This is a genomic window from Marinobacterium halophilum, assembly GCF_003014615.1.
GTDB lineage: Bacteria > Pseudomonadota > Gammaproteobacteria > Pseudomonadales > Balneatricaceae > Marinobacterium > Marinobacterium halophilum.
Map to the genome: position 1 here is coordinate 57,672 of NZ_PYGI01000018.1, position 44,932 is coordinate 102,603.

The 44,932-nt window shown below is 57.6% G+C and carries 42 protein-coding genes (1 of these 42 running past the window's edge); 26 read left to right on the top strand and 16 right to left on the bottom strand.

The features are described 5' to 3' along the window. The 12 genes from flhB to CLV44_RS12925 form a co-directional block, all read left to right on the top strand. Positions 1 to 476: the final stretch of a flagellar biosynthesis protein FlhB gene (gene flhB, locus CLV44_RS12870; protein WP_106592524.1), read on the top strand. The gene continues 670 nt to the left of window position 1, outside the view; only the last 476 of its 1,146 coding nucleotides appear in the window; its start codon lies beyond the left edge, outside the window; its stop codon occupies positions 474 to 476. Positions 477 to 618: 142 nt separating this feature from the next. Further along, positions 619 to 2,727 (top strand): flagellar biosynthesis protein FlhA, encoded by a 2,109-nt coding sequence (gene flhA / locus CLV44_RS12875; protein ID WP_106592525.1) that lies wholly within the window; start codon positions 619 to 621, stop codon positions 2,725 to 2,727. A gap of 33 nt (positions 2,728 to 2,760) precedes the next feature. After that, positions 2,761 to 4,248 (top strand): flagellar biosynthesis GTPase FlhF, encoded by a 1,488-nt coding sequence (gene flhF / locus CLV44_RS12880; RefSeq protein WP_106592526.1) that lies wholly within the window; start codon positions 2,761 to 2,763, stop codon positions 4,246 to 4,248. Between the two features lie 10 nt (positions 4,249 to 4,258). Beyond that, the gene (locus CLV44_RS12885) at positions 4,259 to 5,083 is read left to right on the top strand and encodes a MinD/ParA family protein (RefSeq protein WP_106592527.1); all 825 of its coding nucleotides are present in this window, start codon (positions 4,259 to 4,261) and stop codon (positions 5,081 to 5,083) included. A gap of 11 nt (positions 5,084 to 5,094) precedes the next feature. After that, positions 5,095 to 5,805: an RNA polymerase sigma factor FliA gene (locus CLV44_RS12890; protein ID WP_106592528.1), complete on the top strand. Its 711-nt coding sequence runs from the start codon at positions 5,095 to 5,097 to the stop codon at positions 5,803 to 5,805. A gap of 59 nt (positions 5,806 to 5,864) precedes the next feature. After that, positions 5,865 to 6,251 carry a chemotaxis response regulator CheY gene (gene cheY / locus CLV44_RS12895; RefSeq protein ID WP_106592529.1) on the top strand — a complete coding sequence of 129 codons (387 nt, stop codon included), beginning with the start codon at positions 5,865 to 5,867 and terminating at the stop codon, positions 6,249 to 6,251. A gap of 21 nt (positions 6,252 to 6,272) precedes the next feature. Further along, the gene (locus tag CLV44_RS12900; RefSeq protein ID WP_106592530.1) at positions 6,273 to 7,112 is read left to right on the top strand and encodes a protein phosphatase CheZ; all 840 of its coding nucleotides are present in this window, start codon (positions 6,273 to 6,275) and stop codon (positions 7,110 to 7,112) included. A gap of 12 nt (positions 7,113 to 7,124) precedes the next feature. Next, complete coding sequence (locus CLV44_RS12905; RefSeq protein ID WP_106592531.1) at positions 7,125 to 9,239, top strand: chemotaxis protein CheA; 2,115 nt, start codon at positions 7,125 to 7,127, stop codon at positions 9,237 to 9,239. Between the two features lie 27 nt (positions 9,240 to 9,266). Then, positions 9,267 to 10,472 (top strand): protein-glutamate methylesterase/protein-glutamine glutaminase, encoded by a 1,206-nt coding sequence (locus tag CLV44_RS12910; RefSeq protein ID WP_106592532.1) that lies wholly within the window; start codon positions 9,267 to 9,269, stop codon positions 10,470 to 10,472. A gap of 35 nt (positions 10,473 to 10,507) precedes the next feature. After that, on the top strand, positions 10,508 to 11,275 hold the full coding sequence (locus CLV44_RS12915; RefSeq protein ID WP_106592533.1) for a ParA family protein: 768 nt from the start codon (positions 10,508 to 10,510) through the stop codon (positions 11,273 to 11,275). Between the two features lie 12 nt (positions 11,276 to 11,287). Beyond that, positions 11,288 to 12,115 (top strand): chemotaxis protein CheW, encoded by an 828-nt coding sequence (locus CLV44_RS17440; RefSeq protein ID WP_106592534.1) that lies wholly within the window; start codon positions 11,288 to 11,290, stop codon positions 12,113 to 12,115. A gap of 83 nt (positions 12,116 to 12,198) precedes the next feature. Next, positions 12,199 to 12,615: a DUF2802 domain-containing protein gene (locus CLV44_RS12925; protein ID WP_245912689.1), complete on the top strand. Its 417-nt coding sequence runs from the start codon at positions 12,199 to 12,201 to the stop codon at positions 12,613 to 12,615. Here the strand turns inward: CLV44_RS12925 and CLV44_RS12930 are convergent. Together CLV44_RS12930 and fliK are read right to left on the bottom strand one after the other, a co-directional pair. Beyond that, a complete protein-coding gene (locus CLV44_RS12930) occupies positions 12,609 to 12,890 on the bottom strand; it encodes an EscU/YscU/HrcU family type III secretion system export apparatus switch protein (RefSeq protein ID WP_106592535.1) in 282 nt (93 codons plus the stop codon). The two genes, CLV44_RS12925 and CLV44_RS12930, sit on opposite strands and share 7 nt — an antisense overlap. Further along, positions 12,887 to 14,899, bottom strand: a complete 2,013-nt coding sequence (fliK, locus tag CLV44_RS12935; protein WP_106592536.1) for a flagellar hook-length control protein FliK — start codon at positions 14,897 to 14,899, stop codon at positions 12,887 to 12,889. Before fliK ends, CLV44_RS12930 begins: the two co-directional genes overlap by 4 nt. Before the next feature lie 112 nt (positions 14,900 to 15,011). Between fliK and ccmA the strand changes: the two genes are divergently transcribed. From ccmA to CLV44_RS13000, 13 genes are all read left to right on the top strand, one after another. Beyond that, the gene (gene ccmA, locus CLV44_RS12940) at positions 15,012 to 15,659 is read left to right on the top strand and encodes a cytochrome c biogenesis heme-transporting ATPase CcmA (protein ID WP_106592537.1); all 648 of its coding nucleotides are present in this window, start codon (positions 15,012 to 15,014) and stop codon (positions 15,657 to 15,659) included. Beyond that, positions 15,656 to 16,354: a heme exporter protein CcmB gene (ccmB, locus tag CLV44_RS12945; protein ID WP_170069347.1), complete on the top strand. Its 699-nt coding sequence runs from the start codon at positions 15,656 to 15,658 to the stop codon at positions 16,352 to 16,354. Before ccmA ends, ccmB begins: the two co-directional genes overlap by 4 nt. A 14-nt stretch (positions 16,355 to 16,368) precedes the next feature. Beyond that, positions 16,369 to 17,124: a heme ABC transporter permease gene (locus CLV44_RS12950; RefSeq protein ID WP_106592538.1), complete on the top strand. Its 756-nt coding sequence runs from the start codon at positions 16,369 to 16,371 to the stop codon at positions 17,122 to 17,124. A gap of 7 nt (positions 17,125 to 17,131) precedes the next feature. Next, the gene (ccmD, locus tag CLV44_RS12955) at positions 17,132 to 17,311 is read left to right on the top strand and encodes a heme exporter protein CcmD (RefSeq protein ID WP_106592539.1); all 180 of its coding nucleotides are present in this window, start codon (positions 17,132 to 17,134) and stop codon (positions 17,309 to 17,311) included. Beyond that, on the top strand, positions 17,308 to 17,769 hold the full coding sequence (gene ccmE, locus CLV44_RS12960; RefSeq protein WP_106592540.1) for a cytochrome c maturation protein CcmE: 462 nt from the start codon (positions 17,308 to 17,310) through the stop codon (positions 17,767 to 17,769). The genes ccmD and ccmE overlap by 4 nt, the downstream gene beginning before the upstream one ends. Next, positions 17,769 to 19,718, top strand: coding sequence for a heme lyase CcmF/NrfE family subunit (locus CLV44_RS12965; RefSeq protein ID WP_106592566.1), 1,950 nt, complete (start codon positions 17,769 to 17,771; stop codon positions 19,716 to 19,718). Before ccmE ends, CLV44_RS12965 begins: the two co-directional genes overlap by 1 nt. A 15-nt stretch (positions 19,719 to 19,733) precedes the next feature. Then, a complete protein-coding gene (locus CLV44_RS12970) occupies positions 19,734 to 20,285 on the top strand; it encodes a DsbE family thiol:disulfide interchange protein (protein ID WP_106592541.1) in 552 nt (183 codons plus the stop codon). Beyond that, complete coding sequence (locus CLV44_RS12975) at positions 20,282 to 20,785, top strand: cytochrome c-type biogenesis protein (RefSeq protein WP_106592542.1); 504 nt, start codon at positions 20,282 to 20,284, stop codon at positions 20,783 to 20,785. Before CLV44_RS12970 ends, CLV44_RS12975 begins: the two co-directional genes overlap by 4 nt. After that, positions 20,782 to 22,029 (top strand): c-type cytochrome biogenesis protein CcmI, encoded by a 1,248-nt coding sequence (gene ccmI, locus CLV44_RS12980; protein WP_106592543.1) that lies wholly within the window; start codon positions 20,782 to 20,784, stop codon positions 22,027 to 22,029. Before CLV44_RS12975 ends, ccmI begins: the two co-directional genes overlap by 4 nt. A 36-nt stretch (positions 22,030 to 22,065) precedes the next feature. Then, positions 22,066 to 23,196, top strand: a complete 1,131-nt coding sequence (zipA, locus tag CLV44_RS12985; protein ID WP_106592544.1) for a cell division protein ZipA — start codon at positions 22,066 to 22,068, stop codon at positions 23,194 to 23,196. 65 nt (positions 23,197 to 23,261) lie between these two features. Then, entirely contained in the window at positions 23,262 to 25,625 is a 2,364-nt protein-coding gene (gene ligA / locus CLV44_RS12990; protein WP_106592545.1) for an NAD-dependent DNA ligase LigA, read from the top strand. Next, entirely contained in the window at positions 25,622 to 25,843 is a 222-nt protein-coding gene (locus CLV44_RS12995) for a YheU family protein (RefSeq protein ID WP_106592546.1), read from the top strand. Before ligA ends, CLV44_RS12995 begins: the two co-directional genes overlap by 4 nt. Positions 25,844 to 25,860: 17 nt before the next feature. Further along, on the top strand, positions 25,861 to 26,577 hold the full coding sequence (locus CLV44_RS13000) for a DUF4126 domain-containing protein (RefSeq protein WP_106592547.1): 717 nt from the start codon (positions 25,861 to 25,863) through the stop codon (positions 26,575 to 26,577). Here the strand turns inward: CLV44_RS13000 and CLV44_RS13005 are convergent. From CLV44_RS13005 to CLV44_RS13070, 14 genes are all read right to left on the bottom strand, one after another. After that, positions 26,546 to 27,214, bottom strand: a complete 669-nt coding sequence (locus tag CLV44_RS13005; RefSeq protein ID WP_106592548.1) for a CBS domain-containing protein — start codon at positions 27,212 to 27,214, stop codon at positions 26,546 to 26,548. The two genes, CLV44_RS13000 and CLV44_RS13005, sit on opposite strands and share 32 nt — an antisense overlap. A 42-nt stretch (positions 27,215 to 27,256) precedes the next feature. Next, positions 27,257 to 29,218, bottom strand: a complete 1,962-nt coding sequence (gene mnmC, locus CLV44_RS13010) for a bifunctional tRNA (5-methylaminomethyl-2-thiouridine)(34)-methyltransferase MnmC2/FAD-dependent 5-carboxymethylaminomethyl-2-thiouridine(34) oxidoreductase MnmC1 (protein WP_106592549.1) — start codon at positions 29,216 to 29,218, stop codon at positions 27,257 to 27,259. Continuing rightward, positions 29,211 to 29,585, bottom strand: a complete 375-nt coding sequence (locus CLV44_RS13015) for a Na+/H+ antiporter subunit G (protein ID WP_106592550.1) — start codon at positions 29,583 to 29,585, stop codon at positions 29,211 to 29,213. The genes mnmC and CLV44_RS13015 overlap by 8 nt, the downstream gene beginning before the upstream one ends. An 8-nt stretch (positions 29,586 to 29,593) precedes the next feature. Continuing rightward, positions 29,594 to 29,863: a K+/H+ antiporter subunit F gene (locus tag CLV44_RS13020; protein WP_106592551.1), complete on the bottom strand. Its 270-nt coding sequence runs from the start codon at positions 29,861 to 29,863 to the stop codon at positions 29,594 to 29,596. Further along, positions 29,857 to 30,351, bottom strand: a complete 495-nt coding sequence (locus CLV44_RS13025) for a Na+/H+ antiporter subunit E (RefSeq protein WP_106592552.1) — start codon at positions 30,349 to 30,351, stop codon at positions 29,857 to 29,859. Before CLV44_RS13025 ends, CLV44_RS13020 begins: the two co-directional genes overlap by 7 nt. Continuing rightward, the gene (locus tag CLV44_RS13030; RefSeq protein ID WP_106592553.1) at positions 30,348 to 31,859 is read right to left on the bottom strand and encodes a monovalent cation/H+ antiporter subunit D; all 1,512 of its coding nucleotides are present in this window, start codon (positions 31,857 to 31,859) and stop codon (positions 30,348 to 30,350) included. The genes CLV44_RS13025 and CLV44_RS13030 overlap by 4 nt, the downstream gene beginning before the upstream one ends. Continuing rightward, positions 31,856 to 32,221, bottom strand: coding sequence for a Na+/H+ antiporter subunit C (locus tag CLV44_RS13035; RefSeq protein ID WP_106592554.1), 366 nt, complete (start codon positions 32,219 to 32,221; stop codon positions 31,856 to 31,858). Before CLV44_RS13035 ends, CLV44_RS13030 begins: the two co-directional genes overlap by 4 nt. Continuing rightward, positions 32,221 to 35,016: a monovalent cation/H+ antiporter subunit A gene (locus tag CLV44_RS13040; protein WP_106592555.1), complete on the bottom strand. Its 2,796-nt coding sequence runs from the start codon at positions 35,014 to 35,016 to the stop codon at positions 32,221 to 32,223. Before CLV44_RS13040 ends, CLV44_RS13035 begins: the two co-directional genes overlap by 1 nt. A gap of 172 nt (positions 35,017 to 35,188) precedes the next feature. After that, positions 35,189 to 39,259 (bottom strand): hybrid sensor histidine kinase/response regulator, encoded by a 4,071-nt coding sequence (locus tag CLV44_RS13045; protein WP_245912690.1) that lies wholly within the window; start codon positions 39,257 to 39,259, stop codon positions 35,189 to 35,191. A 3-nt stretch (positions 39,260 to 39,262) separates the two neighbouring features. After that, entirely contained in the window at positions 39,263 to 41,074 is a 1,812-nt protein-coding gene (locus tag CLV44_RS13050) for a methyl-accepting chemotaxis protein (RefSeq protein ID WP_106592556.1), read from the bottom strand. Between the two features lie 34 nt (positions 41,075 to 41,108). After that, on the bottom strand, positions 41,109 to 41,645 hold the full coding sequence (locus CLV44_RS13055; RefSeq protein ID WP_170069346.1) for a chemotaxis protein CheW: 537 nt from the start codon (positions 41,643 to 41,645) through the stop codon (positions 41,109 to 41,111). 15 nt (positions 41,646 to 41,660) lie between these two features. After that, the gene (locus CLV44_RS13060) at positions 41,661 to 42,026 is read right to left on the bottom strand and encodes a response regulator (protein WP_106592558.1); all 366 of its coding nucleotides are present in this window, start codon (positions 42,024 to 42,026) and stop codon (positions 41,661 to 41,663) included. 39 nt (positions 42,027 to 42,065) lie between these two features. Continuing rightward, entirely contained in the window at positions 42,066 to 43,130 is a 1,065-nt protein-coding gene (locus CLV44_RS17550; RefSeq protein WP_245912691.1) for a response regulator, read from the bottom strand. 436 nt (positions 43,131 to 43,566) lie between these two features. Continuing rightward, positions 43,567 to 44,043, bottom strand: a complete 477-nt coding sequence (locus CLV44_RS13070; RefSeq protein WP_106592559.1) for a hypothetical protein — start codon at positions 44,041 to 44,043, stop codon at positions 43,567 to 43,569. 533 nt (positions 44,044 to 44,576) lie between these two features. On the opposite strand from CLV44_RS13070, the gene CLV44_RS13075 reads away from it, so the two are divergent. Beyond that, the coding region (locus CLV44_RS13075; protein ID WP_146140007.1) for an IS110 family transposase at positions 44,577 to 44,932 on the top strand (356 nt) is incomplete at its 3' end.

Sequence of the window (44,932 nt, forward strand, 5' to 3'; positions counted from 1 at the left end):
TGCAGGAGGTCAAGGACGAGATGAAGAACACCGAGGGCAAGCCCGAGGTGAAGGGGCGTATCCGTCAGCTGCAGCGGGAAATTTCCCAACGTAAAATGATGTCGGCGGTACCTGAAGCCGATGTGGTTATTACCAACCCGACCCACTATGCGGTGGCGCTCAAATATGATCAGCAGGGCGGGGGCGCGCCGCGCGTGGTGGCCAAGGGCGCTGACTTTGTTGCCCTCAAGATCCGTGAGATCGCTCAGGCACATGATGTGCCGCTGCTGTCGGCTCCTCCCCTGGCGCGTGCGTTGTATCATGCGGCTGAAATCGATGACGAGATTCCAGCCGGTTTGTACCAGTCGGTTGCGCAGGTATTGGCCTATGTCTATCAGCTCAAGCGTTATCGGCAGCGCCTTGAAGAGGCTCCGGCCCCGCTCAAGGATGATGATCTGGATATCCCCGAGGAATTCCGTCAAGATCCACCGGATTAATTGGCGGGCTTCTTGCATGCTTTATATTTAGGCGCGTGTAATTGTCAAAAAAACATCAGCTACGCCGTTTTTACTATTGATCCCCACATTTTTAAGCGGGTCATTCCCATATTTATTGTTTTTTTGACACCTTGGAGGGAGCGTGGAGCGCGAAGTCATCCTGAATAATGTTCGTGGCCTGACACAGGGGAACGTGGGCATTCCCCTGTTGCTGCTGGTTATTCTGGCCATGGTTACTTTGCCCATGCCACCCTTCCTGCTCGACGTTTTCTTCACGTTCAATATCGCGCTGTCGATTGTAGTGCTTCTGGTCAGTATCTACGCCCTGCGGCCGCTGGATTTTGCTGTATTCCCGACGATTCTATTGACGGCAACGCTGTTGCGGCTGGCGTTGAACGTTGCCTCGACACGCGTGGTGTTGCTCTTTGGTCATGAAGGGGGCGATGCGGCCGGTAAGGTCATCGAGGCGTTCGGCGACGTTGTAGTGGGTGGCAACTACGTGGTCGGTATCGTTGTGTTCATGATCCTGGTGATCATCAACTTTGTGGTCGTGACCAAGGGTGCCGGGCGTATTTCCGAAGTCAGCGCCCGCTTCACGCTGGATGCGATGCCGGGTAAGCAGATGGCCATTGATGCTGACCTTAATGCCGGCCTGATCAATCAGGACGAGGCACGCGATCGGCGTCGCGAAGTCACGCAGGAGGCGGATTTCTACGGCTCCATGGACGGTGCATCCAAGTTCGTGCGCGGTGATGCCGTGGCCGGCATCATGATTCTGGTGATCAACCTGCTGGGTGGCCTGGGTATCGGCATGGTGCAGCATGACCTGAGCTTCAGCCTGGCGCTGGAATACTATTCCCTGCTGACCATTGGTGATGGTCTGGTCGCACAGATTCCGTCGCTATTGCTGTCGACGGCGGCAGCAGTCATGGTGACCCGTGCGAACTCATCTGAAGCGATGGGGGCGCAGGTATTTCGCCAGATGTTTGCCGCGCCGCGTGCACTGAGCGTGGCAGCTGTCATACTGTTTGTGATGGGCATTGTGCCGGGTATGCCGCATGTGGCATTCATTAGCCTGGCGCTGTGTGCCGGTGGTGCTGCCTGGTGGATCCACCGTGAAGAGCAGCGCAAGGTTGCAGTGGCGGCAGAACAGGCCGATGCTGCAGCGGAGCCTGAAACCAGGCCCAGCGAAGATAATCGCGAGCTGGGCTGGGATGATGTGATGCCAGTGGACATGATCGGCCTGGAAGTGGGCTATCGCCTTATTCCGATGGTCGACAAGATGCAGGGCGGTCAACTGTTGGGGCGGATCAAGGGGGTGCGCAAGAAACTATCCCAGGATCTGGGCTTTCTGGTGCCGTCGGTGCATATTCGCGACAACCTTGACCTGTTGCCCGGAGCATATCGCATTACCCTGATGGGGGTGATTGCCGGTGAAGCGGAAATCTATCCGGATCGGGAATTGGCAATCAACCCGGGGCAGGTATTCGGGGATCTGAACGGGATTAACGTCAGGGACCCGGCCTTTGGTCTGGAAGCGGTCTGGATCGAGAAGAACCACAAGGAACATGCGCAGACACTGGGTTACACCGTCGTCGATGCCAGTACTGTGGTTGCCACGCACATCAATCAGGTGTTGCAGATGCACGCGCATGAACTGCTTGGTCATGAGGAAGTGCAGCAGTTGCTGGACCTTCTGACCAAGTCTTCACCGAAACTGGTGGAGGAGTTGGTACCGAAGAAATTGTCGATCAGTGCGCTGTTGAAGGTATTGCAGAATCTGCTGATGGAGCAGGTGCCGCTGAAGGACTTCCGTTCCATCGCCGAAGCGTTGGCCGAAGCGGTGCAACGTACGCAGGACCCACTGGCGCTAACGGCAGCGGTTCGGGTGGCAATTTCACGTCTGATTGTACAGACCATCAATGGTTCCGAAGCGGAACTGGCGGTGATTACCCTGGAGCCGTCGCTGGAACAGATGCTGCTGGGGTCCATGCAGCAGGGGCAGGCGGATGCCGGTCTGGCACTGGAGCCGGGTATGGCCGAGCGTCTGCAGCGTTCATTGGCAGACGCGGCTCAGCGTCAGGAGATGGCCGGCAAACCGTCGGTATTACTGGTTGCTGCGCCAGTGCGGCCATTGATGGCGAAATTTGTCCGTTATGGTGAACACCAGATTCATGTACTCTCCTATCAGGAGATCCCGGAAAACAAGAAAGTCACCATCGTCGCCACAGTTGGTGGGCAAAATGGCTAGGGTTTGGCGACAGGCGGCCGATAAGGGAAGGATATGAAAGTAAAACGTATCTTTGCACCGGATATGCGTCAGGCCATGCGTCGGGTTCGAGAAGAGATCGGACCGGATGCGGTGATCATCTCCAACCACCGGGTAGCCGGTGGTGTTGAAGTTGTCGCGGCGCGTGAGGATGAATATGAGGCGGCCCAGGCCGAGCTCAAGCGTAGCCGTGCCGCGCGTGCACCGACAGAGCGCCGGGAAGAGCAGATTCGTATCCTGACGGGCGCGCATTCGCACCAGTCTGAACAGGCCAGCCGTAATGCGGCGCTGGAAGAAGAACTGAACAAGACGCGGGCACGCATTGCCGAGGCCAGTCAGCGCATGGCTGAGCCCGAGGTGCGAGCAGATCGCAACGTCAATCGACAAATCAACGATGAAGATGACGAGGATTTGCGCTCCATTCTTGAGTCGTTGAAGGCGCGTAATCGTCGCCGCGATGCGAGAGCGCCGGAGACCTCCTCCGTACCCGAAATTGACCCTCCCCGCGCACCGCGATCACCGCCACGGCGAGAACCGGCGTTTCAGCCGGAGCCGCTGCCGATCGAGGAAGATCCGGCACTGCGCAGCATGCAGCAGGAGATTCAGGAGCTGCGTCAGATGTTGCAGCAGAGCAGTGTGCGAGAACCGGTCGTTGCTCGGCCGGCTGCGCCGGTAGAGCCTGCAGCGCGTCATGTTCAGGTTGCGCGCCACTTGCAGCAGCTGGGGTTGGGCTCGTCGCTGGTGCGTCAACTGATGAGCGGCGTCGAGCCTGAACTGGCGTCTGACAAAGCCTGGCGTAATGCACTGGCACGGCTGGCTGACGCTCTGCCGGTCCTGGGTGAAGAGTTGGTCGAGCGTGGCGGCATGATCGTGTTTGTAGGTCCTACCGGGGTTGGCAAAACGACAACGATCGGCAAGTTGGCAGCCCGTCATGTATTACAACATGGCAGCTCCAGCGTTGCTCTGGTCACCACCGACTGCTTCCGTATCGCTGCACATGAACAGCTGAAAACCTTCGGGCGTATTCTTGATGTACCCGTACGTGTCGTCGATGAGACTCATAGCCTGGAAGAGGTGTTGCAAAGTCTCAGAAACAAGCGGCTGGTGCTGATCGATACGGCCGGTATGAATGCGTCGGACCCGCAAGGGCAGTTGCAGATGCAAATGTTGTCCGGGGTCACGCTCAGATTGAAAAAACTGCTGGTACTATCATGCTCCAGTCAGCTGCAGTTGATGCGCAATGCGTATGACAACTACTCCGAGCTGGGGTTGCAGGGGTGTGTGTTGAGCAAAACGGACGAGTCCGGCAGTCTGGGCGAGGCGCTGACGCTGGTGGTCGAAAAGCAATTGCCGATCGCCTACGTCACTGATGGGCAGAAAATACCTGATGATATCGGTATTGCCCAACGCAATGATTTGGTCAGCCGTACCGTTGTCATCGCTCAGCGCAGTGCGCAGCAATCGGATGACGGGTTTGACGACTCGACATTCCGGACGGGCTAAGGAGTAGTTGATGAAACAGACCCATCCCGTGAAAGTGATTGCCGTGACCGGTGGCAAGGGCGGTGTCGGTAAAACCAATGTGTCGGTCAATCTGGCGACCGCACTGGGCGAAATGGGGCGCAGAGTGGTGCTCATGGATGCTGACCTGGGGCTGGCGAATGTCGATGTGATGCTGGGGCTGCGTGCCAAGCAGAACATCTCCGACGTACTGTCGGGGCAATGCTCATTGCGTGAAGTGATGGTGCCGGCAGGAGACAACTTCTGGATTGTGCCCGCAGCGTCGGGGACCCAGGAAATGACCGCACTGAGTGCACATGAGCATGCTGAACTGATTCATGCATTCAATGACATCGCCGATGATCTGGACGTATTGGTAATTGATACGGCCGCCGGTATTTCCGACTCGGTAGTCAGTTTTGTGCGGGCGGCGCAGGAAGTGCTGGTGGTCGTCTGCGATGAGCCTACATCGATTACCGATGCCTATGCGCTGATTAAGCTGCTGAACCGGGATTATCATATGACCCGGTTTCGTGTCTTGGCGAACATGGTTCGGACCGATACGGAGGGGCGCAGCATGTTCAATAAACTGTTGACGGTTACCGACAGATTTCTTGACGTGACGCTTCAATACGTTGGCTCAATACCTTATGATGAATCGGTTCGCAAAGCCGTACAAAAACAAAGGGCTGTACTCAAGGCCTTTCCTCAGGAAAGGGCTTCCCTTGCCTTTCGTCAGCTGGCCAACAAGGTTGATGGCTGGCCGGTCAGTTCCAGTCCCAGGGGGCACCTGGAATTCTTTGTTGAACGGCTCGTGCAAGGCGCGCGCCTACCTTGAAAGAAGCGTATATGTACAACGTAGTGGAGTTTAGGTCAGGCCAGGAGTTGATTCATGAGTATGCCCCGCTCGTACGGCGCATAGCTCATCACCTGATGGCGCGGCTACCGAGCCATGTTGTACTGGATGATCTTATTCAGGCCGGCATGATGGGACTACTGGAAGCAGCCAGCCGTTATGATGCCGGCAAGGGAGCCAGTTTTGAAACCTACGCCGGTATCCGCATCCGTGGTGCCATTATTGATGAGGTGCGCAGGGGAGACTGGACACCGCGTTCGGTACACCGCAATGCACGCCGTGTCAGTGGTGCCATGGCCGAGGTGGAGCAGCGTACAGGGCGCGATGCCTCTGACGCCGAGGTGGCTGCCGAGCTCGGGATAGGGGTCGCCGAATATCATGGCTTGTTACAGGATTCGGTAGACAGTCGACTGTTCAGCTATGATCAGCTGACAGACATGAGCGAGGATACTCCCGCCGAGCAGTTTATCGCTGCCGAGCCGGACCCCGGGCATGAGCTGGAAAGTGATGTGTTCAAACAGGCACTGATACGTGCGATCGGTGCTTTGCCTGAGCGTGAACGGCTGGTGCTGTCGTTGTATTATGACGAAGAGCTGAACCTCAAGGAAATTGGTCAGGTATTGGGCGTCAGCGAGTCCAGAGTTAGCCAGATCCACAGCCAGGCAGCACTACGGCTTAGGGGACGGTTGCGGGACTGGCGCTGAATATCTGACCTGCTTGCAGGGTATCGCTTAGAGGTGTTTTCTGAATTGGGAGAAGTGTCTTGAAAAAAGACATCAAAATACTTGTTGTAGACGATTTTTCTACGATGAGACGCATCATTAAAAACCTGCTGCGCGACCTTGGGTTCACCAATGTTGACGAAGCGGACGATGGTAAAACCGCATTGCCGATCCTGAAACAGGGCCATGTGGATTTCCTGATTACCGACTGGAACATGCCTGAAATGACCGGCATCGACCTGCTGAAGACCGTACGTGCAGATCCGTCTTTGGTGCATATTCCGGTATTGATGGTCACCGCAGAAGCGAAGCGTGAGCAGATCATTGCGGCAGCTCAGGCCGGTGTTAACGGCTATGTCGTAAAACCGTTTACCGCTGCAGTACTTAAGGAAAAGATCGATAAGATCTTTGAACGCATCGAGGGCTAACAGCGTTAGCGGGGAGTTTTGATGGCAGCGCAAACAGCCAGCAAAGTAGATTTCAACGGCTTCGACGAGTTCTTACGTGACCGTGCTCAGGCACTGGTTGCAGAACTCGAGGCCGGTAACTTGCCTGAGGCGATGGGGCTGATTAACGAGCTTCAGTTTGCTCGTCACCAGGTGTTTTACAACGAAGTGGGTCATTTGACCCGCGGTCTACATGAGGCGATAAAAGCGTTTTCCATCGATATGGGCGACCATATGCCAGCGGCAGGCGGTGATGTGGCCGACGGTTTTGGTGATGCGTCTGATCGATTGAGTTATGTTATCGAGCTGACGGAAAAAAATTCCCATGACACCATGGATCGGGTCGATCGTTCACTGAGCCTGGTCGACAAGCTGGACCAGCAGAGCGAGCGTTTCAAGGAACTGCTGCTGTTGGTTGGTCAGCTGGAAGATGAATTCAGCGCCCTCGATGGGGTTTACGACCGCACCTGCGATTTGAAAAACCAGTCGGAAATGACCATTGCCGAGCTGCGTACGACCCTGACCGACATTCTGGTATCCCAGAGTGTGCAGGATATTACCGGCCAGCTGATCCGGCGCGTAATCACGTTGGTGACGCAGGTGGAAGGCCAGCTGGTCAAGTTGATGGATATGGCCGCCAAGGTCGAGCGTCTTAGCAGTCTGGAAGGTGTTGCCGGGTCAATGGCTACACCCCAGACAGAAGCACCAGCGACGACTACCCCGGCTGCGGACAAGAAAGTGGACCCTATTAAGGCGGAAGGCCCCCAGCTGCCCAAGGGTAACCAGGATGTGCTGTGTGATCAGGACGGTGTTGACGACCTGCTTTCCAGTCTGGGATTTTGATAGGAGTTCCCCATGAGTTTGGATGTCGATCAGGAAATTCTGGAAGACTTTCTCGTTGAGGCGGGAGAGATATTGGAGCAGCTGTCCGAACAGCTTGTGGATCTTGAGCAGCGTCCGGGCGACAAGGATCTGCTGAACGCTATTTTCCGTGGGTTTCACACGGTTAAAGGCGGTGCCGGTTTTCTGCAGTTGGATGCAATGGTGGGCTGCTGTCACAAAGCTGAAAACCTTTTCGACCTGCTGCGTAACGGCGAGCTAAGCATCAGCTCAGAGCTGATGGATGTTGTGTTGCAGGCCCTGGACGCAGTCAATGCCATGTTTGAAGCGGTTCGTGCCGGTGAAGAGCCTCGGCATGCACCAGATGCATTGCTGCAGGCGCTGGCCAACTTTGCCGAAGGTGGAGCACCTGTTGCCCCTCCTGTGCCTGCAGCCCCGGCCCCCGCTGTGTCACCTGTCGCCAAAGCAGTACCTCAGGCATCGCCACTGAACCCCAATACACCGGCTGATGACTTTGAACAGCTGTTGGGTGACCTGGCTGGGAGTCATGAGCAGACTGCACCGGCCACTACGGCAGGCAGCGCTGGCAGCAATGATGAACTGATTACCGAAGACGAATTCGAAGCCTTGCTTGACGAGCTGCACGGGCAAGGCAAGGGGCCCAGTTTGGCCTCAAATCCTGCTGATGAAGCGCCTCAGGGGTCCAGTACCGGCGACCTGATTACTGACGACGAATTTGAAGCCTTGCTTGACGAATTGCAGTCGACTGGACAGGGTGCGTTTGCGTATCTGGAAGAGGGTGGGGCGCACGAAGCGGCCGCTCCCCCGCCTGTCGCGGCAACGTCCGCGCCTGTTGTTGAGGCGACTCCCGTACCTGCGATGAAAACTGAGCCATCACCTGCGGTGGTAACCGCAGTGCCGGTTGTGGAAGAAATCAAAAAACCGTCGACGTCGAAGCCTGCCGCCGAAAGCAATGTGCGTGTTGATACGCGCTTGCTGGACAAGATCATGAACATGGTCGGTGAACTGGTACTGGTACGCAATCGACTGGTGCGTCTGGGGGGGGAACGTGAAGACGAAGAAATGACCAAGGCGGTCGGTACACTGGATATGGTGACCGCCGACCTGCAGACGTCGGTCATGAAGACCCGCATGCAACCGGTGAAAAAGGTATTTGGCCGCTTCCCTCGCCTGATTCGTGACCTGTCGCGTAATCTTAAGAAAGAAGTGCGTCTGGAATTGCGTGGTGAAGAGACCGACCTGGACAAAAACCTGGTTGAAGCGCTTGCCGACCCGTTGATCCACTTGGTGCGCAATTCTGTTGACCATGGTATTGAATCTCCCGAAGACCGTGCCCGTGTTGGCAAGGCACGTGAAGGCCATGTGTTGTTGTCCGCAGAGCAGGAAGGTGATCATATTCTGCTGATTATTCAGGATGATGGTGCCGGTATGGACCCTGAAATCCTGCGTAATCTGGCAGTAAAGCGCGGCATGATGGATGTGGAAGCCGCGCGTCGTCTCACCGATCAGGAATGTTTCAATCTGATCTTCCAGGCGGGCTTTTCGACCAAAACCGAGGTTTCCGATGTGTCGGGGCGCGGTGTTGGCATGGATGTGGTCAAAACCAAGATCACGCAGCTTAACGGCACGCTCAGCATCGACTCGATTCTGGGGCAGGGTACACGGATCGCGATCCAGGTTCCGCTCACACTGGCGATCATGCCGACCTTGATGGTGATGCTTGAAGGGCAGGCGTTTGCGCTGCCATTGGTCAACGTTAACGAGATCTTCAACCTGGACTTGACCAAAACCAATATCGTGGATGGTCAGCAGGTCATTATTGTCCGTGACCAGGCCTTGCCCCTCTTTCACCTGAAGCGCTGGCTCGTCCATGGACAGGCGGGTGCTGCGTTGCCGGCTCAGGGCCATGTCGTGATCGTCAGTGTCGGGACTACGCGGGTCGGTTTCGTCGTCGACCAACTGGTGGGTCAGGAAGAGGTCGTGATCAAGCCGTTGGGCAGTGTACTGCACGGTACACCAGGGCTTTCGGGTGCGACAATTACGGGTGATGGTCGTATCGCCTTGATTATCGACATACCCAATTTGCTCAAACGCTACGCATCGACCTGAAACGGCAGGCGTATATAAGGAATATTTATGCCGGTTAAAGTACTGATTGTCGACGATTCGGGGTTCTTTCGTCACCGCATCGAGGAAATGCTGCGCGATGATGCCCGGTTGGAGGTGGTTGGGACCGCCGTCAACGGCAAGGAAGCCGTCGAACAGGTCAAGCGGCTGAAGCCGGATGTCGTCACCATGGATGTGGAAATGCCGCAGATGAATGGCATTGAAGCGGTCCGTATCATCATGCGTGAAGCCCCGACCAACGTGCTGATGCTGTCTTCACTTACCCATGAAGGTGCGCGGGTCACGCTGCAGGCACTGGAAGCCGGTGCGGCTGATTATCTGCCCAAGGATATCCGGGCCTGGATGGACAAAACCAGCGGCGTGCGTTCCCAGCTGATCGACCGTCTGGTCGCGCTGGGTCGTACACGGCGTTTTCAGCGCAGCAGTGCGCTGGATCGATCCTACCCTGGACGAGGGGACAAGACCGGTACAACCATGGTTTTCCGTCCGGACGATCCGACACCGGTGCGCCGGCCGAGGGCGACTGAGCGCGCTGCGGTACCTAATGCATCGACCACGGACGTGCGCCGTCCATTGCCACCGGTTACTCGACCGCCTGCCGCTGCAGATACACCGACGACGCCTGCGTCTCGGGTGCAGTTTCCGAATTGCAAACTCGTGGTCATTGGCGCTTCAACCGGTGGGCCAGCGGCATTGCAGAAAGTGCTGATGGCACTCCCGGCCAACTACCCCTATCCGATTCTGCTTATCCAGCACATGCCCAAGACATTCACTCAGGTGTTTGCCGAACGACTTAATCAGCAGTGCCAGATCAGCGTCAAGGAAGCTGAAGACGGTGATCGTTTACAGCCCGGCCGTGCGCTGTTGGCACCAGGCGGGCTGCAAATGATGATCGACCCGCGGCAGAAAGACCGGGTGCGCATCCTTGCCGGTGACGAGCGTTTGACCTATAAGCCCAGCGTTGATGTGAGCTATGCATCTGCAGCCAAGACCTATGGCAGTCAGGTACTTGGCGTCATTCTGACCGGCATGGGAGCTGATGGCTGTGATGGCGCGCGTCTGTTGAAGCAGGCGGGTGCGACCATATGGGCGCAAAATCGTGACAGCTGCACGATCTACGGTATGCCCCAGGCCGTGGTGAATGCAGGTCTGGCAGATGCCATTCTTGAACTGGATGATGTTGGGCCATTGCTGGCGCAACGTGGGTCGCGTTAGGCTCTCCCTTCGCAGAGCGAACAGGAACAAGACAGATGCAGGTATGGGCAGTTGCAAATCAGAAAGGCGGGGTGGGCAAAACCACTACGGCGGTCTCTCTGGGCGGGTTGCTGGCAGAGGTCGGTTACCGTGTATTGTTGATCGACCTGGATCCGCATGGCTCCATGACCAGTTATTTCCGTTACGATCCTGATGAACTGGAACACAGCGTATACGATCTGTTCGAGCAAGTGCAGATTGACTCCGCGCGCGTGCATCGGCTGATTCTCGATACCAGTCATGAGCATATCAAACTGATGCCGGCATCGACGGCCCTGGCAACGCTTGAGCGCAAGGCAGTGGCACAGGAAGGCATGGGCTTGCAGGTTGCCAAGGCACTGCGTCATCTGCAGACTGAATATGATTATGTCCTGATCGACAGCCCACCGGTGCTGGGGGTATTGATGGTCAACGCGCTGGCAGCCTGCAAGCATCTGCTGGTGCCGGTGCAAACCGAGTTTCTGGCTCTGAAGGGGCTGGAGCGTATGGTGCGGACCATTCAGATGATCAATCGTGCGCGCAAACACAAATTGCCGTTTACGATCGTACCTACATTCTATGATCGCCGTACCCAGGCGTCGGTCATCTCGCTGCGCGAGCTGCACAAGCGTTATCCGGAACATCTGGCAAATGCCGTGGTGCCAGTGGATACAAAATTCAGAAATGCCAGCCTCAAGGGGCTGGTGCCTTCGTCACTCGATGCCGGCAGCCGAGGTGTGCATGCATATGCCCGTCTGTTGCGCAGCCTGGTGGAACAGCGATAACGGGAGTGATCGATGGCAGATCAGAAAAAAGTCGTCTTTGAATATCTGGAAGCACTGCTGCATGATCCGCTGTTGGCTATGGATGATGCCTTGGATCCCGAGTCTGTCGACGTACCGACAGTAGCGGTCGATACAGAGATGGGCACTACAGGGACTGCGGAGCTGGCTGAAGAAATAGATACAACAGCCGGCACGGCAGACTCGACAGTGGTGGAGCCAGCCGACACACTGATTGCTGAGCCTGAGCCTGAGCCTGAGCCTGAGCCTGAGCCTGAGCCTGAGCCTGAGCCTGAGCCTGAGCCTGAGCCTGAGCCTGAGCCTGAGCCTGAGCCTGAGCCTGAGCCTGAGCCTGAGCCTGCACCAGAACCAGAACCAGAACAGTCGCCATCCCTGCCTGCTGCCGCAGCCAAGCTGGGTGCGGAGGTCAACTGTATTCTGGTCGATATGCATGGCCTGAAACTGGCGATCCCCTTCGATAAAGTCGAAGGCTCACTGCATTTGATTGATCTGTCGCTCAATCTGGACGGGCCGGACTGGATGATTGGGCGCTTCGGTATCGAGCCGAGCTGGACACGGATCGTCGATACGGCCCGCTGGTTGATCCCTGAACGTTACAAGCCGGAGTACTCGCGGTATTCCGAAATTGTCATGCTGAAAGGGCGGCGCTGGGCATTGGCGTGTGATGAACTGGTGCAGTCGGTGCGGATTCCCACTGCCGAGATCAACTGGCATACCGACCCGCATCACCGCACATGGTTGCTGGGTACCTACATGCCGGAACGTTGTGCAATCCTGGACATTGATCAATTGCTGTTGGAGTTTGAAGCTGCCAGTGCCTGAAGTCGATGAAGCTGAAGGCGTGATCGGTTACACTGCCCCTTTTCCTGCAGGCTGCGGGTATGTAAACGGATCTGGACACGGGTGTGGCTGACTATTCGCTTTTCTTCATGTTGTTACTGACACTGGTCGCCTGCATGGCGGCTGGTATCTGTATCTATGTCTGGGTGCGGCTCAAGCGTCAGGAACGTCAGCATCAGGCCTTGATCAACGTATTGCGTAATGAAATCCGGGCGATGACCAACGGCTCCATCGGCATGGGTAAGCGCCTGATGGCTATTGAGCGCAAGCTGAATATCACCGTGGAAAAACAGCAGGAACTGGAAAACCGTGACCCAGGCGTGCTGGCCTACAATCAGGCGGCCAAGCTGATGGAAATGGGCGCGTCAGTGGATGATTTGGTGCGCAACTGTGGCATCGGTCGACCGGAAGCTGAACTCATGGCACTGCTGCACCGTGAACTGCACAGCAGTGAGCTGCTGCCTGAACAGCGGCGTCACTGACCGGCGGTTTCTGTCTGCTTCAAACCATAGGCAAAGGCAATAACCTCGGCAATCGCGCGGTACAGAGCTTCAGGAATTTCATCGCCAAGTTCCATGCGGATCAATACTTCGATCAACTCCGGACTCTGGTGAATATGGATGTCATGTTCTTCCGCCAGCGCCAGTATCTGTTCTGCAATAAGCCCCCGACCCTTGGCGACAATTCGTGGTGCCCCGGTGGCCTCCTGGTCATAACTCAGCGCGATCGCGCTGCGTTCCTGCTGTTCCCGTTTCATGTATGCACGTCCACCAGTCGTCGCTGGATATCGGTAAGCGCCGGTTGGCTCGGGGCCCCCAGCCGTGCCTGAATATGATCGATGATAAAGCCCTTCTCGCTCAAGTCTCGGGTAAAGGGTTCCAGTTGCTGCTCAATACGCTGTACCGTGGCTGCCGACTCCGCCCAGAACTGCAGCTGCAGACGCCAGCCTTCCTGCAGGCTCAGGCGCGCATCGACGCTGCCCTGATGTTGCAGGTCAAAGTGGAGCGCTACGCTCCAGGACGTGAGTGGTTCATCATCCGGTCGCGGTTTGCGGTGTTCGTGGATCGTCAACTCAGCGGTCTCATGCTGTTCTGCCTGCCGGATCGGCAAATCTAGGCGGTACACGCGCTCCTGAGTACCATCGGGCTGGTCCCGCCATCCCTGTAAGCTGCTGACTTGCTGGGTGGTGGTGCGCGCCTGCAACGCATCGACCAGACGGAGCATCTGTTGGCGAGCCTCGTTCGGCAACTGTTCGGCGGCCTTCAGTAACTGGCCCAAATGCTGCTTGATATCTGCCGCTGGTTTGTCACCGGGGGCTGAACGTGCCAGTTGCGATTCAGTCATCAGCCCTCCCTGTTGCAGGTTGCGTTTGATGCTGTGTTCGGCACCCGGGTCACCGGGCGTCACACTGAACAGGCTGAGCATGGATTGGACCAGTTGATTGATGGCGCTGTTACTGCGTGTTGCCGGTGCCTGGCTCAGTTGTACCAGCTGGTTAAGTGCATCGCCGAAGGGTATTTGCTGCGGCAGTGCTTCACGCAGGGCGTTCTGCAGGGCGACCTGACTGGCGGGCCGTTGGGTGATGGCTTCTATGGGTGGTGGACTGCTCAGCTGTACCTGGTCAGCGCTGGTGCGGGTGAGTATGACCTGTTGCCCTGCCTGTAGAGGACGTGGACTGAGCAGCTGCAGCTGTTGGGTGTCTATGCGCAGCTGTACCAGGTGTGGCTGCGCCTGGCGCACTTGCTGTTGTCCCAGCGTCTGCAGCAGGGTGTTGCCCGAATGGCTGACACGGGCGGGTATGGCCGCAGTGGTCGGCGTGGGAGCTGGTGGGCGCGAGGCTGTTGTACTGGTTGCCGGTGACGCTGCTGGCATGGGTGCTGGTGCTGAACGCCCGCCCTGCGTCGGTAGCGGGCCGGGTTGTGTGTTAGCCGGTGCCTGCGCGGAGGGTGGGCTTTGGGCTGTGGTCACGGTCGATGCGGGCGAGGCAACAGTTGCAGGCGTGGCGAGTGAGGTGGGCTGCGGCGCAGACGGTGTCATCGAGGTCATCTGTTGCAGCTGTGCGCGATAGACTTGCACCTTGGCGGCTGGCGCTGGCGCGGCGACCTCAGGCCGTGCCGCAGCGGAACTGCCGCCGCCAACGCTGGCTTTGTTGTCGGCCGTTTGCGCTCCATTGGCGGGTGTACCGGGCCTTGAGTTCGGTGGCACTGTTGTCTGTGGTGTGTTTGGTTGTCCCTGCGTGGGCGTGACGGAGCGCTGCACTGGGTTTTGAACCGGACCTGGGTTTGACGCCGGCGCAGCAGGGCGTGTGGATTGAGGCGCGGAGGTGTCCACTGGCGCGGGTGCTGGCGATGGAGTGGGTGTCGAACTGATCACCTGCGCCGGTCGAGGCGTATTCAGTGGTAGTGACTGTTGCAGTTGTGGCACTTGGGCGGCCGAGGCTTGCAGCAGCAGAGCAGGCCGCCCTGCTGCTGCATTGGGTGATGTGTTCGGGCGTGTGGGTGCGAGCAGAGACAGCAGCAACTCACCGGCGGGTGAGCGGCTCAGAGTGACCCGATCACCCGCATTCAGCGGGGCGCGGCTGATCAGTTCCAGCAAGCGGTTGTTGGCCTCGACCTGGATGCGAAATACCTTGCCGCCAGCATCACCGGCGGCCACCTGCTTGACCACGGCGGGCAGTTCGCGCCCACCCGAGGGCAGCAACTGCTCCAGTGACGGGCTGCTGTTGCTGCGGGCGGTACCATTTGAAACCGGGGTTGTGGGTAGCACCCGTTCACTCCATGCTGACAAAAAGTTGAGCCTGACGGTGGTCCGCCAATCTGTATATAATGGCGCTTCAACTCATTATCGGCCAGTTACGCGTTTTTTAAAGGGTCTGAGCTTGTCTGAACAGCTGTTAACAGTACACAAACTTTTTTGCGAACGTGATGACCGGGTGCTGTTTGATCAGCTGAGTTTTACGCTCGAGGCCGGTGAGATCGTCCAGATAGAAGGGCAGAACGGCAGTGGCAAAACGACACTGTTGCGCATTCTCAGTGGGCTCTCGCGTCATTATGAAGGTGATATTCTCTGGCGCGGCGAGCCGGTCGAGGAGGTGCGTGAGCAGTTCTGCCGCGATCTGCTGTATTTCGGCCACCAGGCAGGGGTCAAGGCGGTGTTGACGCCAGAGGAGAACCTGCGCTGGTATGCCGCATTAAGTCCGGCCATCGATGCGAGCACCATCCCTGGTGCGCTGGAGCAGGTCGGCTTGAAAGGTTATGAAGATGTGCCGTGCCATTCCTTGTCGGCAGGCCAGAATCGCCGCGTCAGCCTGGCGCGTCTGTATCTGAGCCACGCACCCTTGTGGATACTCGACGAACCTTTCACGGCCATCGACAAGCGTGGGGTGGCCGCCAAGGAACAACTGCTGCTGCAGCATGCGCAGCGTGGTGGCAGCGTAATTTTGACGACACATCATGAACTGGGCATTAAGGGCCCGGTCCGCAAGATCAATCTGGACCAGCTGGCGGGAACTTCGACATGGAGATGAAGACTAATTCCGGGCAGCAGGGCATTGGGTGTCTGTTTGTAGCGACTTGCCGGCGTGAATGTCTGCTGTCGTTCCGGCGCAAAAGCGATCTGGTCAATCCGTTGATTTTTTTCCTGATGGTGGCCACGTTATTCCCGTTGGGGGTAAGCCCGGACCCCGGTTTTCTGGCGCAGTTGGCACCGGGGGTGGTCTGGGTCGCGGCCTTGCTGGCGACCTTGCTGTCGATGGACGCCCTGTTTCGCTCTGACTATGAAGATGGCTCGCTGGAGCAGCTGTTGCTGAGTCCGCAGCCCCTGTTCATTGTGGTGCTGGCCAAGGTGGTCACGCACTGGATGATGACCGGACTGGCATTGACGCTGATGGCACCACTGCTGGGCATGATGCTGTTTTTGCCCGCCGAGGGAGTGCCGGGGTTGATGTTGAGTCTGCTGCTGGGTACGCCAACATTGAGTCTGGTGGGTGCCATTGGCGCAGCACTGACGGTGGGACTTAAAAAAGGGGGGGTGTTGATCTCCCTGCTGGTCCTGCCGCTGTATATACCGGTGCTGATTTTTGGTTCCAGTGCCGTGCAGGCTGCCGTTACCGGGCTGCCGCTGGGGGGCTATCTGGCGCTGCTGGGCGCATTGCTGGCGCTGGCGCTGGTATTGGCACCGTTGGCGATCAGTGCAGCCTTGCGGATATCGATCAGTAGTTAACAAGAAGAGAGATTATGGCCGAGAAAAAATGGATACCGCGCTGGTTCTATCAGCTCGCCTCGCCGCGCTGGTGTTACCAGATAACCGGCAAACTGCTGCCCTGGTTCATGGGGACGACATTACTTTTGCTGCTTGGTGGGACAGTGTGGGCGTTGTTGTTTGCCCCGGCAGACTATCAGCAGGGTAATAGCTTTCGCATCATCTATCTGCATGTGCCAGCGGCCATTCTGGCCCAGTCGGCTTATATGCTGATGGCGGTTGCCGGTGCGGTCGGCCTGATTTGGAAAATGAAGGTGGCTGACATGGTGCTCAAGTCGGCGGCACCCATCGGTGCATCGATGGCGGTGCTGGCCTTGCTGACCGGTGCCATCTGGGGCAAGCCGACCTGGGGCTCCTGGTGGGTCTGGGATGCCCGTCTGACGTCAATGCTGATCCTGTTCTTTCTTTATCTGGGGGTGATGGCATTGAACTCCGCGATCGAAAACGAGTCCACTGCTGCTCAGGCGTCTGCTGTGCTGGCACTGGTCGGGTTGGTGAATATCCCGATCATCAAGTATTCGGTGGAGTGGTGGAACACTCTGCATCAGCCAGCCACGTTCACGTTGACCGAAAAACCGGCGATGCCGGTCGAGATGTGGTTGCCGCTACTGGTGATGGTCATCGGTTTCTACTGCTTCTTTGCGGTCAGCCTGATGCAGCGGCTACGAAATGAAATTATCTGGCGTGAGCGGCGTACCGGTTGGGTGCGCGAACTGCTCAATAAACAGTGAGGTCGAGGTGAGTTTTAACAGCGTCTCCGAGTTTGTATCCATGGGTGGCCATGGCCTGTATGTCTGGCTGAGCTATGGCCTGGGTGCGGTGATATTGGCCGCCAACCTGATCATTCCCAGGCTCAACCGTGACCGTTTGTTGGCCGAGCAGAAACGTCGTTTGCGCCGCGAGGAGGGAATACGATGACACCGAAACGAAAGCAGCGCCTGTTTCTTGTTCTGTTCATAGTGGTCGGCGTCGGCATCTCTGTTGGCCTGACCCTGTTCGCCTTGAGCCAGAACATTAACCTGTTCTATTCGCCAACCCAGATTGCAGCGGGTGAAGCCCCACAGGACACTCGTATTCGTGCCGGTGGCATGGTGGTGGAAGGCAGTATCAAGCGTGATCCCGACTCGCTCTTCGTCAGTTTTGAAATTACCGACTACGACAAAACGGTCACAGTTGAATATGTCGGCATTCTGCCTGACCTGTTCCGTGAAGGGCAGGGAATTGTGGCGCAAGGCTCCATGAATGAGCACGGCGTGCTGGATGCGGTCGAAGTACTGGCCAAGCATGATGAAAACTACATGCCACCCGAGGTGGCGGAAGCACTGGCAAAAGCGGGCAAGATGCCGATGCCGGAAGGCCAGGAGTTCAATAAATGATCATACCGGAACTGGGTGAATACGCCCTCATTCTGGCACTCTGTCTGTCCATACTGCTGGCGACGGTGCCGCTGGTCGGCGCGACGCGTGGCAATGCATTGTGGATGGATTTTGCCCGTCCCCTGAGCAAGGGCATGTTCTTCTTCACGCTGGTCAGTTTCCTCTGTCTGGGGTGGTCATTTCTGTACAACGATTTCTCGGTTGTCTACGTTGCCAGCAACTCCAATACGGCGTTGCCGTGGTACTTCAGGCTCAGCGCCATCTGGGGCGGGCATGAGGGTTCACTGCTGCTCTGGGTACTGATTCTGGCAGCCTGGACGCTGGCCGTTGCGCTCAAAAGCCGCAATCTGCCCCAGGACATTGTCGCCCGCGTATTGGCGGTCATGGGCTGGATAGCGATCGGTTTCTATCTGTTCATTCTGTTTACCTCCAGCCCGTTCGAACGCTATCTGCCCGGTTTTCCGCAGGAAGGCGCGGACTTGAACCCGCTGCTGCAGGACTTCGGCCTGATCGTCCATCCGCCTATGCTGTATATGGGCTATGTCGGTTTTGCCGTGTCCTTTGCCTTCGCCATTGCGGCACTGCTCAGCGGCCGTTTGGATGCGGCCTGGGCACGCTGGTCGCGCCCCTGGACAACCGTTGCTTGGGCGTTTCTGACTCTGGGCATCGCCTTGGGCAGTTGGTGGGCGTATTACGAACTGGGCTGGGGCGGCTGGTGGTTCTGGGATCCGGTCGAAAACGCTTCACTGATGCCGTGGCTGGTGGGTACCGCACTGGTTCACAGTCTGGCGGTAACCGAAAAGCGTGGCGTGTTCAAAAGCTGGACCGTACTGCTGGCGATCTTTGCCTTCTCGCTAAGCCTGTTGGGTACCTTCCTGGTGCGTTCCGGTGTGCTGACCTCGGTCCACGCCTTTGCGTCCGACCCGGAGCGCGGCCTGTTCATTCTGATTATGCTGGTGGTGGTTATTGGCGGCTCCCTGTTGTTGTACGCCTTCCGGGCCGGTCAGATGCGCAGCGAGTCCAGTTTCGGCCTGCTGTCGCGTGAAAGTCTGTTACTGGTCAATAACGTGCTGCTGGTCGTGTCCTGTGCGATGGTGTTGCTGGGTACCATTTACCCGCTGATTATCGATGCGCTGGGCATGGGCAAACTGTCCGTGGGCCCGCCGTACTTCAATGCGCTGTTTGTGCCGCTGATGGCGATCATGCTGGTGTTCATGGGCATCGGCATGATCAGCCGCTGGAAGCAGACCTCCTTGAAGATGCTGGCACAGCAGCTGTGGTTGCCGGGTGTAGCCGCAGTCCTGATCGGTATGGCACTGACCTGGTCCTACTCCGGTGAGCTTGCGCCTTGGGTGACGCTGGGTATTGTGCTTGCCTGCTGGGTCGTGCTGACCGGTATGCGTGACCAGTACAACCGTCTGCGTCACCGCAGCGAAAAGCTGGCCGGTTTGTTCAAACAGAGCCGCAGCTATTACGGCATGCAGTTGGCGCACCTGGGTGTGGCTGTACTGGTCGTCGGGGTCGCACTGGTATCAGTTTACAGTGAACAGCGTGACCTGCGCATGCAGCCGGGCGATTCGATGACCTTCCGTGACTACACCTTCATCTTTGAAGGCAGCAAGCACGTCGAAGGTCCGAACTACACCTCGGACCAGGGGCAGATCAAGGTTCTGTACCGTGACGAACCTTATGCCGAAATGTATCCCGAGAAGCGTCTGTATACGGCGCGCGGCAACGTCATGACCGAAGCGGCGATCGACCCTGGCTTTACCCGTGACCTGTATGTGGCTCTGGGCGAGCCGCGTGAAAACGGTGCCTGGGCTGTCCGCCTGCAGTACAAACCGTATGTGCGCTGGCTCTGGTTGGGTGGATTGCTGATGACCTTTGGCGGTCTGTTGGCGGCATCGGACCCGCGATATCGTAAACGCTTGCGCCCGGCAGCTGCCTGAAAGTGAGAGGTCGAGATGAATAATCGTAAGCTGTTTGCATTTATCCCGCTGGCCCTCTTCATCCTGCTGGGTGTCTTCCTGTGGATCGGGCTGTCGCTCGATCCGCGTGAGTTGCCTTCGAAGCTGGCGGAAGAGCAACGTCCGGTCCCTGCGTTCCAGTTGCCGTCATTGACGGAGCCGAACCGTATACTGACGCCGGATGATCTCAAGGGTGAGGTTGCGCTGCTCAATGTCTGGGCAACCTGGTGCCCGACCTGCAAGGAAGAACACGGTTTTCTCAATCGCTTGGCACGTGATGAGGGCGTGACCATCTATGGCATCAACTACAAGGACGAACCGGGCAAGGCGCGGGAGTGGCTGCGCCGCTACCTTAACCCCTACGCGCTGGTTATCCTGGATGAGCAGGGCTCGCTGGGTCTGGATATGGGGGTTTACGGCGCGCCGGAAACCTACGTGCTGGACACCCAGGGTGCCGTACGTTACCGCCATGTCGGTGCGGTGGATGCCGAGGTGTGGAAAACGCTTAAGCAGGTAATGGTTCAGGTCGAACAGGAGAGCGCACAATGATTCGTTTCGTCCAGATGCTGTTGCTGTTGTTGCCGTTGTCGGCCTACGCAACCATTGATGCCTACGAGTTCTCCAATCAGGAGAATGAAAAACGCTTTCATGAGCTGACCCACGAGCTGCGTTGTCCCAAATGTCAGAACCAGAACATCGCCGACTCCGATGCGCCGTTGGCCACGGACCTGAGGCGTGAAGTCCACCGCATGCTTGAATCGGGCGAGTCGAATGACGAAATTGCCGACTTCATGGTGACGCGCTATGGCGACTTCGTGCTGTACCGGCCTCGGGTCAACGAAACCACCTGGCTGCTCTGGTATGGCCCGTTTGTGCTCTTGGGTGTCGGCATATTGGTCGTTGTTTTGATCAGCCGTAACCGCCGCCAGGGCAAGGTAGAGGCGACTGAAAAGCCAATGACCGGTAGTGGCTATAAAGCCAGCGAAGGACTCAGCACGGGCGAGGCAGATCGCCTCAACACGTTACTGCAACGGGATTCTGATCAATGATTAATTTGTGGATCGGTATTGGTGTTCTGACACTGATCGCCATCGTCATCATGTTTTGGCCAGTGCTGTGTTACCAGCGCCGAGCGCGCTCGGAAGCGGCCGGACGGCAGCAGCAAAATATCGACATTTTCCGTGAACGTCTGGCCGAGCTGGAAAAGGAACGCGAGCAGGGCACATTGGCCGATGCGGAGTTTGCCATTCTGAAGCTGGAGCTCGAACGCAACCTGTTGATCGATGTTGAAGATCAGCCGGTTGATCAGCCTGCAGTACGGACTCCGCTGGGCCAGCCGCAGCTGGTGGCCGTCACTCTGTTGGCGCTGATGATTCCGGCGGCGGCACTGGGGTTGTACAACCACCTGGGTCGTGCTGACGAGTTGGCCGTGGCACTGAATATGCCGGCACCGGGCAGCGGTGAGCAGCCAACGCTGGAACAGGCGCTGACGGCACTGGAACAGCAGCTCGATGCTGAACCGGAAAACCCTGAAGGCTGGTATCTGCTGGCCAATACCCATATGAATACCGGCAACTATACGGCCGGTGTGGCGGCCTTTGAGCAGGTGCTCATCTACCTGCCGGAAGATGCGCCGCAGTATGCCAGCGTGATGGGCCAGTTGGCGCAGGCGATGTATTTTGCCAACGACGGGAAAATGGATGCAGCGATACGGACACGCATTGATGCAACCTTGGCGCGTGAACCCTATGAAATTGCCGCACTTGGATTGTTGGGTATTGATGCCTATGAGCAGCAGGACTATACCGCCGCGATCGAACACTGGCGCAAGGCGCTGATCAACGCCGATGGCGCGGCGGCTGACTCGTTGCGCAGTGGTCTTCAGCGTGCCCGTGACGAGTTGATTGCCGCCGGTCAGCCGGTACCGGATCTGCCGGAACTGGCTCAGGCGGGTATCACCCTGCAGGTGTCACTGTCACCTGAGCTGCTGGCACAGGTTGATCCGGAACAGACTGTATTCATCTTTGCCCGTCCCATCGGTGGACGCATGCCATTGGCGGCGGTGAAACGTCAGGTCAAGGACCTGCCGCTGACCATTGAACTCAATGATTCGATGGCGATGACGCCACAGGCACGTCTGTCGTCACAGACCGAAGTCGAGGTTAGTGCCCGTATCAGTCTGTCCGGCCAGCCGCAGCCGCAGGCGGGTGATTTTGAAGGCACACTTGATTCGGTGTCTACTACAGCCGGTTCCGAGCCTGTTACACTGGTCATTGATCAAGTGGTACAGTAATCTTCCGGCGATTCAACAACAGGGTAAGGCGACAACATGGATATCAGTCTACGCGAGTGGCTCATCATCGGCGGTGTACTGATTGTAATTCTGATTCTGGTTGACGGCTGGCGGCGAGTCAGCGCCAACCGGAATCGGTTGCGGCTGGAAATCGACCGGACCCTGTCCGAATTGACCGAAGAAGAGCCGAAGCAAAGTAATCCGGAACTACCGAACGGTGGTGCACGTGTGCGTGACCGTGAGGTGCCGGTAGCAACCCCGCCACGGGTAGAGCCCGGCTTTGCCGAGGACCGTTTTGCTGAGGCCAAGGAGACAACGTCTGCATTCGCCGAGATGGATCCGCTGTTTGACGATATTCCGGCAGCTACAGCAAAACCGGCACCGGTTGCACAAGCGCGGAGTGAAGCAGAGTCTGAACCGCCGATTCCGGTTCTGTTGGACAGTGTTGGTGCCGCGGCTGAACGTGACGCAGTGACAGAGGATGAGCCCGCTGTTGCCCAAAGGACTCGCGATGAGACAGTTGATGCCGAAGCACTGGAAGAGCCGCATCATCCCATGCCGCCATTGTCATCGGTGGTCACGCCGGAGACCCCTGCAGCATCCGACGCATGGGCCACAGAAACGGCAGCCGTGATGGCCGACGTGGCAGAGGAGGCGTCGATCCAGACGCAAAGCGAGCCTGCCGCAGCCAAGGTCGAGACGGGCAATCGTGGATTCAAGCGCCCACCTGACCCTGAGCAGGTATTGATCATTACGGTGGTTGGTCGTAACGGCACACACCTGCCCGGGCCTGCACTGCACAAGATTGTTACTGCCTGTGGCATGGAATGGGGCGAAATGGCGCTCTATCATCGGCCGGAAGACAACAGCGCGGACGCGCCGATCCAGTTCAGTATGGCCAATGCGGTCGCGCCCGGCACGTTTGATCCGGCCAATCTGGAGGCACTGGAAACACCGGCGGTGACCTTCTTCATGTCGATGGCGGAACCTACTGATGCGATGACCGCATATGAGTGCATGCTGGCCACGGCAGAAATTGTTGCCAAGCATCTGGATGGTGACCTTCTTGATGAGGACCGTTCGGTCATGCGGCCGCAAACCAAAGAACACTACCGTGAACGCATCCGCGACTTCGAGATGCAGCAACGTCAACGGCGGGCCACTTGAGGCCCGTTTTTGTTTTAATCTGAACCCGTTTCTGAACCTGTCCAATTTGAACAAGCCGAAGCCGAATGAATCTGCCTGAATCCGTATCTGCCCGTGCCGAGTACCTGCGCTCCGCGATTGAACAGCATAACTACCGCTATTACGTGCTGGACGACCCCAGTGTCCCGGACAGTGAATATGACCGCCTGTTCCAGGAACTGAAGCAGCTGGAAAGCGAGTATCCAGAACTGGTCAGCGCTGACTCGCCGACCCAGCGTGTCGGTAAAAAACCGGATACCGGATTTGCCGAAGTTGCGCATGAACAGCCGATGCTGTCGCTGGATAACGCCTTTGGCGAAGAAGATATGGCGGCGTTTGTACGCCGAGTGCAAGAGCGTCTGGGAACGGCGGCGGCTGCTCCGTTGGCCTTCGCCTGTGAACCAAAACTGGATGGCCTGGCAGTCAGTCTGCTGTATGAGCAGGGTCTGCTGGTACGCGCAGCCACGCGTGGCGATGGCTACACCGGTGAGGACATTACCCTTAACGTGCGCACCTTGCCGTCGGTGCCGCTGCGCCTGATGGGCAGTGGCTGGCCACAGCGACTGGAAGTACGTGGTGAAATCTACATGCCGCGTGCCGGTTTTGAGCGACTGAATGAGCAGGCACGCGCTGCCGACGAGAAACCCTTTGTGAATCCGCGTAATGCTGCTGCCGGTAGCCTGCGTCAGCTCGATCCGGCTATCACCGCCAGGCGTCCGCTGGAGTTTTGCTGTTACAGTACGGGGGTGGTTGAAGGTGGCTCGCTGCCCGAGACACATGCGGCCCGTCTGCAGCAGCTGCACGCCTGGGGGTTGAAGATCAATGCCGAGATGCGGGTGGTTGAAGGCCTTGAAGGCTGCCGTGACTACTATACCGAACTGGCCGCCAAGCGTGACCAGCTGCCGTATGACATTGACGGTATCGTGTTCAAGGTGGATCGGCTCGATCTGCAGCAACAGCTGGGTTATGTTGCCCGTGCCCCGCGTTGGGCGATTGCCCACAAGTTTCCTGCTCAGGAAGAGATCACCCGGCTCAAGGCGGTGGAGTTTCAGGTTGGCCGTACCGGCGCAATCACCCCGGTGGCACGGCTGGAGCCGGTGTTTGTCGGTGGAGTGACAGTCAGTAATGCGACCTTGCACAACATGGACGAAATTGCCCGTCTGGGCGTGCGTGCCGGTGATCAGGTAGTCGTGCGTCGGGCCGGTGACGTGATCCCGCAGATTGTTCAGGTGCTGGAAGACCGGCGTAGCGGCGACGAAACCGAAATCGCCATACCGACGCATTGTCCGGTGTGTGGTTCGGATGTGGAGCGTACCCGCCTGGTCAAGCGCGGCAAGGGGCGCGAGCAGGTCAGTGAAGGCGCAATCTATCGCTGTGTCGGCCGTCTGGCCTGTCAGGCCCAGCTGACCCAGGCGCTGATCCACTTCGTCTCGCGCAAGGCGATGGATATCGACGGTCTGGGTGAAAAGAATATCGAACTGCTGGTCGGCCGTGAGCTGGTACGCTCGCCAGCGGACCTGTATCGCCTGAGGGTAGACGACTTCCTGCAGCTGGAAGGCTTTGCCCAACTGTCATCGGAGAACCTCTACAACGCGATCGCCGACAGTCGCACGGTCGACCTGTCACGCTTCATCTACGCGCTCGGTATTCCAGAAGTGGGCGAGGGTACGGCGCGGGCGTTGGCCGCCAAACTGGGCAGCCTGCAGCATCTGCGCGAGGCGCATCCGTTGTTGCTGACCTGGTTGCCGGATATTGGTCTGGAAGTGGCGCACGAGATCCATAATTTCATGCAGGATGAACATAACTGTCAGGTTATTGACGACCTGCTGGCGCAAGGCATTAGCCTGCAGCATGAAGCGGGCATCGCACCGGCGCTACAGGGCAGCATCAGTCTGGAGATGCTGATTCTGCGGCTGGATATTCCCGGTGTTGCCAAGACCGGTGCTCAGGCATTGGCGAATCACTTCGAGGCATTGGAATCACTGCTGGCAGCGACGGAAGCGCAACTGTCAGCGCTGCCCAAATTCAGCAAGAAGGCACGTGAAGGGCTGCTTGCGTGCCTGCAGCGACCGGAATGGGTTGCGACCGCTCGTGCGCTGGAGCAACAGCTGCTGGCGTTTGGCATGCATTGGAGTTGTGAGCCGGAGACCCCGGCGGGCGATGTCCAGCAACCGCTGCTGGGCCAGACGTGGGTAATCACCGGTACGCTGGAACAGATGACCCGTGATCAGGCCAAAGAGCGCCTGCTGGCGCTGGGAGCCAAGGTCAGCGGCAGCGTGTCGGGCAAGACTCATGCGCTGGTGGCGGGGCCGGGTGCCGGTTCCAAGCTGGCCAAGGCAGAGCAGCTCGGGGTACCGGTCCTGGATGAGGCTGCTTTCCTGCAACAACTGCAGCAGTGGAGTGCGTCATGATCGTGCCCTGGCAAGAGCTGGATCCTGACACACTGGACAACCTGCTGGCCGAATTTGTCAGCCGTGATGGCACCGACTATGGTGAACAGGAATACAGTCAGGCTGAAAAAATTGCCCAGGTACGCTCGGCGCTGGTGCGCGGGGAGGCTGTTTTGATGTTCAGTGAGCTGAGCGGTCTATGTAATGTGGTTCCGGCCGATCAGGTGCGCGACCAGTAACAGCGAGGTACATGTCTATGGAGCAGTTGGACCAGATCACGTCGATGATCGCACTCTCCATGGGCGTGGCCTGGGCCAGTGGCATCAATCTTTACGCCACGGTGCTGATGTTGGGTGTACTGGCGAATATGGGCCACCTGAGCCTGCCGCCGGGGCTGGAGATTGTGGCGGATCCGCTGGTACTGATCGCGGCAGGGTTCATGTACTGTGTTGAGTTCTTTGCCGACAAGACACCGGGCGTCGATACCGGTTGGGATGCGTTGCATACGTTTATCCGCATACCGGCCGGCGCAGCCCTGGCCGCCGGTGCAGTGGGGGAGCTCAGTCCTGCGGTAGGTCTTGCTGCTGCCTTGACCGGTGCCTCGCTGGCGGCTGGCAGTCATGCCTTGAAGGCCGGTACCCGGGTGATGATCAATACATCGCCGGAGCCATTGAGTAACTGGACCGCTTCGTTTGCCGAAGATCTGCTGGTGATTGGCGGTTTGTGGGCGGCACTGAACCATCCGCTGTGGTTTTTGGCCGCACTGGTGGCCTTTGTCGTGTTACTGATCTGGTTACTGCCCCGGCTGTGGCGAGCAATCAAGCGGGTGTTTGCCGCTGTTGCCCGCTTTTTCCGTGGTGGACCATCACCGGACGAAGGTGATGTTGAGCTGGAACAGGCCGCTGCTCGGGCCGCGGGCCGCAGGTCTGCGCCACCACCCTTCAGGCCCAGCGATCCAAACCGCCTTCGTTGAGCAGGGTGCGAATCAGGTCGGTGCGACAAATAATGCCTGCCAGTCGGTCATCGGTATCGATTACCGGGATCGCGCTGATCCCGTAACGGACAAAGCTGGCAGCAATGCTGGTCACGGCGGTTTCCGGTGAGGCGACGATCATTTGTGTATGGTATGCCTGACTGACACTGATGGGCGAGTCCGTGCCGCGCCGAATCACATCTTCTCGCGATAACAGCCCCAGTGCTCGTTGCTCGGCATTCACCACGATCAGATGCGATACCTCTTGCGCGCGCATCAATTCCCAGGCCTGACGCAGGCTGGTTTCCAGCGGGATGGTCAATACCGGGGTCGACATGACTTGAGCGGCTTTCAGTGTTGGACGACCGGCAGCATCCGGTGTGACCGTACTTTTCTGACCACTCTTCTGGTAGGTTGTGTTGTGTTCGGGGTGAATGTCGTCGCGACGCAGTTTGAAGCGCTCCTGTGACAACTCGATGCGCTGTTCCCGTTCCTGTTGCTGGCGTACCGGGTCATCATCGCCCGGTACGGATGCCGCTGCCTGGCTGGCACGCATCGCTTCGACACCACGTTGGCGGAACAGTGATTCCACCGGCGTCTGAATACGGTACCCCTGGTCATAGATCACAAGCGCCATATGTACTTCCTCCGCCGTGGCGTCAAACGCCGCTCTTTCTAACTATAGCGTCTTACGTATCAGATTCTTGATAGTGAATCTGGCCGGGCTGAGTATATCGACCAGCTCGGTTTCCAGAGGCAGGGGGGATCCGCTTAGCATCGCGGCTATCAACTGGGCACTAATGGGGCAACTGATCAGCCCCTTTGAACCATGCCCGGTATTGACGAACAGTCCAGACAGCAGGGGTGGAGCACTGTCGAATGGCCAACGGGCATCTTGTCTCAGTTTGGCATAAGTCTGGATAAATGCAGGCAAGTCCGGTACCGGGCCGACCAGCGGCAGGTAGTCGGCACTGCTGCAGCGCAGAGCGACACGCCCCTGCCGGGGGGATACGGCCAATGTGTCGGCCAACTGAGGCAGAGCCCGTTGCAGAATCGCCAGGTTGTGCTGATGCTCGTTTTCACGCACATCCAATTCGGTATCCCTGAGCTTGAACGATGCACCGAAACAGTACTGCCCTGCCAGTGGGGGCGAAATATAGCCTTCGCCACAGACGACTGTCTGCAGTGGTGCATGGTGCTCGGGGGACACAACCTGTGTGGTCTGGCCACGAATCGGTTTCAAGGGCAGGTGATCAAGCTGCGCAAAGCGTAGCGCATCATTGGCACAACAGACCACGACCTGCTCGGCGCTGAAGGGGGTGCCGGTCAGCTGCCAGCCCGAATCACTGCGTTGCAGCGCGATGACGGGTGTAGCGTAATGGCATTCGATCAGCGGATGGTCCAGCAGCACCCGGCAGAACTCCGGTGGCGAGACCCAACCGGCACCGGGGAAGAACAGCCCTGGATGGGCACAGCTCTGCCCCGCGATGACGCCAGCTTCGGCTGCGCTGACTGCCCGCACGATAGACACGGGATAGGCTGCCGTTTCAACCAGCTGCTGTTGGCGCTGCCGTTCCTTATCATCACCGGCGAGCTGGAGCACGCCGCAGAGTGCGCCGACCGCGGGATGTGTATGCTGCAGCTGGCGAATGATGCCAGCGGTATAGCTCAGTCCCGCCAGATGGAACCGGCTGTGTGCAGTGGGTTGTGCCGGGAGCTTGGCATAAAGCGCCCCCTGGGGATTGCCGGAGCCTTCATGGGCCGGATGTGGGTGGCGTTCGAGCACGCGTACCCGTAGGCCCTGCTCAGCCAACGCGCGGGCCGTGGTTGCACCGGCCAGCCCGGCACCGATCACCACGACAGGAGTGAGGCTGGCTGTTGGCAACGGGCGTTGAAACCAGATCGGCTGCCCGGGTGGATGAGGGCTGTTATCGGCGCTGACGAAGCGGCCGCTGATCATTTCCCGTTTGCGGCCGAATCCCGGCACCTTGCGGATCTCGAACCCGACGGCCTGAAGGCCTCGCCGTACCAGTCCGGCCGCAGTGAAGGTCGCACAAGTTGTGCCGGTGGTGCTCAGCCGTGCAATGTGGGTAAAAAGTTGCGTGTTCCACAGTTCAGGGTTTTTGGCTGGTGCAAACCCGTCCAGGAACCAGGCATCTACCCGGGCATCCAACTGGGCCAATGTCTCCAATGCATCGCCCAGCAGCAACGTCAGCAGAATACGGCCGCCATCAAAACGCAGGGTGAAAAACCCGGGCACGGGCTCTGGGTAGGCCTCGATCAACTGCGCTGTGCCCTCGGCAAAGGCCGGAAAGGCGGACAATGCACGGGCCAGATCATCGCGGGTCAGCGGATATTTTTCACAGGAGATGAAGTGCAGCTGGCGGTTGGTGGGCGCGCGTTCCAGCCACAGCGCCCGGGCGCAGAGAAAGTTTAGCCCGGTACCGAAGCCGGTTTCTGCGATCACGAAAGGCGTTTGTGCTGCTGTGGCAAACCGTTCATGCAGACCGTTGGCAGCGAGGAAGACATGCTCGGTTTCAGCGACGCCACCCGCACGATTGAAATAGATATCACCGAACTGTTCTGATTCAGGAATGGCGTCCTGCCACTGCAGGCGAGCGGTGGACAGGCGGTCACTCATGGTCGGTGGAGCCCGGTGGCTGCTGCTCGCGGGCGGTCTTCATCAGGTGTTGTGAACGGGTGCGGCGCAGTACCCGGTTTTCATGGTGCAGCGCCGTTTTCGCCAGCATGTGTGCGGTGATCGGTGCGGTGATCAACAGAAACAGGGTGATCAACAGCTCATGCAAACTCAAGTAGCCCTGAGTGGTGGACATCAGCAGCATGGAGGCCAGCAGAATGCCGCCCATACCGACCGTCGTTGCCTTGGTCGGCGCGTGCAGGCGCGTGTAGATATCAGGCAGGCGGCACAGGCCGATGGAGCCGACCAGTACAAAAACACCCCCGATCAGCAGCAGAATGGTTATCAGCAGTTCAACCCAGAAATTCATAACAGATCCTATTCAATGATATCGCCGCGCAGCAGGTATTTGCACAGGGCAACGGTGCTGACAAAGCCCAGCATGGCGATCAGCAGCGCGGATTCGAAATAGAGTGCCGTACGCATGTGCATGCCGTAGAGCAGGATCAGCGCAATGCTGTTGATGTACATGGTGTCCAGCGCAAGGATGCGATCAGACAGGTCCGGGCCTCTGAGCAGACGCCACAGGTTGAGTATCAGTGCCAGACAGAGTACGCCACTGACGAAGATGATGGCCGTGTTCAGCATGCGAAGATCTCCTTCAGCGGGGCTTCGTAACGTGACTTGACGGTGTCGATCAGCGCCTGCTCATCGGTCAGGTGCAGGGCATGAACATAGAGCCAGCGACGATCATCAGACAGCTCGGCACTCACCGTTCCCGGTGTCAGCGAAACGGTGCTGGCCAGGAGTGTAATCGGCAACTCGGATTCGATATCCAGCGGGATGGCGACAAAGCCGGGCTGCAGTTTGCGCATCGGCCCGAGGACCAGCACGGCAACTTCGATATTGGCGACCACAATATCGCCCAGTACGCGCAACATGTACCGCAGCGCGAGCAGCGGACGGTGTACGCGCGGCTGTGGCGTTTGCAGCGGGGCGCACAGCAACGGAATGGTGAAGGCCAGAAACGTTCCCAGTACCAGATGGCCCGGAGAGACCGTGTTGTTCAGCAACAGCCAGACAACCAGCAGCAACAGACTGTGCAGTGGCATTGGCAGCCAGCGTGAGCGGCTCATGACGGACCTCCCGGCAACAGCAGATGAAGGGATTCAGGCACCTGATGCAACTGTTCGGCGGCAGCCTGAGTGTAGGCGGTCATCGGGCCGCCGAGTACAACCATCAGTGGTGCCGCCACCAGCAACAGAGCAACGGCCGCGATGTGCCAGGCCGATGCTGGTTCTGCCTGGGTCTTGTCGCTGCTGCGTCGCCAGAACAGCGTGGTGCCGCCACGGGACAGCGCAATGATGGTGATCAGACTGCTGAGCAGAATGGCAGGCCAGGCCCAGAGCATCTCGGTGGCGTTCTGTGCGGCTTGCAGCAGCAACACCTTGCCGACAAAGCCGGAAAACGGTGGTATGCCCGCAACCGCCATGGCGGCGACAAAGAACATTACCCCCAGCAATATCGGCTGGCGTACCTTGCGCGAGACCACGAAGCGGTCGGCGGCCTTGCCACGTTGCTGGCCGATCAGATCGGCAATCAGGAACAGGGCGGCACACACCAGCGTGCTGTGTACCAGATAATAGAGCCCGGCCGCAGTGGCCTGTTCGTTTTGCAGTGCGATGGAGACCAGCAGGGTACCGACAGAGACAATGACCAGATTAGCCGTAAGCTCGCGCAAGTTGGGGCTGGCCAAGGCACCGATACTGCCTGCAAGCAGCGTGAGCAGGGCTAGGGGCCAGATCCAGGGCTGCGCCATGAACGCAAGGTCACCGGCACTGGCACCGAAGATTACGGTGTGTACGCGATAGATACTGTAGATGCCAACCTTGGTCATGATCGCAAACAGGGCTGCGACCGGTGCGCTGGCCGCAGCGTAGGTACGGGTCAGCCAGAAATGCAGCGGCAGCATCGCCGCCTTGAGGCCGAAAACCACCAGCAGCAGCAGGCCGCCGGCCTTGGCCAGTGCCTGTTCGGCTTCCGGCAGGGCTGCCACCTTGGTGGACATGTCAGCGATATTGAGCGTGCCCAGAGTGCCATAGAGGATACCCAGGGCGAACAGGAACATGCTGGAGCCGACCAGATTCAATGCCACGTAGTGGAAACCGGCCTGAGTCTTCTGTTTGCCACCACCATGGATCAGCAGTGCATAGGAAGCGATCAACAACACTTCAAAGAATACGAACAGGTTGAAAATGTCACCGGTCAGAAAGGCACCGTTGATGCCCATGACCTGCAACAGCACCAGCGGGTGAAAATAGGCACCGGCGCGGTCATCGCCGGCGCAGGCGTACAGCAGAGATGCAAGCCCCAGTACCGAGGTCAACAGTACCAGCAGCGTAGACAGGCGGTCGGCGACCAGGGCGATGCCGAAGGGCGGCTGCCAGCCACCCAGTACATACAGCTGAATGCCTTCGGCCTGGCTTTGCAGCAACAGGGCCACTGCACTGATCAATGTCAGCGTGGCGACCGTTAACGCCGCCAGGCGCTGGCGCTCGATGCTGTTGCACAGCGGGGGCAACAGCAACAGCAGGCCACCGATCAACGGCAAAAGGATCGGCAGAATGGTGAGGTGTTCGCTCATGCGTGCTCCTTCTTGCGACGCGGTTTTGCCTCTGGTGCCGGCGGCAGACGGCCATCGACGTGGTCATTGCCAAGGTCGGCACGGGCGCGCATGGCCAGAATGACGATGAATGCAGTCATGGCGAAGCCGATCACGATTGCGGTCAATACCAGAGCTTGTGGCAGCGGGTCGGCATAGCTGAACGAAGTTCCCAGAATGGTGGCGCCATCGAACTTGAGGCGGCCACTGGAAAACAGGAACAGGTTGACGGCATAGGACAGCAGTGTGAGACCCATGACGACCGGGAACGTGCGTCCGCGCAAACACAGGAACACGCCCGAGAACGTGAGCAGGCCGACACAGACGGCGTAGACAGCTTCCATTATTCAGACTCCGGCTGAGTAGGACGATGGTTGGTGGTCAGCTTGCCCAGGTTGGCAAGAATCAGCAGCGTGGCACCGACCACCGTGAGGTAAACCCCCAGATCAAACAGCATGGCGCTGGCCAGCTCGAATTTGCCGATCCACGGCAGCTCGAAATAGTCGAACCAGGAGGTCAGGAAGGGCCGGTCAAACGCCCAGCTGCCCAAGCCGGTCAGTGCCGCAATCAGCACCCCGCTGGCGATCAGCCATTGATAGTCGAGCTTCAGTCGTGCCTTGATCCAGTCGACGCCGTGGGCAACATACTGCTGTACCAGTGCTACCGAGGTCACCAGACCGGCGATGAAACCGCCGCCGGGCAGGTTATGGCCGCGCAGGAAGATGTAAACCGACACCAGCAGCGCCAACGGCAGCAGGCTCTGTGAGATCATGGCCAGCATCAGCGGGTGACGGTCACGGGCCCATGGTCGACCGTGTTCGTCACCGGCCGGCATGTACAGGCGCATGCGTGCGATCAGCTTGTAGATACCCAGTGCCGCGATCCCCAGTACCGTGATTTCACCCAGCGTATCGAAGCCACGGAAATCGACCAGAATGACGTTGACCACGTTGGTACCGCCGCCACCGGTCTTGCTGTTGGCGAGGAAAAAGTCGGAGATGCTGTGCAGTGGTCGTGTCATCAACGCGTAGTTGATGGTACCGATGATGCCACCCAGAATCGCAGCGATGCCCATGTCGCGCACGATTCGGCGCGGTGACGATTCCTTGGGGGTTTTCTGCGGCAGGAAGAACAGTGCCAGCATCAACAGGATCACGGTAACCACTTCCACCGACAACTGGGTCAGTGCGAGGTCAGGGGCCGAGAACCGGGCAAAGGTGATGGAGACGATAAGGCCGACCACCGACAGCGTCAGCAGGGCGACCATGCGCTTGCGATGCCAGATCACGGTGGCCAATGCGCTGAGGCAGAGCAATACCGCTGCCGTGATCTCGACACCATTGATCGGCAGGTGCGGACGCAGCCCGGCCGTCGTGTTCAGATCCATCAACGGGCCAGCGGTCAGGGCCAGCGAAAACAGCAACAGAAGCATCATGTAACGCTGCAGGGAGCCGTTCTCAAAGAACTTGTGTACCCGGCTGGCGCCATCCACCAACCACTGTATCAAGCGCTCGAATACCAGCTTGGCATCGGTTTCCGGAAATTGGGCCTGGAACTGATACAGGTGGCGGCGGTTGTAGTAAATGATCAGGCCGCCGGCCATGGCGATGACGCTCATCAGCAGCGGCAGGTTAAAGCCGTGCCAGATCGACAGGCTGTATTCCGGCACGCTGCCGGCCAGTACTGCTGCCGATGCAGCGTCCAGCAGGCCGCCAACAATGTAGGCCGGGAAAATACCCAGCAGCAGACAGAGAGTGACCAGAATCTCCACCGGTATTTTCATGTAACGCGGGGGTTCATGCGGCGTTTTCGGCAGGTCAATGGGCTCGCCGTTGAAAAAGACATCATGGATGAAGCGGGTTGAGTAGGCGACCGCGAACACCCCGGCCAGCGTGGCCAGTACCGGCACCATCCATGACAGGGAGCCCAGGGCAACCTGATGCAGAGTTTCGGCGAAGAACATCTCTTTGGACAGGAAGCCGTTCAGCAATGGCACCCCGGCCATGGAAGCCGCGGCGACCATCGCCAGCGTGGCGGTATGGGGCATGTATTTCCACAACCCGTTGAGTTTGCGCATGTCACGCGAGCCGGACTCATGGTCAATGATGCCGGCGGCCATGAACAGCGAGGCCTTGAAGGTGGCGTGGTTGATGATATGGAAAATGGCGGCGACGGCAGCCAGTTCGGTATCCATGCCCAGCAGCAGGGTGATCAAGCCCAGATGGCTGATGGTCGAGTACGCCAGCAGTCCCTTGAGATCATGTTTGAACAGGGCAATGTAGGCACCCAGCAGCAGCGTGGCCAGACCGGTCAGGCTGACGATCAGGAACCAGAGTTCGGTACCGGACAGCACCGGATAGAAGCGCGCGAGCAGAAAGATACCGGCCTTGACCATGGTTGCCGAGTGCAGGTAGGCACTGACCGGGGTTGGTGCGGCCATGGCGTGCGGCAGCCAGAAATGGAACGGGAACTGGGCCGACTTGGTGAAGGCACCCAGCAGTACCAGCACCAGTGCCACCGGATAGGCGGCGTGGTCGCGCAGCGTATCGCCGCTGGCCAGCACCACGCTGAGGTCATAACTGCCGACAATATCGGCGATCAACAGTAAACCGGCGAGCAGCGCCAGACCGCCGGCACCGGTCACGGTCAACGCCATGCGGGCACCCTTGCGGGCTTCGCTCTTGTGGTTCCAGAAACTGATCAACAGGAACGAGCTGATACTGGTCAGCTCCCAGAACAGCCACAACTGCAGCAGGTTATTGGCGGTGACAATCCCCACCATGGCGGTCATGAACAGAATCAGATAGGCGTAAAAACGTGCCATCGAATCCTGTTGCGACAGGTAATAGCGGGCATACAGAATGACCAGCAGGCCGATGCCGAGGATCAGGATGCAGAACAGCATGGCCAGGCCGTCAAGCCGGAAGGATAATTCCAGCCCCATGGCCGGAATCCAACTGAAGCTCTGCTGCAGGGTTTCACCGGCAAAGATCTGAGGTGTGAAACTCATCACCATGGCCAGTGCGACGGCGGGCAGAATGGCGGTAAACAGGGCGCAGGCACTTCGCCCGAAGCGCTCACTGAGCAGGGGAGCCAGGGTGCCGATTAACGGCAGAAGCGGGATCCAGAATAAGCTCATTAGCGGGTCAGACTCCGGTCAGTCATGGTAGAAAAATGTATTAGGGGTAATGGATATAACCTTACTGGGTTGGACATTTATACCGTTTGGAACCCTGTGAGTCCACCGTTGGTCTGGACACAAAAAAGCCCCGGCACGCCGCGAACGGGGCCGGAGCTGCAGGCGGTGCGGTCTAGAACAGGAGTGACTGCACTCGTTCCAGTACGCCGGCTTCCGTCCAGGGTTTGGTCAGGTACGCTGAAACACCGGCGGCTTCTGCTTCGCCACGGTGTTTCAGCGTTGACCTTGAGGTGATCATGATCACCGGTATCGTATTGAACTGCTTACTGTTCCTGATAATCGCCGCCAGTTCCATGCCGGTCATGCGCGGCATTTCCAGGTCGGTCAGAATCAGCTCGGGCGGATCGGAACGGACCTTGTCCAGAGCATCCAGGCCATCAATGGCAGTGGTCACCTGATAGCCGCTGTCACTGAGCAGCGTGGCCAGAGTCTTGCGTGCACTGAGGGAGTCATCAACAACCAATAGATGGGGAAGACGCAGCTCAAAGGCCTGTTCGGACGCTTCCTGGGCCGGGCGCAGAATCGAATTGCGGTCGATGATGCGGGCCTGCAGGTCAACGATCGGTGCGACATCACCGTTGGCCAGGATGGTTACGCCGGGAATACCGGCGATATCCGGCAGGTATTCGCCCAAGGGTTTGAATACCAGTTCCCGGTGGGCCAGTACTTCCCGGACCATGACCGCCGCTTTTTCACCATGATCCAGGTTGACCAGCAACACCGGATGCAGGCGCATGCCGTGATAATCGGCCTTGGGCTCTCCCATCAACGTATCCAGGGCATAGGCCGGGTATTCGCCATCAGCGGTGATAAAGCGGGTGCCGTTGTCGGTCTGTTTAAACTCGCCATCGATGGACAGCAGGCTCTGCTCAACCGTATGGCTGGAAAGGGCATAGACCCGGCCGCCTGCGGAACGGACCAACAGCGCATGTACCAGCAGCGAGGAGGCCGGCATCGACAGTTCGAAACGGCTGCCGGCCCCTGTGGTCGAGTGGATGTTCAGCGTCCCCTGCATGCGGGTGACTTGCTGGTAGACCACGTCCATGCCGATGCCTCGGCCGGATAGCTGGCTGATCTCGTCACGGGTCGAAAACCCCGGTACCAGAATCAGGCGCTGGACCTCACGGTCATTGAGTACGGTGTCGGCGGTGATCAGCCCCTTCTGTTCGGCGATCTCGCGTACGCGGGTCAGGTTAATACCGGCCCCGTCATCTGCGCAGCTGACATAGACCTTGCCGTTACGCTGGCTGAAGCTGATGGTCAGGGTACCGGTTTCGTCCTTGCCGGCTTCGAAGCGCAGGTGCGGCGTTTCCAGGCCATGGTCGACGGCATTACGAATGATGTGCATCAGCGGATCGGCCAGCTGGTTAAGGATCTGGCTGTCCATCAATACATCTTCACCCTCGATTACCAGTCGTGCCTGCTTGCCTGCGGTGCCGCAGGCCTGACGCATAATGCGCTGCATGCGTGAACTGATGGTTTTAACCGCAATCTGGCGAGTATGCAGCACGTTATCCAGTGATTCGTCCTGCAGGTTGCTTTGGCGCACATGCAGTTCAGCCAGATGGCGCAGCTGGTGATCGGTTTCCTGATCCACTTCACGGACGTCGGCAACCGCCTCTTGCAGCTGCGACAGGGTCGTGTGCATGGTGTTGTAGCGGTCCATCTCCAGCGGATCGAAATCACTGTCACTTTCATTCAGGTGAGCGTTGAGGGTGAAGTGATCCTGCAGTTGCTGTTCCAGGTCGAACAGAACTTTCTGTACACCACGTTGGCGTTCACGATTGGAGCGGCTGAGACGGCGCAGCTGCGACAGGGTGTCATCGAGCTGGGCATTGAGTGTGCTGGACTCACCGGCAATACGGAACAGGTTGTCGAGGATGCTGACGGCCACACGAATATGCGCATGTTCCTTGTCGACCTCCGGCTTGTCGGCCGCCGGTGCTGATGCGACGGCCTTGACCGGTGCTGTTGTCGCGACCGGCTGTGGCGGCATCGCCTGATCGGCGTCGTCGAGCACTTCGTCTGCGCACTCAATGCCTTCGGTGCGCAGACGATAGAACCAGTTCATCAACTGCTGCAGCTGATGCAGGGCATTATCCGGGGCGTCAGTCTCCTCGGTGATGCTTTCACTCATCTGTGCCAGGCAGTCCGAGGCTGCGGTCAGTTCCCGTGTCAGCTTGCTGCCGGGGAAGACCTTGGCGTCGGTCAGGACTTCAAGAATATCTTCAAGGTGGTGGGTCAGGTTGGCCAGACCGCGAATACCGGCCATGTTGGCCAGACCCTTGATGGTGTGAGCGGCGCGCTGGGCACTGAGCAGTGCGTCGGCTTCATGGTCGACCAGTACTGCCTGCAGCTGCTGCTGAAACTCCTCGACCAACACCGGCAATTCGTCATACAGCATTTCCATCAGCTGTGGATCGATCTCGCTGCTGACCTGCAGGGCGACTTCGTCGGCGGTAGCGGTTTCGCATTCGATGTCGTCCGGTGACTGGATACTGGCCAATGCCATAAGCCCGGACAGAAACGCGGCCTGTTGCGGTTCGGCATGGATCGGCAGGCGGTCATCACTGAAGGCATCGATCAGGTCTTCACGGAGACCCTTGTCGGCCAGTGCGCCCAGGTGCAGATGTATAGCCTGCAGGCAGGTCGCAATCTGTTCACGCTGAGGGTTCTGGAACTGACCGGGGTGCTGCTGGAAGTGGCTCAGGTTGTAGCCTAGTCCGGTCAGCAGCAGGTGCAACCCGGTCAGATTGACTGTGCTGCAGGCGCGGGCCAGAGGGGTCAGAGCGTCCAGACTGGCTTCGAGCAGGGTGTCGTTGGCATCTGTTGTTTGCCATTGTTCCTGAAGTGCCTGCAACGATCCGGTGAGCATGCCCAGAATGCCGGGATCGACGGACGGTCCGGCCTGCTCAAGCGCAGCCATGTCGATTTCACAGAACGGAACGAGAGGTGTGTCGATAACCGCGTCTGCCACTGGAGTGGCTGCAATGGGCTCAGGTGACGGATCGATAGCCGGTGACGGTGCCGCGAACATTTCGTCCAGCAGGGCACGTTGGTCTTCAAGATCCTCGGCTTCCAGGGGCTCGGGCCATTCGGGCGAGGCCAACAGGTCGATAACCGCCGTGGCACTGTCGTGGGAGCGGGTTTCAATGAGGTCATGCAGCACCGGCTTGATGCGGCTGATCGGAGGCTGATCAAGGCTGTCGCAGCTGTCGATCAGCTCGCTGGCCAATACCACCAGATCACCGAGCAATGGGTTGTCGGCCTCGGTTAAGGGTTCGCTCAACAGGTTCAGCAGCTCGGCCAGAGCAGCGGGTGAGTCGGCAGTATCCAGCAGCGATGCGGTGTGCTCTTCTTCCGGTACTGGTGTTGACACGGCGGACTGGTCATCAGCGTCATCGTGCTCTGTTGCGTCGCCGAACACTTCGTCCAGCAGTGCGCGCTGGTCTTCGAGGTCGTCTGCGTCCATGGGCTCGGGCCATTCAGGCGCAGCGAGCAGGTCGATGACGGCCTCGGCGGTGGCACGTTCGGGGGCATGAATCAGTGCCTGCAGCAGGGGGGTGGCACGGGCAATAAGCGGGTGATCCAAATCGTCACAGCTACTGATCAGCTCGGCCGCCAGCGCGACCAGGTCCGCCGGTAACGGGTTTTCTGCCTCGGTCAGAGGCTCGGCCAGCGTTTGCAGCGCTTCCGCCAGTGCGTCGGGTGTTTCTGCGCACTGTATCGCCGACTGGGGGGCTTCTTCCAACATCGTGTCGGGGTCTTCATCGGTCAACTGTTGCCAGTCCTCCAGCAACAGTTCCGGCAGAGCGTCGAGATCATCTTCGTCCAAAGGTGCCTGCCAGAGCGGTGAAGCCAAGGCGGCAAGCTGGGACGTCAGCGTGTCGGTTGCCGTTGCCGGGGTCGCCCCGTTGGTGGGCAGCAGCGTGAGCAATGATTGCACCAACTGTTGTTGCGCCGGTGACAGTGGTGCTGTTTGCTCTTCCGATTCGATGATCTCTGCCAGCATCGCCATCAAGTCGGCACTGCCGGACAAGCCTGCATCAAGGCAGCTGTCCGCCAGTGCCTGCAGATTTTCAGCCAGCCACTCAGGCTTACAGTCGGTCGTGCCATCCAGCGTCAGCTTGAGCGCGGAAAGCTGCTCCTGTGCATCGCTCCATTGCGCCATATCGGTCGTCACGCGTTACTCCGAATGCTGCTGCAGTTTAAATACGCTGATGGAGCGCTGCAGTTCGCCGGCGGCACCCACCAGTCGCTCAGAGAGCTGTTTCTGTTGCAGCATTTCGGTGTTGGTAGCTTGGGTAAATTCGTTGATGCTGCCGGCACGCTGGCGCAGGTTCTGGGCCAGCTTGGCCTGACCAGTGGCGTTTTGGGCAATACGTACGACGGATTCAACCAGTGACTGGGTGGTGGCGCGGGTTTCTTCCATACGTTCACCGGCCTGTTCGGCCAGGCGTGTACCGGCGACTACGTCTTCGATTACCGTGTTGATGACGTGAATGGTGTCGGCGGTTTCCAGCTGAATGTTGTTAACCAGACTCTCGATCTCGGAGGTTGCTTCACGGGAGTTTTCCGCCAGACGCTGTACTTCATCTACCACCACCATCAAGCCACGACCGGCTTCACCGGCAGAGGCGGCGTGCATGCTCGCGTTCAATGACAGGATGTGAGTACGTTCGGAAATGTTGTTGATCAGGTTGATAATACCGCCGATCTCCTGAGAACGTTCACCCAGTCGTTTGATGCGCTTCTCCGCTTCGTGAATGGTCTGGCGGATCTTGTTGATGCTGTCGATGGTGGCCGATACCGATTCCTTGGCGTTTTCGGTGGTGCTGATCGCTTTCTGTGAAGCTCTGTTGGTCACGGCAGCGAGTTTGGCGATCAATTGCATCGCATGGATCGCGGAGTCCAGACCCTCCAGGGTCTCGTTGATCTCTTCCTGTTCCTTGTTGGCTTGCAGGAGTACGGCTTCAGACTGGGTTTTAACCTGAATGGAGGTGCTGTTGACCTCGCTGGAAACGGCGCTGACTTCCCGCAGTACATTCTCGATCGAGTTGGTCAGCTGGTTAATGGAGTCGGCAACGGCACCAGTGATGTCTTCCGCCACGGGAACGCGGACGGTCAGGTCACGCTGACTGATCTTGAATACGCTCTGGATCAATTCGATGATGGAGGCGTTGAGTTTCTTGTTCTCGGCGGCCTGTTTGGCAAGGGCTTCCTCTTTTTCATCCAGCAGGGTATCGAGTACCGTGGCCATCTGTCCCAGTTCGTCTTTACTATCGAGGCGGGTGCGGGCTTCGGTATCACCAGCACGTACGGCATCGACGGTGTCCTGGATTCGCTGTACCGGGTCAAGGACGCCGTATTTGACGATGGCCAGGGCGACTGCCAAAGCAAGGCCCAAGATGACCAGAGATGCAAAGAACAGCTTGATCATTTGAGTCATGGCTACAGTACGTGCTTCGGTGTCCTGGTCGGCATAGACACGGGTCAACAATTGTAAGCTGGCGTTGACGTCACGCAAGTCGGTTAGCAGGTTGTTGAAGGTTTGCTGCATCAGCGCGGCCTGCAGTGTCGGAGCGGTTCCTTGGGTATGAATTTCTTCGATACGTGCTAATTTGTCAGTCAGGCCCAAACTGTCAAGACGTTGGCTGATGTTATGACGGTCTTCATCGCTGCGCAGACGCTGTAGCAGGGCATGCAGACGATTGTTGTAGTTGTTGGCAGCCACAGTGAAATCGTTGATGTGTTGGGTGTTGGGTGACAGTCGGGCTTCGGTTAACGCTTGCTGTGTATCCACCAGCAGAAAGTCGAGTTTGGACATGTCCTCGGCCAGTTGACGGGTTTCGCGGCTGACCGCCTGTGACTGCTCATCGATGACAATGGTTTGGTAGTAAGCGACAGCGATTGCAATGATGCCCGCCACCAAAAGAACACCGGAGATGGCAAACTTGATCCCCATCCGTATGTTCTGCAGTTCCCAGAAAAGAGGCATGTGTAGTTCCTTCCAAACAAAAATGGATGGCTGTTCAGTCTTCAGTGAACAGCGTGGCCGGTTGATAGAATGACTGCTTCAACTTTTTCAGCAGCTCCTGATGGTCGAATTCGTACCAGGTTGCACCCTGCGCGCTGTACTGTGCAGTTAGAAAGGGTTGCAGGACTTTGGGAGCAGCCGAAAGTGCCAAATTTTCATTGAGCCGTTTGGGGTCGATGATAGCCACCGGGAATTCCGACAACAGGAAACCGGCAGTGTGAGACTGTTGCCCCAGCAGGAGTATCCAATACTGAGCACGTAAATCGGTCCTTTCCTGGTGCACGAGGTAAGGCAGGTCATATACCGGTACGGTATTTCCGCGGTGATTGATAAAACCGGCAAACCAGACCGGGCTGTCTGGCAGCGGACAGATCCGCCCCTTGGGTGCCAACTCGGAAAAAGTTCCTGTTGTCAGCAGGAAATGCTGGTCGTCGAGCAAGAAACCGTGTCGAATTTCATCAAATTCCGGCGCTTCGTATTCATTTGAATACACACGAGGTTCAGGCAGCCTGGACAGGCTAAAATCATCCATGACGCGCATTACTCCTCAACTGAATGCCTCGACCTGATCAAGGATCTCCTGACTGCTGTAGGGCTTGGCAATCATTGCACTGGCCCCTTGTAATTGTGCCCATACCCGGTCTGCATCTTCATGTTTGCTGGATACAATAATCACCGGAATGCCCTTGGTGCTGGCGGCGTTGGTGATTTGACGACAGGCAGAGAAACCGTCTACTTCCGGCATGACGATATCCATGAAAATCAAATCCGGTTTTTCTGATTCCGCCAAGAGAATACCCTGCTGGCCGTTGGAACCGATGATGATCTCTGCGCCGGTGGCGTGCAGGATTTCACTCAGGCATTGCTGTTGTACCGGATCATCCTCGACGATCAGAATCTTGTTGACTGCCATGTGTATACATTTCCAGGGTTCGGTTGGTGTTGATTTAGCTTATTTGTTCTTGAATTCGCTGACCCAGCGAGACACGCGCTTGATCACCTTCTGAAATTCGACAGGATTGATCGGCTTGGTCAGGTAAGTGGATGATCCTGCCATTATCCCCTTCACTTCGTCCAGTGGTGATGTTTTCGACGATAGCATAATGATCGGGGTTTTTTTCAGGGCCGGCATCTGTCGCAAACGGGTACAGGTCTCGAAACCATCAATGCCTGGCATCATGATATCGAGAAAAATGAAGTCATAATGATTCTGGCCAGCTTTTTCCAATGCGGTTTCGCCATCATCGGCAAAATCAATATTGACTGGTTGGTCCATCTGCTCAAGCTCTTTAGCCAGCATTTGCTGCATGGGGTGGCTATCGTCTACCACTAAAATTGAATAATGCTGGTCTTGTTGCTGCGCTTCGCGCTCGGCCTGCAGACGGCGCACTTCCTCGATCTGGGCGTCATATTTACTGAAGAGGTTGTCCTTGTCCACCGCTTCAATACTGTCTGCAGTCGTGGCAGCAGCCATGGGCTGTGCCTGCGTAGTATTGGCATTGTCATTGAGCGGGACAATCGGGGCTGAATCGGCCTGTATGGGAGCATCAGAGCTGTGTTCGACGGCTGCCGTCGTTACTGGCACTGCTGCTGGTTCAGCCAGAAGTTCGTCCGCAGCCTGAATGTTGGAAGCCGCAGTGATGACCGGCTCTTCGATTACTGTTGCACGCTCTTCGGTATTGGCGGCTACAGCACGGGCGACGTCTACCGGTTGCAGCGGCTCAAAGGCTTCCAGCGTGCGCAGTACGCGCGAAGAAATGAAAGGCAATTTGATGTGGGGGTGTTCTGCACTCACCGGTTTTTGTTTGTTGACCAGGACCAGGCGTGTGCGGAAGCTGTCCGGTAGTTCAGCAATCTGTGCATGTGCGTCGAGCGAGTCGCCCATCACCAGTAACAGATCTGGCAGGCTGGCAGGATCGAAATCGGCCAGTGCCATGGATCGGCTTTTGGACAGCGTCAGAATTTTGTCCAGCTTCTTCAGTTGATCCTCAGGGAAACCCAGTGTCCCAATCTTCATGCGTCTTCCCTGTGTAGTGAGTCCCGGCAGATTGGGCCGATGGACGAGGGTAGGAATGGATGCATATTCAAGCATATAAATAATGCAGTTCGATTACGTTTTTTAGACGATCTGATGGGGGATGACAATAGTAAAAAGAGATAAATTCCCGTTCGTAATGTGTGTGTATGATTTGAGAGACAGTAACCTTTTTGCGACCAAAACAGATGTTCATTAAACTGTATAATTCAGCCTCTGTTCAGATATTTTAAAGGAAGTATTAAGTGCTTCTGAACAAGGAGTGATTCGGTTGCTGCAGGGTCATATGATAGTGGCGTGTGACCCATATACGGCCAAGGTAGCTTGAGTTTTACTGGTTACGGATGCGGCTAATTTTCCTGAGGCACATCGAATATTTATAGAAAATGATTGTTATGGACATGACCTTACAGCTTTATCAATTCGGACAGTAATAGCCAACCATAGCCTTTGCTTTATCGCTACCGGTTGTACGCAGGTTGTCCATCCAGAATTGGCACTTGGGGTCGGAAAGCTTTTGCATATACTCGGCACGATCTCGACCAGCTTCAAGCTGTGCTTCACGTGCAATGTGCTCCTGCTCCATTCTCAGACGCGATTCTTCCAAACGCTGCTGACGGGCCTGGTTTTGTGCTTCGAGGGTTCTACGGCGCTCTATGGCCGCCTGGCGGGATTGTTCATTCATTCTCTCCATGCTGCCATGCAAGACGTTGGTGGCTGCTTCAAGCGAACGGACGAATCGGTATTCCTGGTATTTCTGGTAACCGAACCAAAGACTAAACAGCACGATGCCGCCAAGGACAACGCCAAGGGTGATCTGTACCCAGAGGGGAGGTGGTGGGTTTGGTTGTGGAGCACGTTCAAAAATAATGCGCTCGCTGGGATCAGCTCTCATAGTACCTCCATGTTCTGCACCGAAGTGGACAGTATATGGACACTTGCGGTACTACGACTCATCCGTAAGCGTGTAAGCTGTTGAAAATATTGGTGGGCCCACCAGGACTTGAACCTGGGACCAATGGATTATGAGTTCTGATATTAAACCATAAATCCTTTAAAATCAAAGAGATGTAAGCGTAATTGAGCGTAATTGAGCGTAAGGGAAAGTAGTTTAGTAACAGTAACTTAGCGTAATTTGGGGGAAGGGAGCCAAGCTGATGAGTGTACCGGGAGTGTACTGCTTTACAATTTGAAGACTTATGTCGTCCTACCTGAAATGCTCTTGTATGGTTAATTCTGTGCCATTTCCGGGTAAATTGGGACCCACCCTCAACGGCCATTGAGGGCCTTCATGCAGCAGCTCGATGTAGCGCCGGCTCCTCTTGCGAGAGACCGATAACAAGTGGGTAGCGCTGCATGACTCTTTAGCGATAACTCGAACAGTCATCGGGGCCCCGAGCCCGTATAGCAAGGCAGAGTCAGCTTATTATGAACATCACCGAAAGCCAAACCGATATAAACGTCGGTGTCGATGTCGGCAAGTCCACACTCGATATCGTACTTCATCCCCTGGATCTCCATTTCTCAGTTCCCAACGATGAAGAGCACATTCGCAAGATCATCCAAGTGCTCAAACATCACAATATCAAACGCATCGTCACCGAAGCGACGGGCCGCTATGAACATGCCTTCGTCTTTGCCTGTGATCAGGCGGAATTACCGGTCGTGGTGGTCAATCCGACCAGTATTCGGCGTTACGCTCAGGCTATCGGCGTACTCGCGAAAACCGACAAGATCGATGCCCGTGTCATTGCCAGCTTTGCCGCCACCATCAAGCCTGAAAT

Coding starts and splice junctions, on each gene's coding strand:
- flhF (WP_106592526.1), top strand. CDS start 2,761: ATGAAAGTAAAACGTATCTTTGCACCGGATATGCGTCAGGCCATGCGT.
- CLV44_RS12885 (WP_106592527.1), top strand. CDS start 4,259: ATGAAACAGACCCATCCCGTGAAAGTGATTGCCGTGACCGGTGGCAAG.
- CLV44_RS12890 (WP_106592528.1), top strand. CDS start 5,095: ATGTACAACGTAGTGGAGTTTAGGTCAGGCCAGGAGTTGATTCATGAG.
- CLV44_RS12900 (WP_106592530.1), top strand. CDS start 6,273: ATGGCAGCGCAAACAGCCAGCAAAGTAGATTTCAACGGCTTCGACGAG.
- CLV44_RS12905 (WP_106592531.1), top strand. CDS start 7,125: ATGAGTTTGGATGTCGATCAGGAAATTCTGGAAGACTTTCTCGTTGAG.
- CLV44_RS12910 (WP_106592532.1), top strand. CDS start 9,267: ATGCCGGTTAAAGTACTGATTGTCGACGATTCGGGGTTCTTTCGTCAC.
- CLV44_RS12915 (WP_106592533.1), top strand. CDS start 10,508: ATGCAGGTATGGGCAGTTGCAAATCAGAAAGGCGGGGTGGGCAAAACC.
- CLV44_RS17440 (WP_106592534.1), top strand. CDS start 11,288: ATGGCAGATCAGAAAAAAGTCGTCTTTGAATATCTGGAAGCACTGCTG.
- CLV44_RS12930 (WP_106592535.1), bottom strand. CDS start 12,890: ATGAAACGGGAACAGCAGGAACGCAGCGCGATCGCGCTGAGTTATGAC.
- ccmB (WP_170069347.1), top strand. CDS start 15,656: ATGAAGACTAATTCCGGGCAGCAGGGCATTGGGTGTCTGTTTGTAGCG.
- CLV44_RS12950 (WP_106592538.1), top strand. CDS start 16,369: ATGGCCGAGAAAAAATGGATACCGCGCTGGTTCTATCAGCTCGCCTCG.
- ccmE (WP_106592540.1), top strand. CDS start 17,308: ATGACACCGAAACGAAAGCAGCGCCTGTTTCTTGTTCTGTTCATAGTG.
- CLV44_RS12970 (WP_106592541.1), top strand. CDS start 19,734: ATGAATAATCGTAAGCTGTTTGCATTTATCCCGCTGGCCCTCTTCATC.
- CLV44_RS12975 (WP_106592542.1), top strand. CDS start 20,282: ATGATTCGTTTCGTCCAGATGCTGTTGCTGTTGTTGCCGTTGTCGGCC.
- ccmI (WP_106592543.1), top strand. CDS start 20,782: ATGATTAATTTGTGGATCGGTATTGGTGTTCTGACACTGATCGCCATC.
- zipA (WP_106592544.1), top strand. CDS start 22,066: ATGGATATCAGTCTACGCGAGTGGCTCATCATCGGCGGTGTACTGATT.
- ligA (WP_106592545.1), top strand. CDS start 23,262: ATGAATCTGCCTGAATCCGTATCTGCCCGTGCCGAGTACCTGCGCTCC.
- CLV44_RS12995 (WP_106592546.1), top strand. CDS start 25,622: ATGATCGTGCCCTGGCAAGAGCTGGATCCTGACACACTGGACAACCTG.
- CLV44_RS13000 (WP_106592547.1), top strand. CDS start 25,861: ATGGAGCAGTTGGACCAGATCACGTCGATGATCGCACTCTCCATGGGC.
- CLV44_RS13005 (WP_106592548.1), bottom strand. CDS start 27,214: ATGGCGCTTGTGATCTATGACCAGGGGTACCGTATTCAGACGCCGGTG.
- mnmC (WP_106592549.1), bottom strand. CDS start 29,218: ATGAGTGACCGCCTGTCCACCGCTCGCCTGCAGTGGCAGGACGCCATT.
- CLV44_RS13015 (WP_106592550.1), bottom strand. CDS start 29,585: ATGAATTTCTGGGTTGAACTGCTGATAACCATTCTGCTGCTGATCGGG.
- CLV44_RS13020 (WP_106592551.1), bottom strand. CDS start 29,863: ATGCTGAACACGGCCATCATCTTCGTCAGTGGCGTACTCTGTCTGGCA.
- CLV44_RS13025 (WP_106592552.1), bottom strand. CDS start 30,351: ATGAGCCGCTCACGCTGGCTGCCAATGCCACTGCACAGTCTGTTGCTG.
- CLV44_RS13030 (WP_106592553.1), bottom strand. CDS start 31,859: ATGAGCGAACACCTCACCATTCTGCCGATCCTTTTGCCGTTGATCGGT.
- CLV44_RS13035 (WP_106592554.1), bottom strand. CDS start 32,221: ATGGAAGCTGTCTACGCCGTCTGTGTCGGCCTGCTCACGTTCTCGGGC.
- CLV44_RS13040 (WP_106592555.1), bottom strand. CDS start 35,016: ATGAGCTTATTCTGGATCCCGCTTCTGCCGTTAATCGGCACCCTGGCT.
- CLV44_RS13050 (WP_106592556.1), bottom strand. CDS start 41,074: ATGCCTCTTTTCTGGGAACTGCAGAACATACGGATGGGGATCAAGTTT.
- CLV44_RS13055 (WP_170069346.1), bottom strand. CDS start 41,645: ATGGATGATTTTAGCCTGTCCAGGCTGCCTGAACCTCGTGTGTATTCA.
- CLV44_RS13060 (WP_106592558.1), bottom strand. CDS start 42,026: ATGGCAGTCAACAAGATTCTGATCGTCGAGGATGATCCGGTACAACAG.
- CLV44_RS17550 (WP_245912691.1), bottom strand. CDS start 43,130: ATGAAGATTGGGACACTGGGTTTCCCTGAGGATCAACTGAAGAAGCTG.
- CLV44_RS13070 (WP_106592559.1), bottom strand. CDS start 44,043: ATGAGAGCTGATCCCAGCGAGCGCATTATTTTTGAACGTGCTCCACAA.